The following is a 55,635-nucleotide window of genomic DNA, read 5'->3' as shown; positions in this document are numbered from 1 at the left end:
GGCGTCCGCCGCTCCCGCCGCGCCGGGCGCCGGGGCGGGCAGCGGCGGCTCGGGCAGGGCCAGCAGCACCGCGCACGCGGCCACCACGGCCAGCGCGCCCACCGCGTACGCGCCGGCGGGCCCGGCCACGGCCGTCCCGCCCGCACCCGCGAAGGGGCCGGCGAACAACCCGGCGCGGCCCACCCCGCCCAGCGTGGACAGGGCCCGCGCCCGCAGCCGCGGCGGCGCCGCGGCCGTCAGGTACGACTGGCGGGCCAGTCCCCACACCGCGCCGGCCGCGCCCAGCAGCAGGACGGCGACCACGAGCGCGGGGACGGTCGGCGCCAGCGCGGTGGCGGCCAGCGCGGCCGCGGTGGCCGCGCCCGCGGTGAGCATGGCCCGGCGCTCGCCCACCCGCGCCACGAGCGCCCCGGCGGGCAGCGCCCCGGCGACCTGGCCGACGCCCAGCAGCGCGACGACGACGGCGGCCAGGCCCACGGAGGCGCCCAGCCCGCGCGCGGTGAACGGCAGCACAGGCAGCAGGGCGCCCTGGCTGACGCTGTACAGGCCCGCGGGGGCGTACACCGCCGCGAGCGCCCGCCACGGCGGCCGCTGGTCGGGGGCCACCGGCCGATCGTCGCAGCCGGGTCAGCCGGCGGTGCCGCGCGGGGTGCCGGGACCGCGGGTGGGGCCGCCGTCCAGGAGGCAGTCGGTGCCGGTGGCGGCGATGACGTGCCGCAGGAACGGGCGGACGGTGCGCAGGTGCAGGTGGCCGCCGCTGCGGGCGGCGCGCCGCTGCGCCTCCAGCAGGGCGTTCAGGCCCGTGACGTCGCAGAACGACAGGTCGCGGGCGTCGACCACGACGCGGGCGGGGACGCCCGGGCCGGACGCCGGCCGGCGCAGGACGCCGTCGACCACGCCGAGCAGCACCTCGGCGGTCGTCAGCTCCAGCTCGCCGTCGAGCCGGACGGTCGTCGTCGTGCCGTCGGCGTGGACGTCCACGCCCAGGTGGCAGGTGGTGGGGGTGCAGGCGCGGGGGCCGGGGTGCGTCGTCACGGGCTCTCGCCCTCCGTCGGGGGCGGTCACCTCGGTGCACCGCCGCACGGGCAGGCAGAGTGCTCGACCTGCCACTCACCGTAGCGCGGTGCAGCGCGTCCTGACCAGGCGCGCGGGGCCCCGGCGGCGCGGGACCTCAGCGGTGCAGGCTGCCGGTGCGGGCGAGCTCCTCGGCGACGGCGTGCAGCTTCCGGTTGCGGTCCTGGCTGACCTTCACCAGCAGCGCGAACGCCTGGTCCGGGGTGACCTTGAACCGCTCCATGAGGATGCCCTTGGCCTGCCCGATGACGTCGCGGTGCACGAGGGCGGTGTGCAGGTGCTCCAGCTTCTGCGCGTCCGCCAGGGCGATGGCCGCGTGCGCGGCGAACAGGCCGCCGACCTCGCGCACGCCCTCCCCCAGCGCCGCCGGCCGCGAGGCCATGAGGTTCAGCGCGCCGAGCGTCCCGCCGTCGACGAACAGCTGGAAGCACGCCAGGCTGCGCACCCCGAGGTCGTCGGCGCGCGCGGCCAGGTCCGGCCAGCGCTCCTCGGCGCGCAGGTCGTCGACGAGGACGGTCTCCTCCTCGTACATGGCGTCCACGCACGGCCCCTGGGACAGCTCCTGCTGCGCGCGGTCGAAGCGGCGCGCCACGTCGGAGGTGGCGGCCGCGGACTGCACGTCGCGCCGGTCGCGCACCAGGCTGATCGAGCCGTGCTCGGCGCCCGGGACGGTCTGCACCGCCTGCTCCACGATGCGCTGCATCACCTGCTGCGGGTCCTCCTCCCGCTGCAGCTCGCGGGCGAGCTCCGCCAGGCGCCGGGCGACCGCCCCGGTCGTGGTGCCGTCAGCGGCCCGCGCGGTGTCCATCCGGCGATGCTCCTCCCCGCGGCCGCCGCGGGCCAGCTCCGGTGCGGTCGGCGGGGACCGGCGCCTCCAGGACTCCGGTGTCCAGCACCTGCACCGCCACGTCGCGCATCTTGCGGTTACCGTCCTGGCTGGCCCGGCGCATCCGGGCCAGGGCCTCGTCGCGGGTGATGCGCTCCAGCGCCATGAGCACCCCGGCGGCGGCCCCGATGTCCCGGTTGGAGGCCAGCGCCTCCTCCAGGTTGCGCGCGCGCACCCGGTGCGCGACGGCGGCCAGCGCCAGGGCCGCGTGGTCGGCGAGCAGCTCGGCGCGGACGACGGCGCCGGCGTCCAGCGCGCGCGGCGCGCCGGCGTAGAGGGTGAGGCAGCCGACCGCGGGGCCGTGCTCGGCCTCCACGGCCAGCGGGACGGCGACGACGCCGACCAGCGGCAGACCCCGGGCGGCCAGCGCGGGCCAGCGCTCGTCGGAGGTCAGGTGGAGCGCGACGACGGGGCCGGCGCCGTCCAGGACGGCCGGGACCGGTCCCTGCCCGGCCGCGAGCTGGACGTCGTCGAGGGCGGCGGCGCGCTCGTCGGTGGCGGCGGCGGTCCACGTGCGCCGCCCCTGCCGCAGGACGACGCTGGCGCGGTCCACGCCGTGCAGGCCCGCCACCGCCTCGCGGACCACCGACCGCAGCAGGTGCCGCTGGTCGACGGCGTCACCGGCGTCCTCGCGCAACCGCCGGACGGCTGCGGCGAGCCGGTCGAGGGTGGGGGGGAGCGGGTCCACGGTCAGTGCCTCCTGCACGGACGCCGGGGCTCGAGCTTGAACCGTGGCGGTGACCGAACCTACTCGACGCGTCCCCGCCCCGCGCGCGCCGGGCGATCACCCCTCGTCTCGAACACGCGTTCGACCTCGTGCCATCCTGGCCCGGTGGCGGGCGGGGGGTGGAGCGCGGCGTACCAGCGCCGCTACGAGGAGGCCCGCCGGCGCGGGGAGCCCTCGCCCTTCGCCGACCCGCCGGCCCCTCCCCCGGCGGTCCCCCCGGCGGCCGTGCCGGTCCTCGAGCGCCCCGGGGGGCGGCACTGCTGGGTGCAGGGCCCGCCGGAGGACCCGGGCCCCTTCCCCGGGCTGCTGCTGGCCTGGCGGCGCGACGGGACGGGCTGGCTGGGCCGCGTCGCCTACGTGCTGCTCGACGAGGACCAGCGGCCCGTGCTGGTGGACACGTGGGTGGGGGCGGAGCACCTGCGCCCCACCGGCGGGCCGCGCCGCTGACGCTCAGCGCCGGCCCACCGGCACCCGGGTGCCGGTGTCCGGCAGGACGACCCGGCGGGCGGCGGGCGGGACGAGGACCACGGGCGCGCGCAGCGTGCGCAGCGGCACCCCGGCCAGCCCGCCGGCCCCGCACACGACGAGGTCGCCGACACCCGTGGCCGCCGGCAGCCCCTCGCGCACCGACCCGCGCAGCACCGTGCGCGAGCGCACGCCCCCGGCGAGCGCGCGCCGGGCGGCCCAGCCCGCGCCGGCGTCATCGCCGGCCGCGTCCGCGGCGGGGACGACGACGAGCCGGCGCGCGGGCGCGAGCACGGCGCCGGGCCCCACGAGCACCACCGGGACGGGCGCGTGCGGCAGGACCTCGCGCAGCACGTGCCCGTCCCCGGGCCCGTGCGGGCCGACGCGGCGCCCGCACCCGAGCACCAGCAGGTCGGCGCAGGCGGCGGCGACGAGCAGGTTGGTGGCCGCGGTGCCGGTGACGACGGCCGTGGTCACCTCCGGCGCCCGGCCGGGCAGGTGCTCGCGCTCGTCGGCCAGGCACTCGGCCAGCTGCTGCGAAGGCAGCGGCGGGCGGGCGGGACCGGAGACGGGGGGCGGGCCGTGCGGGGGGTCCACGGCGACGACGTGCACGAGGGCGCCCGTCGCCGCGGCGTCCAGCAGGGCCCAGCGCAGGGCCCGCCGCGAGGCGCCGGACCCGGAGAAGCCGACGACCGTGCGGGAGGGCCCGCGCAGGTGCTCGTCCTCCCCGCGCGCGTCCTGCCGAGCGTCCACCCGTCCGTCCACGGCCACCGCCTCCTCGCGGTCCGGCGGGTCGTCCCGCCCCGGCCTCGATGGTGCGCCTCCGGCGGTCGCGCCACAAGCGGCGCACGGCGACGGCGAGCCACGCTCGTGCACGGACGGTGACCAGACGTGGGCCTCCCCGGTGGCCGGAGGCCCTCCGTCGTGCGGATGCCGTCACGCGGAGCCACCATGGCTCGGTGAACGTGTGGACGTCCTTCATGGACCTCGTCCACGTCATCGGCGCCACCGGGTGCGCGCTGCTGACGGTGGGTTTCGCCCTCGACGCCGAGACCGCCCGCGCCGCCTTCTACGCGGTCGTGACCCTCGCCTTCGCCGTCGCGTTCGTGCGCCGCCGCGCGGCCCGCCGCTCCGTGCGCCCCGTCCCGGCCGTCGTCGACCTGCGCGACGGCGTGCGCGCCCCGCAGGAGGGCGCGGCCCGCGGACGCGAGGCCGCGTGACGACCACCGGCGCCCCGACCCGCACCACGACCGCCGAGCTGCGCGAGCGGCACGTCGGGGGCATGGACAACGTCAGCTACCTGGTGACGTGCCGCGCCACGGGCGCGCAGCTGCTCGTGGACGCCGCGGCCGAGACCCCCGCCCTGCTGGAGCTGGTGCGCGCCGGGAACCCCGCCGGGCGCCTGGACGCGGTCGTCACCACGCACCGCCACCACGACCACGTCGGCGCGCTGGCCGACGTGCTGCGCGCCACCGGCGCGCGGTCCCTGGCCGGCGCCGCCGACGCCGCCCACCTGCCGGCGCGGGTGGACCGGCGCCTGGCGCACGGCGACGTCGTCGCGGTCGGCGCCCTGCGCCTGCACGTGGTGCACCTGCGCGGGCACACCCCCGGCTCGGTGGCGCTGGTGCTGCGCACGGCCGGCGAGGCCCCGCACGTGTGGACGGGCGACTCGCTGTTCCCCGGCGGCGTCGGGAACACCGGCGGGGACCCGGCCCGGTTCACCTCGCTGCTGGACGACGTGGAGGAGCGGCTGTTCGGGCAGCTGCCCGACGAGGCGGTCGTGCACCCGGGGCACGGGGCGCCGACGACGCTGGGCGAGCAGCGGCCGCAGCTGGCGGCCTGGCGCGAGCGCGGCTGGTGACGTCCCGCCCCCGACGGGTCCGGGCCCTCCTCAGCGGGCGGGGACGGGTTCCTCGTCGAGGGCGGCGCCGCGCATCTCCGGCAGGGCGAGCGACGCGGCGGCCGCGAGCACGAACGCGACGCCGAAGACGACGAACACCAGAGCGCTGCCCCCGGTGCTCAGCAGGAGCGGGACGCTCAGCGGCGCGAGGATGGAGGCGATCCGCCCGAACCCGGCGGCCGAACCGGCACCGCGCCCGCGCACGGCGGTCGGGTACACCTCGGGCGTCACCGCGTACAGCGCGCCCCACGCCCCGAGGTTGAAGAACGACAGCAGCATCCCCGCGGCGAGGATCTGCCCGCCGGTCCCCGCGTTGGCGTAGGCCAGCGCGGCCACCGCGGACCCGACGAGGAACGTCGCCAGGGTGCTGCGCCGGCCCCACGCCTCGATGAGCCAGGCGGCCAGCGCGTACCCCGGCAGCTGCGCCAGCGTGATGATCAGCGTGAACTCCAGCGACCTGATGACGGAGAACCCGTCGGCCACCAGCAGGCTGGGGATCCACGTGAACGCGCCGTAGTAGCTGAAGTTCACGAAGAACCAGACCGCCCACAGCGCCGCGGTGCGCCGGCGCAGGCCGGGCGCCCAGATGCGCGCGCGCTCGGCGGGCGGCGCCTCCTCGACGAGCACCTCGCCCGTGCGCTCCCGGCCGGCCGACGCCTCGAACTCGCGGACGACGCGCTCGGCCTCCTCGGTGCGGCCCTTGGACAGCAGGAACCGCACCGACTCCGGCAGCCCGCGGCGCACCACCACCGCGTACACCGCGGGGGCGGCGCCGACGGCCAGCGCCCAGCGCCAGCCGTCGTCGGAGGCGGGCACGAGCAGGTAGCCGATGAGCGCGGCCAGCGTCCAGCCCACGGCCCAGAACGCCTCCAGGACCACGACGACGCGGCCGCGGATGCGCCGCGGGGCGAACTCGCTGACGAGGGTGGAGGCCACCGGCAGTTCCGCGCCCAGGCCCAGGCCGATGACGAACCGGAACACCAGCAGCGCCGCCACCGACCACGACAGCGCCGCGGCCCCCGTCGCCAGCCCGTAGACCAGCAGGGTGAGGGCGAACACCTGCCGGCGGCCGATGCGGTCGGCGAGCAGACCGCCGAGGCTCGCGCCGATCGCCATGCCCGCGAACCCGACCGCGGGGATCAGCGACAGCTGCCCGGGCGTCAGGCCCCACTGCACGGTGAGGGCGACCATGATGTAGGCGACGAGCCCGACGTCCATGGCGTCCAGCGCCCAGCCCACCCCGGAGCCGAGGAGGAGCTTGCGGTGCTTGCCGGTGAACGGCAGGTCGTCGAGGCGCTGGGAGGCCGTCAGGCCCGGACTGGTCGGCACCGCAGCACGGTACCCACGACCCGCTACACCGTCGCGACGGAGCCGGAGTCGACGCGGTAGTCGCTGCCGTTGACGAAGCTGGCCCGCTCCGAGGCCAGGAACGCGACGACGGCCGCGACCTCGTCGGCGCGCCCGCGCCGGCCCGCGGTGATGAACGGGCGCTCCTCGCGCAGGAACCCGGCGACGGCCCCGTCGAAGTCCGTGCCCTCCTCGTCGGCGCGCTTGGTCATCATCGCGTCGGTCATGGGCGTCTCGATGAACGCGGGCGAGACGGTGTTCACCAGCACGCCCTCGGCGCCGTACGTCTTCGACAGCCCCTTGGCGAACGTGCGCACGGCGGCCTTGGCGGCGCAGTACGGCAGCTCGTCGGGGTAGGGCTGCACGGCGTCCTCGGAGGCCAGCAGGACGACGCGGCCCCACCCGCGCGAGCGCATCGCGGGCAGGAACGCCCGCACGACGCGGACGGCGGCGAAGAAGTCGGTCTCGAAGGTGCTGCGCCAGCCCTCCTCGTCGACCTCGTGGAACAGGCCCTGCGCGCCGGTGATCCCGGCGGCGTGCACGAGGACGTCGGGGTCGCCGGCGGCGGCGGTCACCTCGCGGTGCAGGCGCTGCACGTCCTCCGCGACCGTGAGGTCGGCGGCCACGGCGACCACCTCGCCGGGCAGGTCGGCGGCCGCGGCGCGCAGCCGGTCGGCGTCCACGTCGGTGACGGCGACGCGCGCGCCCTCCTCCAGCAGCAGCTTCGCCGTGCACCAGCCGATGCCGGAGTCGGCGCCGGTGACGAGCGCGGTGCGTCCTGCGATCCCCAGGTCCATGAGCGGCACGCTAGGCAGCGTCCGCCGGCGGCGCGCGCCGAACCGCGGACGGGCGGCGCCCGGGCTAGCCTCCGGTGCGTCCGGTGCGTCCGGTGGCGGGAGGGGGCGCGCGGTGGAGCCGCGCGAGGTCCACGGGTTCAACTACGCCGGGTCGTGGGGGTCCTCGGGCCTGGACCTGTGGGAGCACCACGACCACGGCCGGACGGCCGTGGAGGTGGCCCGCGGCAAGGCCGCGTTCCCCAGCGGGACACCGCCCGCTGGTGGCTCTCGCACGAGGCGTTCCAGCGCGACCCGGTCCGCTTCCTGGCGAACCTGGACGCCGGGCTGGGCCTGTTCGCCGCCCACGGGATCGCCGTGGTCCCGGTGCTGTTCAACCGCTGGCGCGACCCGGTCTGCGACTTCGGCGGCGTGCCGCTGGACCACCTGCTGCCGCACGCGAGCGCGTGGACCCGGGCCGACGACCTGTTCGCCGACCCGCTCGCCGACGGCGACGCGGTCGCGCCCGTGCAGCGGATCTTCCGCCGGTACCTGACCGAGGTGGTCGGCGCCCACGCCGACGACGAGCGCGTGTGGGCGTGGGACCTGCGCTACGAGCACCTCGGCGTGGGACCTCCGCGACGAGCCGCTCATGGGCGAGTACGTCCACGACCCGGGCAGCCCGCTGCGCGCCGCCGAGCTGCGCTGGCTGACCTGGTGCCGCGGGGTGGTGCTGGCGGCCGGGGCGCGCCAGCCGCTGACGATCGGCAACTGGGCCGACCTCGCGCCGCTGCGGGCCACCGAACCCCTCAGCGACGTCCTCGGCTTCCACCCGTACTGGATGTGGCAGGGCGTCGGGCCGGAGACGCACGTGCACACGCGGGAGGGTTTCGAGGCCTACCTCGACGAGTGCGTCGCGTTCGCGGACTCGGTCGGCAAACCCCTGTACGCCAGCGAGACCGTGTGGGGCGCGCGCGACGACGCCCGGCACGTGGAGGTCATGCGGTACACCCTCGGCCAGCTGCGCGCCCGCGGCATCGGGTACACCGTGCACGCCCTGCACCACAGCCTGGTCGCCGACCTGCACCGCGACGAGCACGGGCCCGTCGGGCACCCCGAGCACCTGCACTTCCTCGAGGCCGACGGCAGCGTCCGGCCCGGCCACGAGGCGTTCGAGGAGTTCGCCCCGCCGTCGGCGGCCGGCTGACCCGCGGGGCTCAGCGCGGCGCGCGCCGCCACAGCGGCCGCGGCGTGGCGCGCATGGCCGTCGCCAGCGCCTGCAGCGCCGGCGGCACCCAGGCGCTGCCGCGGCCGGCGCGCAGGGCGGCGACGACGGCGTCGGCGACCTGCCCGGGGGTGCTCGACAGCGGGGCGGGGTCCATGCCGGTGGTCATGCGGCCCACGACGAACCCGGGGCGCACCAGCAGCAGGTGCACGCCGCTGCCGGCCAGGGCGTCGGCCAGGCCGCTGGCGAAGCCGTCGAGGCCGGCCTTGGCGGAGCCGTAGACGTAGTTCGCGCGGCGCACCCGCCAGCCGGCGATCGAGGAGAACACGACGATCCGCCCGGCGCGCAGCGGGCGCAGGAGGTTCGCCAGGTGGGACAGGACGCTGACCTGCGCGACATAGTCGGTGTGGACGACGGCCAGCGCGTGCGCGGGGTCGCGCTCGGCGCGCGCCTGGTCGCCCAGGACGCCGAAGGCGACGACGGCGTCCACGGCCCCGTGCCGGGCGACGACGTCGGCCAGCAGCGGCCCGTGCGCGGCGACGTCGTCGGCGTCGAACTCCAGCGCCTCGACCTCGCGAGCACCGGCGTCGAGCAGGCGGCGGCGCTCGGCGTCGAGGTCGTGGCTGCGCCGGGCGGCGAGCACCACCGCCGCCGCGCCGTCGCGGACCAGCCGCTCGGCGACCTCCAGCCCGATCTCGCTGCGCCCGCCCAGCAGCAGCACCGTCCCGCTCGTCGCGCTCACGCGGCCCACCCAACCACGCCCCGGGACGCCCGGGACGCCTCAGGGCGCCGGCAGCTCCTCCACCCGGGACACCAGGTGGACGCGGGCCGGGCGCTCCCCGCGCGGGCGCCCGCGCACCACGGTGCTCCAGCCGTCCGCGTCGCGGGCCACGACGTGCTCGACGTCCGCCGGCAGCAGCAGCGGCGCGGCGAACTCCACGTCGGCGCGCACCCGCTCGGGCAGCGGGTCCAGCGCGGCCAGGCTGCGCGAGGCCGTCCACATCCCGTGCGCGATCGCGCGGCGGAACCCGAACAGCCGCGCGGCGGGGGCGGCGAGGTGGATCGGGTTCACGTCCCCGCTCAGCGCCGCCCAGCGCCGGCCGGTACCGGCGTCCACGCGCCACCGCGCGACGGCGCCGCGCTCGGGCCGCGGCAGCGGGTCGTCCTCGCGCGCGGGCGCACCGGGCACCCGCACGCCCCGCGCCAGGTAACGGCTGCGGCCCTCCCAGGAGGCCGGGCCGAGGAGGTCGTCACCGGGCGCGCGGACCTCGGTGACGACGTCCACGAGGGCGCCGCGCCGGTGCGGGCGCATCCCGGTGGCGCGCACGGCGACGTCGAACCCGGCCGCGTCCGCCAGGCCGTCCTCCAGGCGCAGCGCGCGGCGCTGCACGAACCGCTGGTGCACGTGCACCAGGCCCAGCAGGCGGAACGGGAACGGCTCGGAGACCAGCAGGTCCACCTGCAGGCCGAACCCCAGCAGGTGCCCGTACGGCAGCGGCAGCCGGTCGCGCAGCGGGGAGCCGGTCTCGCGGCAGAACGCCGCGAGGCGGTCGACGTCGGCGCGCACGCCGTGCTGCACGTAGCGGGTGCGGGGCAGGTCGACGGCCCGCTCGCTCCCGCGCCGCAGCAGGGAGCGGGCGTAGCTGCGCGCCAGGGCCGGCGCGACGGTGGTGCGGGTGGTGGTGCTCACCTCAGGCCCCCACGAGGTTCTGCCCGCACACCCGCAGGACCTGGCCGTTGACGCCGCCGGCGTCCGGCTGGGCCAGGAACGCGACGGCCTCGGCGACGTCCACCGGCAGCCCGCCCTGCTGCAGGCTGCTGGCGCGCCGGGCGACCTCGCGGGCCACGAACGGCATGGCGGCCGTCATCGCGGTCTCCACGAAACCCGGCGCGACGGCGTTGACGGCGAACCCGCGCGCGGCCAGCGGACCGGCCTGCGCGCGCACGAACCCCACGAGCCCCGCCTTGCTGGCCGCGTAGTTCGTCTGCCCCCGCGCGCCCGCCAGCCCGTTGACCGACGACAGGCACACGAACCGGGCGCCGGGCGCGAGCGCGCCGTCGGCCGCCAGCAGCCCGTCGGTCAGGCGCAGCGGCGCGCGCAGGTTCACGTCGAGGACCTGCCGCCAGGCCCGGTCGTCGAGGTTCACGAACGAGCGGTCGCGGGTGACGCCGGCGTTGTGGACGACGACGTCGGCGCCGCCGAAGCGGCGGGCCAGGTGCTCGGCCAGCACGCGCGGGGCGTCGTCGGCGGTGACGTCCAGGTGCAGGGTGGACCCGCCGACGCGGTTGGCGACGGCGGCCAGCGCCTCGCCCGAGGCGGCCAGGTCGGCGCACACGACGTGCGCGCCGCCGCGGGCCAGCACCTCGGCGGTGGCGGCCCCGATGCCCTGCGCCGCACCGGTGACGACCGCGGTGCGCACGGGCCGGTCGGCGACCGGCCCGGGGGCGGGCGCGACGTCGAGGACCTGCCCGGACACGTACGCGGCGCGCGCGGAGGCCAGGAAGAGCAGCGGGGCGCGCAGCGCGTCACCGGTGCCCTCGGCCACCCGCAGCAGGTTCACGGTGGCGCCGCCGCGGGTCTCCTTGCCCAGCGAGCGGGAGAACCCCTCCAGGCCCTGCTGCACGGCGGCGGCCTCGACCCCGGGCGCCTGCGCCGGCGGGGTCCCCAGCAGCAGCACCCGCCCGCCGCGGGCCAGGCGCCGGAACGCCGGGGCCAGCGGGGCGCGCAGCGCCGCCAGGTCGTCGACGGTGCGCGCGGCGCTCGCGTCCACGACGACGGTGCCCAGCCGCTCCCCCTCCCCGGGCAGCTCCTCGAGCACGGCGGCCCCGGCCGCGCGCAGCCAGCCGCGCACGGCCGGCAGCAGCGGCGCCGCGCCCGTCCCGAGCAGCAGCGCGGGCCCGGTGAGCAGTTCCTGCCCGGGTTCCCAGCGCCGCAGTGCGGGCGGCTGCGGCACGCCGGCGCGCGCCGCGATCGGGTTCTGCAGCAGCACCGAGGCGTCCACCGCGCTCCTCCTCGTCGTCGTCCTGGTCCTCACGGGGCCCCTCACCGCTCCACGACCGCGGCCACGCCCTGCCCGCCGGCCGCGCAGACCGAGATCAGCGCCAGGCCGCCGCCGCGCTCGGCGAGCAGCTTGGCCGTCGTGGCGAGGATCCGGGCGCCGGTCGCCGCGAACGGGTGCCCCGTCGCCAGCGAGGAACCCGTGACGTTCAGCCGCGCGCGGTCGACGGTGCCCAGCGGGCCGTCCAGGCCCAGCCGGTCGCGGCAGAACTCCGCGTCCTCCCAGGCGGCCAGGGTCGCCAGCACGGTGGAGGCGAACGCCTCGTGGACCTCCACGACGTCGAAGTCCTCCAGCCGCAACCCGTTGCGCCGCAGCAGGCGCGGGACGGCGTGCACGGGTGCCGTCAGCAGGCCCTCGCCGCCGCGCGCGTGGTCGACGGCGGCGGTCTCGGCGTCCACCAGGTGCGCCAGGACGTCCAGGCGGCGCTCGGCGGCCCACTCGTCGGAGGCCAGCAGGACGGCGGCCGCACCGTCCGAGAGCGGGGTGGAGTTCCCGGCCGTCATGGTGGCCGCGCCCTCCCCCGCCTCCTCCAGGCGCCGGCCGAAGACGGGACGCAGCTGCGCCAGCTTCTCGGCGGTGGTGTCCGGGCGCAGGACGTCGTCGCGGCGCACCCCGAGGTAGGGGGTGAGCAGGTCGTCGAAGAACCCGCGCTCGTAGGCCGCGGCGAGGTGGCGGTGGCTGGCCAGGGCCAGGGCGTCCTGCTCCTCGCGCCCGACGCGGTGCTCCAGCGCGGTGCGCGCGGCGTGCTCGCCCATCGACAGGCCCGTGCGCGGCTCGGCGTTGCGCGGCGGCGCGGGGCGCAGCTGCCCGGGGCGCAGGCCCGCCAGCGCCTTGAGCTTCGCGGCGGGCGTGCGGGCGCGCGACAGCTCCAGCAGGACGCGCCGCAGCCCCTCGTCGACGGCGATCGGGGCGTCGCTGGCGCTGTCGGCGCCGGCCGCGATCCCCGCCTCGACCTGCCCGAGGGCGATCTTGTTCGCGACGGTGACGGCCGCCTGCAGGCTCGTCGCGCACGCCTGGGAGACGTCGTGGGCGGGCGTGGCCGGGTCGAGCGCCGTGGACAGCAGCGCCTCGCGGGTGATGTTCAGGTCGCGGCTGTGGCGCAGGACCGCGCCGCCGACGACCTCGCCCAGGCGCTCGCCGGCCAGCCCGTACCGGGCGACGAGGCCGTCGAGGGCGGCGGTCATGAGGTCCTGCGCGGAGGCCCGCGCGTAGGCGCGGCCGGCGCGGACGAAGGGCGTGCGGTTGCCCCCGACGATCGCGGCGCGGCGCACCGGTCGGGGGGCGGGGCGGTCGGGCACGGGGCCTCCTCGTCGAGCGCGGCGTGAACCCGACCAAGCTAACAGGTACTTCGGGTACCGGATACCCGGTGGAGCGGGTACCGTCGAGACGTGGACGCCGCTCCCGACACCGCCGTCGCCCCGCCGCCCGCGCCCGCAGCGCCCGCGAGGGCGGACGGGCGCCGCACCCGCTGGGCCGAGCACCGCCGCGCCCGCCGCGAGGAGCTGGTCACCGCCGCGCTGCGCGCCATCACCCGGCGCGGCGCGGGCATCGGCATGGACGACCTGGCCGCCGAGGCCGGCACGAGCAAGACGGTGCTGTACCGGCACTTCTCCGACAAGGAGGACCTCTACCTCGCGGTGGCCAGCCGGGTGAACCGGCGCATCGTGCGCGAGCTGCGCGCGGCCGTGGCCGCGGCCGGCTCTCCCCGCGAGGGCCTGGCCGCCATCGTCACCACGTACCTGCGGCTGGTGGAGAAGGACCCGGAGGTCTACCGGTTCGTCGTCTCGCACCCGTTCCTGGACCGCCCCGCCCAGCGCGACCCCGTCCAGCACCTGACCGGGGTCGTCGCCGACGAGACCGCCACCACGATCACCGCCCACCTGCGCGCCGCCGGGTCCACCTCGGTGGCCACCGACGTCCTGGCCCACGGCGTCGTCGCGATGATCCGCGCCGCCGCCGACCGCTGGATCTCCACCCCCGACCGCCCCGACGCCGACGCCGTCGCCCGCGAGCTGACCGACCTCGCCTGGGGCGGGCTGGCGACGTTCCTGGACAGCACCCGCGCCGCACCGCAGGAGGACCGATGACGACCACCGACGTGCCCGTGACCACCCCCGCCCCGGCAGCGCCCGACGCGCCCGCCGCCGCGGTCCTCGCGCCGGAACCCGCCCCGCCGCTGCCCGTCGACCCCGGGGAACTGCGCCGGTTCCTCGACGGCCGGTTCGCCGACGTCCGCGAGGAGTTCCGCCGCACCGTCCCGCTGGACTTCTTCGCCCCGGTCGACCACCTGAGCACCGCGCAGGTGCGCGACCTCACCCGCGAACGGCTGCGCCGCATCGCCGGGATCGGCGGGCACGAGCAGGGTTTCTCCTCCCGGTACGGCGGCGCCGACGCGCCCGGCGCCCAGGTGGCGCAGTTCGAGATGCTCGGGTTCGCCGACGCCTCCCTGATGATCAAGTCCGGGGTGCAGTGGGGCCTGTTCGGCGGCGCCGTGCAGGCCCTGGGCACCGAGCGCCACCACGCCGAGCTGCTGCCCCGCCTGCTGCGCCTGGAGCTGCGCGGCTGCTTCGCGATGACCGAGACCGGGCACGGCTCCGACGTCGCCTCCCTGCGCACCACCGCCACCTACGACCCGGCGACGCGGGAGTTCGTCGTCCACACCCCGGACCCCTCGGCGCGCAAGGACTACGTCGGCGGCGCCGCCGAGGACGCCGAGGTCGCCGTCGTGTTCGCGCAGCTGATCACCGGCGGCGAGCGCCGCGGCGTCCACGCGTTCCTCGTGCCGCTGGTCGTCGACGGCGCTCCCGCGCCCGGCGTCCACCGCGAGGACGACGGGCCCAAGATGGGCCTGAACGGCGTCGACAACGGCCGGCTGTCCTTCGACGCCGTGCGGGTGCCGCGCGAGAACCTCCTGGACCGCTACGCGCAGGTCGCCCCCGACGGCACCTACTCCAGCCCGGTCGCCAGCGCGGCCTCGCGGTTCTTCACCATGCTCGGCGCGCTCGTGAAGGGTCGCGTCAGCGTCTCCGGCGGCGCGATCAGCCAGACGAAGGTCGCGCTGACGATCGCGCTGCGCTACGCCGGGGAGCGCCGGCAGTTCGCCCGCCCCAGCGCCGCCGACGGCGGCAGCGGCGAGGAGGTGCTGCTGCTGGACTACCTGGCCCACCAGCGCCGGCTGCTGGTGCCGCTGGCCGCCACGTACGCGCTGAGCTTCGCCCAGGACGAGCTGATGGGCGAGATGGACGAGCTGCTGCGCGTGCAGCTGGCCGGCCGGGAGGTCGAACCCGCCCGCCAGCGCGCGTTCGAGGGCCTGGCCGCGGCGATGAAGGTGGCCTCCACCTGGCACGCGACCCGCACGATCCAGACGTGCCGGGAGGCGTGCGGCGGCCACGGGTACCTGTCCAGCAGCCGCCTGCCGCAGCTGAAGGCCGACACCGACGTGTTCACCACGTTCGAGGGCGACAACACCGTCCTGTCGCAGCTGGTCGCCAAGGGGCTGCTGACGTCCTACGCGCAGCAGTTCAACGACCTGGACACCCTGGGGATGGCGCGCTTCGCCACGCGCGACCTCGTGACGACGATCGCGGGGCGCAGCCCGGCGCGCTCGCTGGTCGCCGACATCGTCTCCAGCGGCCGCGCCGGCGACGAGCTGCACGACCGCGAGTGGCAGCTGCGGATGCTCGCCGAGCGCGAGCAGCACGTCGTGGAGTCGCTGGCCAAGCGGGTGCGCCGCGCGCGCCAGCGCCCGGCCGAGGAGGCGTTCACCGCGCTGGACGACCTCAACGACCACCTGCTGCTGGCGGCCCGCGCGCACACCGACCGGGTCGTCGCCGACGCGTTCGCCGCGGCCGTGGTGCGCGCGGAGGACCCGGCGGTGGCCGCGCTGCTGGGGCGGGTCCTGGACCTGCACGTGCTGGCGCTGCTGGAGCAGGAGAAGGGCTGGTACCTGCAGCACCGGCGGATGACGTCCGCCCACGCCAAGGCCCTCACCCACGCCGTGAACGCCGCCTGCCGCGGCCTGCGCCCGCACGTGGACACCCTGCTGGCGGGTTTCGGGATCCCCGACGCGTGGCTGGCCTCCTCGCTGGTGCCCACCGGGCGGGGCGCGGACGCCCCGGCGTAGCGCGGGCCCCGTCCGGGCGCTCGACGCCGCGCCCGGGCGGGGGCATCCTCGACGGGTGGAACCCGCCGGCGTCGAGGACGAGCCGCGGCCGCCCGCGCGCCTGCCCGTGCGCGCCGGCGTGGTCGTCGACCGCGACCGCCCCGGCCGCGCCCTGCGGGTGACCGCCCACCCGGACGACGACCGGGTCGTGCTGTCCACCTGGCAGGACGAGCGGTGCGTGAGCACCGTGCGGCTGGACCGCGCCGACGTCGTCCAGCTCCTCGCCGCCCTCGGGATCGCCCTGCTGCCCGGACCCGCGGAGGCCCGCGACGACGGGCGGGCCGCCGGGCCGGACCTCGCCGGTTAGCCCCCCGCCCGGCCCGCGCACCGGCGCCTCAGGAGGAGGACACCCCGGCCAGGTCCTCCATCACCCCCCAGTACCGGGCGGCCAGGTCGGGGTCCCGCGCCGCCTCCGGCACCACCGCGAACCCGGGCAGGCCCCTCAGCCCGCCCAGCTCCTTCGGGCCGTAGTAGGCGCCCCCGGCGGCCAGCGGGGAGGTCGCGGCGTACAGGGCGGGCAGGGCGCCGACGGCCGGGTCCTGCCACAGCGGGCGGACGAACCGGAACCGCAGGCCCTCGGGGGAGTCCGGTCCCGGGCCGTCCAGCACGATGTTCGTCCGGCTCACCCCGGGGTGGACCGCGGTGCTCGTGATCCCCCAGCCCCCGGCCGTGCTGCGCCGCTGGAGCTCGAAGGCCGTGAGCAGGGCGCCGAGCTTGGTGGCCTCGTAGGCCGCGCCGTGGTCGTAGGACCGCTCCAGCTGCAGGTCGTCGACGTCGACCGGCCCCACCCGCGAGCTCGACGTCCACACGACGCGCGGCGCCTCCGCGGCCCGCAGCAGCGGCCGCAGCCGAGCGGTGAGCGCGAAGGGACCGCGCGCGTTGGTCGCGAAGACCCGCTCGGTGCCGTCGGCCACCTCCTCCCGCTCCAGGCGTCCCTGGACGCCGGCGTTGTTGACCAGCAGGTCGAGGCGGTCCCCGGTGTCCTCGAGCCGGGTGACGAACGCGGCGACCGAGCCGAGGTCCGTCAGGTCGAGCGTCTCGAAGCGGACGGCCGCGCCCGGGGCCGCCGCCCGGATCCTGCGCACGGCCTCCGCCCCGCGCCGCCCGTCGCGCGAGGCGATGACGACGTCGGCGCCGGCCACCGCGAGGGCGAGCGCCTCGTGGTAGCCGAGCCCGCTGCGGCCGTCGCGCGGGTAGCCGTTCCCCCCGGTCACGACCGCGCGCCGCCCCGCCTGCGACGGGACGTCGGCCGCGGTCCAGTCCGGCAGCTCCGCGCCCGGGGCGGTGACCCGCCCGGCGCCGAACCCGGCGGCGCCCACGACCCCCAGCGCGGCCAGCCGCAGCAGCGAGCGGCGGGTGGGACCCGCGCGCGACGACCGGGGGTCGGGTCCGTCCTCGTCGACCTGGCGGGTTCGCTGGGTGTCCGTCACGCGGTCAGCCTGCGCGGGACGAGGTGCCCCCAGCCAGGGCCGCCCTGTCCGCTGATCCGCGGACCCCCCCGGCCGGCCGCGGGTCCTCCGCCCGGGACGCGGGCCGCGACCGCCGGCGCGCGACGGCACGACGCACCACCAGACCCGCGAGGACCGCGCCCGCGGCGTTGAGGACGGCGTCCGCCGGCGACACCACGCGCCCGAGCGGGAGCACCCGCTGGAGCAGCTCGATCGACGACGCCGCACCCAGCGCGAGCGGCACGAGCAGCCGCGCCGTCCCCAGCCGCGGCGCGAGGAGCACGGCGCCCGCGGCCGCCGGTGCCAGCAGGAGGACGTTGCCGACCAGCTGCCGGAGCGTCGCCGGGGACCCGAGACCGCCGAGGTACCAGGCGACCTCCGCCACCGGCGCGCCCCACGACCAGCCGTCGCCGACCGGTCGCAGGGTGACCGCTGCGGCGCCGACGAGCGCGAGCACGAGCAGGCCGGCGGGTCCCGCCGAGCGCACCGGCGCGGACCGGCGCGGCGGGTCGGTGCGGTCGGTCACGGTGGCTCAGCCCCCTCGTGCGGCGCAACGGGAGGCACCAGGCTCGGCCGGCCGGACGCGCGGAACCAGGACCTGCCGGGCCGGGTCTGCCGCGGGCTCCCGCGCCCGCGCCGCGGCGAGGTCCGACGCGACCTCCGGGTCCAGGTCGCGGAGGGGATCGAGCACCGCGGTGGACCGGCCGCGGACGACGACCGCGAGACCCCGCTGCGCGGAGGGGGCGGTCACCTACCCGGCGCGCGTCCCGACGACGACGAGCGTCGTGGCGTCGGCCCCGCGCGGCTCGAGCGCCGCCGCGGCGGCCTCCTCCACGACCTCCCGCGCGGTGGCCGCGGGCAGGCCGTCCAGCAGCGCGCCGGCGGCCGTGCCGGCGGCGGCGTCGCGCACGGTGGCCGGGGTGACCACCAGGCGGGCCGGGTGCCGCCGCACGACCGGGTCCTGGACGCCCACCGCGGCCGCCCACGCGGCCAGCGCCTCCTCGGTGCCCAGCGCGTGCGCCAGCGGCTGCGGTCGGGGTGATTCCTCGCCCCGGGCGCGCGCCGCCGCGGCGGCCAGCGGCTGCACGAGCTCCGTGAGCGCCCCCTCGGCCCACACGCCCACGCACAGGCGCCCGCCGGGGCGGGCCCGGGTGAGCAGGTGCCGGCCCGCGGCGTCGAGGTCGGGCAGGAAGAAGATCCCGAGGACGCAGACGACGAGGTCGTAGGCGCCCTCGTCGCCGAAGGCGAGGACGTCGGCGTGGTGGGCGCGCAGGGCGGGCAGGTCGCGCGCCCGCCCGGCGGTCAGCGCGACGAGCGGCGCGGACAGGTCGACGGCGTCCACGCGGCCGCCGGGGCCGACGGCCCGCGCCAGGAGGACGGAGGCGGCCCCGGCACCGGCGCAGGCGTCGAGGACCACCTCCCCCGCGCGGGGTGCCGCGTCGGCCACGGCCGCCGCCGACACCGGGTCCCACAGCGCGGCGGACAGGCGGTCGAAGGCCGCGGCGTCCTGGAACCAGCGCGCTGCTCCGGCGTCCACCCTCCCGAGCCTAGCTGCGAACGCTTCTCAGCGGTGGCTCCTCGTCCAGGCCAGCAGGCGCTCGACCGGCCAGGTGTTGACGACCCGCTCGGCCGGCACCCCGCACTCCTGCGCCCGCGCGCAGCCGTACGCCTGCCAGTCCAGCTGACCGGGCGCGTGCGCGTCCGTGCTCACCGCGAACAGGCACCCGGCCGCCACCGCCCGCCGCAGCAGCGCCCGCGGCGGGTCCAGCCGCTCCGGCCGGCAGTTCACCTCCACGGCCACCCCGCGCTCGGCGCAGGCGGCGAACACGGCGTCGGCGTCGAACGCGCTGGGCGGGCGCCCGCCCGGTCCGGCGCCGCCGTGCCCACCCGTGAGCAGCCGGCCGGTGCAGTGGCCCAGCACGTCCACCCCGCCGCCGCGCACGGCCGCCAGCAGCCGGCGGGTCATCGCCTCCGCCGGGGAGCGCAGCCCCGAGTGCACGGAGGCGACCACGACGTCCAGGCGGGCCAGCACGTCGTCCTCGCAGTCCAGCGAGCCGTCCGCCAGCACGTCGACCTCGATGCCCGCCAGGAGCCGGAACGGCGCCAGCGGCGCGGCCAGGGCGGCGACCTCCTCCAGCTGGCGCTCGCGGCGCTCGCGGGACAGCCCGCGCGCCACGCGCAGCCGGGCGGAGTGGTCGGTGACGGCCAGGTACTCGTGGCCCAGCTCCCGGGCGGTCGTCGCCGTCTCGGCCAGCGGGCTGCCGCCGTCGCTGGCGTCGGTGTGGGCGTGCAGGTCCCCGCGCAGCGCGGCGCGCAGCTCCTCGCCGCCGCTCGCCAGCGGCCCGGCCCCCTCCTCCAGCCGCCGCAGCCGCTCGGGCACGCGGCCCGCGGCGGCCTCGCCGGCCACGGCCGCCGACGCGGGGCCGACACCGGCCAGCGCGGTGAGGGTGCCGTCGGCCAGCCGGCGCTCCAGCTCCCCCGGCTCCAGCGCCGCCAGGACGTCCGCGGCGCGGCGGAACGCGCGCACCCGGTGGGTGTCGGCGCGCGAGCGCTCCAGCAGGAACGCGGTGCGCCGCAGCGCCCGCACGGGCTCCAGCGGGAGCTCCACCGCCCGCTCCCTCCCACCGGTCGCGCACTGCCGGTCCCGAGGTGCGCCGGACGGGCCGACTCTGCACCATCGCAGGGTGCCCCGCCTGCGCCGCGTGTCCAGCTCGTCGCCCGGCTTCACCCGCCGGCGGCGCGGGCGCGGCTGGTCGTACCACGACACCCGCGGCGAGCTCATCGCCGACCCGGACGTCATCGCGCGCATCGACGCCATCGCGATCCCGCCCGCCTACCGGGACGTGTGGATCTGCCCGTTCCCCAACGGCCACCTGCAGGCCGTCGGCACCGACGACCGCGGCCGGCGCCAGTACCGCTACCACGAGGAGTGGCGCCGGCGGCAGGACCGCGCCAAGCACGAGCGCGTCCTCGAGGTCGCCGACCACCTGCCCGCCGCCCGCGAGGTCGTCGAGCGGCACCTCGCCCTGCCGGGGATGCCGCGCGAGCGGGTGCTGGCCGCGGCGTTCCGCCTGCTGGACCTGGGGTTCTTCCGGGTGGGCGGGGAGAGCTACGCGGACGAGAACGGCTCCTACGGGCTGGCGACGCTGCGCAAGGAGCACGTGCACCAGCGCGGCGACGACCTCGTCTTCTCCTACGTCGCCAAGTCCGGCAAGGACCGCCACCTCGTGGTCTCCGACCCGGCGGTGCGCGAGGTCGTGCGCAGCCTCAAGCGCCGCCGCGGCGGCGGGGACGACCTGCTGGCGTGGAAGGAGGGCGGCCGCTGGCACGACGTCACCAGCGCCGACGTCAACGCCTACCTGCACGAGGTCGTCGGCCCGGACGTGTCCGCCAAGGACTTCCGCACCTGGCACGCCACCGTGCTCGCGGCCGTCGCCCTCGCGGTCTCGGTGCCCGCCGCGACCAGCGCGACGGCGAAGAAGCGGGCGGTGACGCGCGCCTGCGCGGAGGTCTCGGAGTACCTGGGCAACACGCCGTCGGTGGCCCGCAGCAGCTACATCGACCCGCGGGTGATCGACCTGTTCGACGACGGCGTGACGATCGAGCCGGCGCTGCGGCTGCTCGGCGAGGGCGCCTCCTTCGGCCACCCGGCCACCCACGGCGGTGTCGAGCGGGCCGTGCAGGCGCTGCTGCGCGAGGAGCCCGTCAGCGGCACGCCCCTGCTGAGCGAGGCGACCGCCGAGGAGGCCGCGGCCGCGGCGACGGGCGGGCCCGGGACGACGACCGCCGCCTGACCCCCCGCGGGACCGCCCGCCGGACCCGCCGCCCGAGCACCGCGGTGCGCCAGCCCCTATGCTGGGCGGGCCTTCCCGGCGGTCCGCCGCGGGGCAGGTGCGCGTCCCGCCCTCATCGTCTAGCGGCCTAGGACGCCGCCCTTTCAAGGCGGTAGCACGGGTTCGAATCCCGTTGGGGGTACGCGAGCGGGTCGTCCGGCACCCGGACGGGCGAGGGGTGTCACGAGCACTCCCCGCGACCGGGTAAGGTTGTCCCCGCAAGCCAGCAGGACCAGCAAGTCCGGTCTCTCTGAGGCCCCGTAGCGCAGTTGGTTAGCGCGCCGCCCTGTCACGGCGGAGGTCGCGGGTTCGAGTCCCGTCGGGGTCGCTCGTCGTGCCGGTTCCACCGGCCCGGCACGGCCAGGTAGCTCAGTTGGTAGAGCGTCCGACTGAAAATCGGAAGGTCAGCGGTTCGACCCCGCTCCTGGCCACCGCCGCACCACCCCGAGGCCCCTCCGCAGGAGGGGCCTTCGTCGTTCCCGGCACTCGTCCTGGGCGCCGGCGCGGGTAGCGTCGCCGCGTGCCCACCTCCCCCGCCGACCTGCCCACCGCCGTCGTCGTGCCCTCGGCCGTCCTCGCCGGCTACGTCGTCGGCCGCCGCACCGGCGCCCGCCCGCTGGCGGGGGTGGCGCTGGCCGCCGGCCTCGTGCAGGCCGTACCGCGCTGGTCGCGCCGCTCCCCCGCCCTCGCGGCGGCCCTCGCCCTCGGCACGGTGGCGCTCGTGGGCGCCTCGCACCCGCTGGCCCGGCGCACCGGGCCCTGGCCGGCGGTCCTGACGACGACCGCGACCGCCGCGGGGCTGGCCGCGGTCGGCGACCGGCTCAGCGCCTGAGCCGGTTCAGGCGCGCGTCGCGGTGAGGTCGCGCACCTGCGCGTAGCGCTCGCGCACCGCCGGCAGCGGGTCGGCCTCGTACGTGCTGGACGCCGTCAGCTCCCACGCCGGCGGGGCGTCCCCGCCGGCCAGGACCCACGCGGCCTGCCGCGCGGCGCCGTCGGCGACGTACTCGCCGGGCTCCGGCACCACCACGGGCCGGCCCAGGACGGCCGGGGCCAGGCGGCGCACGGCCTCCGAGCGCGCCCCGCCGCCCACCAGCACCACGCGCTCGACGGCCACGCCCTGCGCGACGAGGGCGTCCAGCCCGTCCGCCAGCCCGCACAGCAGGCCCTCCACGGTGGCGCGGGCCAGGTGGGCGGGCGTGCTGGTGGCCAGGGTCAGCCCGTGCAGGGCGCCGGTGCTGTCCGGCCGCACGGGGGTGCGCTCGCCCTCCAGGTAGGGCACGAGGACCAGCCCGCCGGAGCCGGCGGGCGCGGACAGCGCCAGCCGGGACAGCTCGGCGTGGTCGACGCCGAGCAGCGCGGCCGCGGCGTCCAAGACGCGCGCCGCGTTCAGCGTGCACACCAGCGGCAGGTACCGGCCGGTCGCGTCGGCGAAGCCGGCGACCAGGCCGCTGGCGTCGCGGGTGGGGGTGTCGCTGACGGCGCTGACGACCCCCGAGGTCCCGATGGACACCACGACGTCGCCGGTGCGGGCGCCGACCCCGAGGGCGGCGGCCATGTTGTCGCCCGTCCCGGGCCCCAGGACGGCCCCGCGGGTCAGCGGCGAGGACGTCTCACCGGCCCGCTCGGCCGGCCCGAGGACGTCGGGCAGCCGCGGGCGGGAGCCGAAGGCCCGCTCCAGCAGGTCGTGCCGGTAGGTGCCCGCGGCCGGGTCCCAGTAGCCGGTGCCGCTGGCGTCGCCGCGGTCGGTGACCAGCCGGTCCCCGCCGCCGGCGAGGCGGTGGGTCAGCCAGTCGTGGGGCAGGCAGACGGCGGCGGTGCGGCGCGCGGCGTCCGGCTCGTGCTCGGCGACCCAGCGCAGCTTGGTGATCGTGAAGGAGGCCACGAGGACGCTGCCGACCTGCTCGGCCCACGCCCCGGGCCCGCCCAGCTCGGTGGTCAGGTCCTCGGCGGCACCGGCGGAGCGCCCGTCGTTCCACAGCAGCGTCGGGCGCACCACCGCGCCGGCCTCGTCCAGCAGGACCGAGCCGTGCTGCTGGGCGCCGACCGCGAGCGCGTCGACGTCCTCCAGGCCCCCGGCGTCGGCGACGGCGCGCTCGAGAGCGCTCTCCCACTCGGCGGGGTCCACCTCCGTCCCCGCGGGGTGCTTGGCGGTCCCGCTGCGCAGCAGCGCGCCGCTCGTCGCGTCGCGCACGACGACCTTGCAGGACTGCGTCGAGGAGTCGATCCCGGCCACCGTCGGCATGGCGCACAGCCAACCAGACGGCCGCGGGCGCACCGACCGCGGACGCGCGAGTGACGCACGCCACACGGGGGCGGTGCTCCGTCCGGGCCGGTGCGCCGCGACCGGGATGCCGGAAGCTCTCGCGGGCATGTACCGTTGAGGGCACGGAGAGATGACAGTGACTCCGGGGCGCGCTCAGCCTGCCCCGGCCGACGCGCGAGGGGGTCGACGCCATGGGGCGCGGCCGTCAGAAGGCCAAGCAGACGAAGGTCGCTCGGCAGCTGAAGTACTTCAGCCCGCAGACCGACTACAACGCGCTGCAACGCGAGCTGCACGGGCCTGACCCGTACCGCCAGGGGCCCCCGGCTCCTCCGGTGCCGGAGACGGACGACGAGCAGTCCGACGAGGACTGGTCGCAGTACTCCGCCGAGGACGACTACGAGGACTGGGCGACCAAGCGTCGCGCCTGACCCCTCCGGTCTCCGGCAGGACGATCCACCGCTCGGGAGTCGTCGGGCGCGCGACCTCGCGCTGAGGTGTCACCACCCCTGGTGGGAACCCCGCAGCAGGGTCACGCCCCCGGCGACTCCCTTGCCGTTGCTGTCCCCGTCCTCGGGACGGCGCTCGCGGACCTCACCGCACACCCACGACGGGATCCCGTCCCCCTCCAGCGCGGCCACCACGCGGTCCACCGCGTCCGGCGCCACGACGGCGACCATGCCCACCCCGAGGTTCAGGGTGCGCTCCAGGTCGTCGGCGGGGACGCGGCCCAGGTCGCGGACGGCGGCGAACACCGCGCCCGGCGTCCACGTCGCGCGGTCCACCTCGGCGGTCACGCCCTCCGGCAGGCACCGGGCCAGGTTGGCGGCCAGCCCGCCGCCCGTGACGTGGCTCATCGCCCGCACCCCGCCGCCGGCGACGGCGGCCAGCGCGGGGCGCGCGTACAGGCGCGTCGGCTCCAGCAGCTCCTCGCCCAGCGTGCGGCCGAAGTCGTCCACGTGCCGGTCGTAGGACCAGCCGGCGTCGGCGAAGACGCGCCGCACCAGCGAGTAGCCGTTGGAGTGCAGGCCCGAGGAGGCCATCGCCACCAGCACGTCGCCAGCGCGCACCCGCTCGGCGCCCAGCAGCTCGTCGGCCTCGACCGCGCCGGTCACCGCGCCGGCCAGGTCGTACTCGTCGGCGCCCAGCAGGCCGGGGTGCTCGGCGGTCTCCCCGCCCACGAGCGCCACACCGGCCTCCTCGCAGGCGCGGGCGATGCCCGCCACCAGCGCCGCCGTGCGCTCGGGCACGACCTTGCCGCAGGCGATGTAGTCGGTCATGAACAGCGGCGTCGCGCCGCACACGACGATGTCGTCGACGACCATGCCGACGAGGTCCTGCCCGACGGTGTCGTGCTTGTCGACGGCCTGCGCGACGGCGACCTTGGTGCCCACGCCGTCGGTGCTGGTGGCCAGCAGCGGGCGGCGGTAGGCCTTGAGGGCGCTGACGTCGTACAGGCCGGCGAACCCGCCGAACCCGCCGACGACGCCCGGCCCGTGGGTGCGGGCCACGGAGGCCTTCATCAGCTCCACGGCGCGGTCGCCGGCCACGACGTCGACGCCGGCGGCGGCGTAGGTGGTGCCGGGGGCGCTCACTGCTGCGCCCCCCGGGTGGCGCGCGAGGAGACCACGGGCGTGATCGGGATGCGCGGCGCCTCCAGCGCGTGCTTGCCCAGGCGGTCCACGTCGGGCAGCGGCACCGGGTAGCTGCCGCTGAAGCACGCCGTGCACAGCGTCGGGGCGGGCTGGTCGGTCGCGGCGATCATCCCCTCGGTGGAGATGTAGCCCAGGGAGTCCGCGCCGATGCTCTGGCGCACGTCGTCCACGCCCAGGCCCGTGGCGATGAGCTCGGCCCGGGTGGCGAAGTCGATGCCGTAGAAGCACGGCCACGTCACCGGCGGGGAGCTGATCCGCACGTGGACCTCGGCGGCGCCGGCCTCGCGCAGCATCCGGATGAGGGCGCGCTGGGTGTTGCCGCGCACGATCGAGTCGTCGACGACGACGAGCCGCTTGCCCTGCACGACGTGCTTGAGCGGGTTCAGCTTGAGCCGGATGCCGAGCTGGCGGATGGTCTGGCTGGGCTGGATGAACGTGCGGCCCACGTAGGAGTTCTTGACCAGGCCCTGCCCGTAGGGGATGCCGGACTCCTCCGCGTAGCCGATCGCGGCGGGCGTGCCGGACTCCGGCGTCGGGATGACCAGGTCGGCCTCGACGGGGTGCTCGCGGGCCAGGGTGCGGCCCATCTCCACGCGCGCCTCCTGCACCACCTTGCCGTTGATGCTGGTGTCGGGGCGGGCCAGGTAGACGTACTCGAAGACGCAGCCCTTGGGCTGGGCCGGCGCGAAGCGGCTGGAGCGCAGGCCGTCGGCGTCGACCGCGATGAGCTCACCGGGCTCGACCTCGCGCACGAAGCTGGCGCCGACGATGTCCAGCGCCGCCGTCTCGGAGGCCACCACCCAGCCGCGGTCGAGGCGGCCCAGGACCAGCGGGCGGATGCCGTGCGGGTCGCGAGCGGCGTACAGGGTGTCCTCGTCCATGAACACGAGGCTGAAGGCGCCCTGCGCGTGCGGCAGGACCTCCAGCGCGGTCGCCTCGAGGGTGTGGTCGGGGTCGCCGGCGAACAGCGCGGTGAGGATGGCGGTGTCGGTGGTGTTGCCGCGCGCCAGCTCGGTGCGCGAGGCGCGCCACGTCGTGGCGCGCGGGCGGCCGGCCTGGCGGTCGGCCAGCAGCTCGCGCAGCTCGAAGGAGTTGGTGAGGTTGCCGTTGTGGGCGAGGGCCACGGTGCCGCCGGCGGTGTCGCCGAGCGTCGGCTGGGCGTTCTCCCACGTGCTGCCGCCGGTGGTGGAGTAGCGCGCGTGGCCGACGGCGATGTGGCCCTGCAGCGACTCCAGCGCCGCCTCGTCGAACACCTGGGAGACCAGGCCGACGTCCTTGAAGACGAGGATCTGCTCGCCGTTGCTCACGGCGATGCCGGCGGCCTCCTGGCCGCGGTGCTGCAGGGCGTACAGCCCGTAGAAGGCGAGCTTGGACACGTCCTCGCCGGGTGCCCACACGCCGAAGACGCCGCAGGCGTCCTGGGGCCCCTTCTCGCCGGGGAGCAGGTCGTGGTTCAGACGTCCGTCACCGCGGGCCACCACTCGAGTGTGGCACACGCGCCCGGGCCGGCCGGTCGCCCGGCCCCCCGGCGGCCCCCTCGCGGTTCAGCTCCGGCGCGAGCGGCGGGAGGCCCCGCGCGGGGTGCGGCGGCGCTCGAGCAGGACCGCCGCCAGGCCGCCGAGCAGCGCCAGCAGGATGCCCAGGGAGACGAACAGGTACCCGAACAGGGACTGCTGGGAGTACCCGGCCTGCGCGGGCGTGACGACGGCGACGACGGCCGACACGAGGAAGGCGAGGACCACGCCCGTCAGGACGAACGAGCGGTAGCGGGGCGCGCGGCGGCGGGTGACCTCGACGAACCGGGTGGTCTCGGGGTCGTCGGGGGCCGCGTCCGGGGCCTCCTCCGCGGCGGGGCCGGCGGAGGTCGCGTCCGCGGGCGTCGTGCTCGCGGCCGTCGCGCCGGTGACCGCCGCCCCGGTGGCGGGCTCACCGGCGGGGACGACCTCGACGGCGTCGTCCCCGGTGGCGGTGCCGCCGGTGGCCGGGTCGCGGGGCTCGCGCTGGGACTCGCTCACGGCGACGACGGTACGTCGTCGCCGGCCGGTGCCGCCGGGCCGGGTACCAGCGGCAGCAGGCCGCTGAGGTCGGCGCGCACGCCGCTGGCCCGCACCCGCCCGGCGGCGCGGGCCGCCTCGAACCCCTCGCGGCCGGCGGCCAGGCGCAGCCAGGTGGCGGGGTCGACCTCCACGACGGCCGGCGGGGTGCCGCGGGTGTGCCGGGGGCCCTCGAGGACCTGGACGGCGGCGAACGGCGGCACGCGCACCTCCACGCTGCGGCCGGGGTGGCGCTCGGCCAGCTCCTCCAGCGACCAGCGCACGGCGGTGGCGAGGACCGGCCGGGGCGCGACCCGGCCGGCGTCGAGGGCGGCGAGCGCCGCGTCCAGGGCCTCGCGGCCGGCGGCGGGGTCGGTGCGGCGGCGGGGTGGCACGCGCCGATGCTCGCACCGGCCCGGGCGCGCCGCTCCCGCACCGGCGCGACCGTCAACAAGTGTTGACAGATGCCGGGCCGTCAACACATGATGACGCATGGCCGACCCGGACCCCCTCGTCACCGCCGGCACCGACCCGGACCCCGCCGTGGGCCTGCGCGCCGTCGCCGCGCTGCGGCGCCTGACCGAGCAGCTCGAGCGCCTGCAGGTGCGGCGCGCCCGCGACCTCGGCTGGTCCTGGGCGGACATCGCCGCGGGCCTGGGGGTGTCCAAGCAGGCCGTGCACCGCAAGCACTCCGGCGACGACCGGCCCGATCACCGCTAGACCCACCAGCCCCACGAGGAGGACACCGTGTTCGAGCGCTTCACCCGGCGGGCCCGCGCCGCCGTCGTCGACGCCCAGGAGGTCGCCCGCGAGCTCGGCCACCGGGAGGTCGGCGACGACCACCTGCTGCTGGCCCTGCTGCACGTCGGCGGTGTCGGCGCCGACGTCCTGCGCGCCGCGGGCGCCGACCCCGGCCGCCTGCGCGAGCGGTTGGCGCAGCGCGGGGGGCCGCAGGAGGACGCCGAGGCGCTGCGCGCCCTGGGCGTGGACCTGGACGCCGTGCGCCGGCGGGCGGAGGAGGTGTTCGGCCCCGGCGCGCTCGAGCGGCCCGCCGGCCGCCGCCGCGGCCTGCTCGGCCGGCTGACCGGGCACCTCCCGTTCACCCGCCCCGCGAAGAAGGCTCTGGAGGAGTCGCTGCGGGCCGCGCTGGACCTGCGGCACAACTACATCGGCACGGAACACCTGCTGCTCGGCCTGCTGCGCGCGCCGGGCGGCCGGGCGCGGGACGCCCTGGCGGCCACGGGCGTGCCCCTGGACGCCGACAGCGCCCGCTCCGCCGTCGTCGAGGCCCTGCGCCGCTCCGCCTGAGCCCGCCCGGCCTCAGGAACGGCGGTAGAAGGGCAGCTCGACGACCTCGACGGGCTCGGGGCGACCCCGCACGTCCACCGCCAGCGCCGTCCCGACGTCGCTGCGGGCGGTGTCGACGTACGCCATGGCGACGGGGTGACCCAGCGTCGGGGACAGCGCGCCGCTGGTGACGACGCCGACCACCTCGTCGCCGGCCAGGACGTCGTAGCCCTGGCGCGGCGCGCGCCGGCCCTCACCGCGCAGGCCCACCAGCAGGCGCTGCGGCGTAGTGCCCGCGAGGCGCTCCAGCGCCTCGCGGCCGGGGAAGCCGTCGGGCTTGTCCAGCTTCACCACGCGGCCCAGGCGCGCCGCGTAGGGGTCGACCCCGCGGGTCAGCTCGTGCCCGTACAGGGGCATGCCGGCCTCCAGGCGCAGGGTGTCCCGGCACGCCAGCCCGCAGGGGACGGCGTCGTGGGCGCGGCCGGCGGCCAGCAGCGCCGACCAGGCCTCGACGGCGCGCTCGGCGGGCGCGAAGACCTCGAACCCGTCCTCGCCGGTGTAGCCGGTGCGCGCCAGCAGGACGTCCAGCGCGCCGTCGGCGGTGCGCAGCCGGGCGGGCGCGCAGCGGTAGTAGCGCAGGTCCGCCAGGTCGCCGCCGTCGGCCAGCTCGACGACCTCGCCGACGGCGAGCGCGGACGTCGGCCCCTGCACGGCCACCAGCGCGGTCGCGGCGGTCTCGTCGGTGACGCGGGCGTCGTGGCCGGCGGCGCGCTCGCGCAGCGCGGCGGCGACGGCGTCGACGTTGGAGGCGTTGGCGACGACGAGGAAGTCCTCCTCGCCGGTGCGGTAGGTGACGAGGTCGTCGACCACGCCGCCGTCCTCGGCGGTGAGCATCCCGTAGGCGGCGCGGCCCACGGCCATGCCGGAGGGGCGCCCGACGAGGGTGGCGTCCAGGGCCGCGCCGGCGCCGGGGCCGCTGACGCGCAGCTCGCCCATGTGGGACAGGTCGAAGACGCCGGCGGTGGCGCGCACCGCGCGGTGCTCGGCGAGGTCGGAGGCGTAGCGCACGGGCATCGACCAGCCGGCGAAGTCGGTGAAGGCCGCTCCGAGCTCGGTGTGGACGTCGTGCAGCGGTGAGCGTCGGCTCACGGCGGGCTCCCCTCGTCGGCCGTGCGGGGCGCCACCGTCCCACAGGCGCGGCCGGGGGCCAGCGGTGGGCTCAGGGGTGGCCTCAGCGGCGGGCTCAGCGGTGGGAGAGGCGGGCGTCGCCGGTGCCGGTGCTGACGAGGACGCGGCGGTCGGCGGAGGGGTCGACGGGCACGTCGACGCGCTCGCCGCCGGTCCCGGCGCTGACCTCGGCCGCGTAGGCGGTGCCGTCGTCGGGGACCAGCACGTCGGCGTCGCCGGTGCTGGTGCGCACGTCGACGCTGCCCGGCGCGGCGTCCAGCTCCAGGCGCACGTCGCCCGTGCCGGCGTCCACGCGCACGTCGTCCAGCGCGCCGGTGACGGTGACGGAGCCCGTGCCGGCCTCGGCGTCGAGGCGGCCGCCGTCGGCGCCGCGCCAGCGCAGGCTGCCCGTGCCGGCCTCGGAGACGACGGCGGCGAACGCGCCCGTCAGCCGCTGCTCGCCCGTGCCGGTGTCCAGGCGCACCTCGACCCCGGCGGGCACGACGACGTCGAAGTCCGTGGAGCAGCGGCCGGGCCAGCCGCCGCGCGAGCAGGCGCCGCGCAGGTCCAGCACGCCGTCGCGCAGCTCGGCGCGCGCGTCGGCCTGCGACCAGCCGCTGACGGTGGTCGTCGTGACGCGGGCGACCCCGACGCCGGCCACGCCGGCGTCGGCGCTCACCTGCACGTCGCCCGTGCCGGTGCTGACGACGACGGCGGTGACGGGCCCGGTGAAGGTGTCGGTGCGCTGCTCGCGCACGGCCGTCATCGACCCCAGGACGCTGAGCGCGCCACCGGCGACGAGGACGGCCGCGACGGCGGCGGTGACCGCGCGCACAGCTCCCCCGCGCCGCGGCGGCGACGGCGGTCGCGGCGGCACGTCGAGGGTCAGGGGCTGCGTGGGGGCGCTCACGGGGTCCTCCGGGACGGCGGGGCGGGGTGGGCGGCGGCCTCGAGGTGGCGCAGCACGGCGAGGACGCGCCGGTGGTCCTCGCCGGCGGGGGCGAGGCCGAGCTTGGCGAAGATGCTGGACACGTGCTTCTCGACGGCCTTGTCGCTGACGACGAGGCGGGCGGCGACGGCGGTGTTGGAGCGTCCCTCGGCCATGAGCGCCAGGACCTCCAGCTCGCGGGGGGTCAGGCCCTCCAGGGGGTCGTCGCGGCGGGCGCGCGAGAGGAGCTGGGCGACGACCTCGGGGTCGACGGCGGTGCCGCCGGCGGCCACGCGGTGCAGGGCGTCGAGGAACTCCTCCACGTCGCCGACGCGGTCCTTGAGCAGGTAGCCGACGCCGCGGGCGCGGCCGCCGAGCAGGTCGGCGGCGTAGCGCTCCTCGACGTACTGCGAGAGCACGAGCACGGCCGTGCCGGGGTGCTGCTCGCGCACGACGAGCGCGGCGCGCAGGCCCTCGTCGGTGAAGGTGGGCGGCATCCGCACGTCGAACAGGGCCAGGTCGGGCTCGTGGCGGGCGACGGCGCGCAGCGCCTCCTCGGCGTCGCCGACGGCGGCGACCACGTCGACGCCCTCGGCGCGCAGCAGCTGCACCAGGCCCTCGCGCAGCAGGACGGAGTCCTCGGCGAGCACGACGCGCAGGGCGCTCGCGGCGTCCACGGGGCTCACGGCGTTCACCGGGCACCTCCGCCGAGCCAGGGCAGGTCGACGTCCAGGACGGTGGGCCCGCCCGGCGGGGAGGAGACCGCGAGGCGGCCGTCGACGGCGGCGACCCGGTCGAGCAGGCCGCGCAGGCCGCTGCCGCCCTCGGCACCCGGCCCGGCACCCGGCCCGTCGCCCGGGCGGGCGCCACCGCGGCCGTCGTCCTGCACCCGCACCCGCAGCCGCGGGCCGGACGTTCCGGCCTCCTGCCACAGCTGCACGAGGGCGCGGGAGGCGCCGGCGTGCTTGGCGACGTTGGTCAGCGCCTCGGAGACGCAGAAGTACGCGATGGCCTCCGTGGTCGCCGACGGCCGGCCGGCGGGCCCGTGGGCGGACACGTCCGGGGAGACCTCGACGTCGACGGGCACGGGGGTGGTCGCGGCCAGCGCCGAGACAGCCGCGTCGAGACCGCGGTCGGTGAGCACGGGCGGGGCGACGCCGCGGGCGACGCGGCGCATGTCGGCGATGGCCGCGGTGGCCGAGGAGCTGGCGGACTCCAGCAGGGCGCGGGCCGCGTCGGGCCCCTCGCGGTCCAGGGCGCGGCGGGCCATCCCCAGCTGCAGGGACAGGGACACCAGCCGCTGCTGGGGCCCGTCGTGCAGGTCGCGCTCGATGCGCCGGCGCTCCTCCTCCACCGAGTCCACGGCGCGCTCGCGGGTGGAGGTCAGGGTGTCGACGCGCTCGCGCAGGGCCGCCTCGCGCTGCTGCGGCGAGGGGCCGAGCAGCGCCGCGCCGGTGGCGGTCTCGGGGACGGCCAGGACGCGGGCCAGCAGGGGGACGAGCAGCAGCAGCGCGACACCGGTCAGGCCGACGACGGCGTCGGGCGCGCCGATCGGCCCACCGCTCCCCCACGGCCAGCTGAGCCCGCCGGGGGCGGCGGAGGTCCAGCGGGCCAGGCTGGGGGCGACGACGGCGGCGAGGCCGGTGGCGGCCAGGACGAGGACGACGGTGCCGCCGACGAGCCCGGCGGTGGCGACGACGGCCAGGTGCCCGGCCGAGCGCCAGGGCCGCGGGTCCAGCAGCCAGCGCCGCCACCAGGGCCCGGGCCTGCTCCACGGGCCGGGGTCCTCGACGGGGACGCCGAGGGCGCGCAGCCGGGACCGCTCCAGGGCGGCGGAGGCGTCGAGCAGGACCCGGGCCAGCAGCAGCAGCGGGATCCCCGCCCCGGCCAGCGGCACGAGGGCGGCGCCCAGCAGGAGCAGCAGCAGCGGGACCCAGTGCCAGAGGCCGACGAGGAGGTCGGTCACCAGGTGGGCGGCCACCCACCAGCCGCCCGCCCAGCGCCGCAGCGGCGAGGTCGTGTTCACGGCCCCGACGCTAGGGCGACGGGCGGGGCGGGCGGGAGGGTGCGCTCCCCCGGAGCGGGGGTGGGGACAGCCCCACCCCGGGGCGCCGGGGACCCGCCCGGCCGGGTGGCGTCACCAGCGGTCGACGAGCTCCTGGATCTTCTCGCGCATGAGGCGGCTGGACTCCTCGCGCTTCTCCTCCCAGGCGAAGACGCTGGCGCACAGGGCGCCGTCGAAGCCGACCTCGCCGAGGGCGGTGAAGATGCCGTCGAAGTCCACCTCGCCCTCGCCGATGTTCAGGTGCTGGTGGACGCGGGCTGTGGAGCCGGGCGGGTTGATGATGTACCGCAGGCCCGAGGAGGCGCGGAAGTCGAAGCTGTCGGCGACGTGGACGTGCCGCACGAGGTCGCCGGCGTAGCGCACGATCCCCGGCCCGTCACCGCCCTGGTGGTACGTGTGCGGGGTGCAGTAGACGAAGCCCACCCACGGGCGGTCCAGGCCGCGGACGAGGTCCACGGCGCGGAAGCCGTCCTCGACGAAGTCGTCGGGGTGCGGTTCCAGGCGCAGCTCGATCCCGTTCGCCTCGAAGACGGGGGCCAGCTCCTCGAAGGAGTCGAAGAAGCGGGCCTCGCTGGCCTCGGGCAGCTCGGGGCGGCCGTTGAACTCCGACTGCACGACGGGCACGCCGAGCTCGGTGGTCACCTCGACGATGCGCTTGATGTTGCGCACGGCCTGCTCGCGCTCGTCCTCGCCGGGGCCGGACCAGCGCTGCACGAACTGGGTGGAGCAGACGCCGACGCCCGCGGCGTCCAGCGCCTTCCGGAACCTGCGCACGGTGGCCAGGTCGACGCGCGGGTGGCGGAAGAACGGGATGAAGTCCTCGCGCGGCGACAGCTCGATCCACTCGTACCCCAGCTCGGCCACCACGCCGGGCAGCTCGAGCAGCGGGACGTCGCGGAACATGTAGGTGTCCAGGGCGATCTGCACGGTCGTCCTCCCCCTCAGCCGCGGTCGCCGAGGTCGACCTCGACGCGCCGGCCGGTGCGGAAGCTCTCGACGCCCGCGGCGCAGACGGCGGCGGCGGCGTAGCCGTCCCACACGCCCGGGCCGTCGACGCCGGCACCGGAGCGCACGGCGTCGACCCAGCGCTGGAACTCGGTGTCGTAGGCGGCGCCGAAGCGCTCCTTGAAGTCCTTGGTGATGCTGCCGCCGTAGCCGGCGGGGGTGTGCTTGACCAGGCCGATCCCGTGGCCGATGGAGGCGCTGCCGCGCTCGGCGACGAGCTCGGCGCGCACCTCGTAGCCGAAGGTGGTGTTGACGAAGATCTCCACGTCGACGAGGACGCCGCTCTCGGTCTCCATGAGGACGAACTGCGGGTCCTGCAGGCCCTCGGGGGCGTTCGCGGTCACGCGCGGGCGCAGGACGGTCACCGCGGTGATCTCCTCGCCGAGCAGGTAGCGGGTGGAGTCGACCTCGTGGACCACCGAGTCGAGCATCAGCATCTCGGAGGAGAAGTTCGGCGGGGTGCTGGCGTTGCGGTGGGCGCAGTGCAGGAACAGCGGGGCGCCCAGCTCACCGGAGGCGATCAGCGCGCGCAGCTGCTCGTGCTCGGCGTCGAAGCGGCGCATGAAACCGACCTGGACGAGCTGCCGCCCCAGGGCGCGCTCGGCCTCCACCACGCGCCGGGAGGTCTGCGGGGAGGTGGTCAGCGGCTTCTCGCACAGCGTCGGCTTGCCGGCCTCCAGGGCCTTCAGCACGAGGTCCTCGTGGGTGAAGCCGGGGGTGGCGATGACGACCGCGTCGACCTCGGGGTCGGCGATGGCCGCGGCCGGGTCGTGCACGGCGCGGACGCCGAACTCGGCCGCGACCGCGTCGGTGCGGGCGGCGTCGACGTCGCTGACGACGACGAGGCGCGCGCCCTTGGTGACGGTGGCCAGGCGCCGGGCGTGGTCCTGGCCCATCATCCCGACGCCGAGCACGGCGACGCGCAGCTCGGCGGCGGGATCGCCGTCGTAGCCCTGCCGGGCGGTGTGCTGCTCGGTGGCCTGCGTCGCCGTGCTCATGCCGGTGTCCTTCTCCCTGCTCAGTTCTTGCTCTCGTGGGCCGCCGCCAGCGAGGCGGCGGGTTCCGGGGTGTCCCCGGGCTTGCTGAGCTCGTGGCTGAGCGCCTCGAGCTCGGCGCCGCCGGCCATCTCGTTCGTCAGCCGGTCGAGCGTGATCTCCTGCCGGGACATGTCCAGGGAGACCTGGCCCAGCTTGAGGACGACGAAGTGGTTGCCGACGAGGTAGGCGTGGTGCGGGTTGTGGGTGATGAAGATGACGCCGAGGCCCGCGTCGCGCGCCTTGGCGACGTACTTGAGGACGACGCCGGACTGCCGGACGCCGAGGGCGGCCGTCGGCTCGTCGAGGATGAGCACCTTGGCGCCGAAGTAGATGGCGCGGGCGATGGCGATGCACTGGCGCTGACCGCCGGACAGCGCCCCGACGGGACGCTCCAGGTCGGGCACGTCGATGCCCATCTTCGTCAGCTCCTCCGCGGTGATCTCCATCATCCGCTTGACGTCGAGCCGCTTGAACGGGCCGACGCCGGTGCGCAGCTCGGAGCCGAGGAAGAAGTTGCGCCAGATGGACATCAGCGGGACGAGGGCCAGGTCCTGGTAGACCGTCGCGATCCCCCGCTCCAGCGACTCGCGCGGGGAGGAGAAGCGCACCTCCTCGCCGTTGACGACGACCCGGCCGGCGGTGTGCGCGTGCAGGCCGGCGATGATCTTGATGAGGGTCGACTTGCCGGCGCCGTTGTCGCCGAGCACGCAGGTGATCTCGCCCTGGCGCACCGACAGCGTCACCCCGCGCAGGGCGTTGACGTTGCCGTAGCTCTTGCCGACGTCGTCGAGCCGGAGGATCTCGGTGTTCGGGTCGTGCCCGCTGCGCGAGCCCGGGGTCTCGGTCGTGGTCATCGCGCTCACCTCTTCGCAGCGTGGTTCTTGACCACGAGGTTGACGATCGTCGCCAGCAGCAGCATCACGCCGAGGAAGAGCCGGAACCAGTTGGCGTCCCAGCCGGCGTAGACGATGCCCAGGCTCGTGGCGCCGAAGATGAGGGCGCCGATGGCGGACCCGACGGCCGACCCGTACCCGCCGGTGAGCAGGCACCCGCCGACGACCGCGGCGATGATGTAGATGAACTCCTGGCCGACGCCGCCGCCGGACTGCACGGTGTTGAAGCTGAACAGCTGGTGCATGCCGACGAACCAGGCGCAGAAGCCGACCGTCATGAAGAGGCCGATCTTGGTGGCCCTCACCGGGACGCCGACCGCGCGGGCCGCGGCCTTGTCGCCGCCGACCGCGAAGATCCAGTTGCCGACCCGGGTGCGCAGCAGCACCCAGGTGGCGAGGGCGACGAACAGGACCCACCACAGGACCGTGACGCGGACGCCGACGCCGCCGACGGTGATGGTGGAGGCGAACACGGCGCGGGCGGAGGAGAACCCGTCCATGTCCGAGACGCTGCTGGAGGAGACGCCGCCGGTGAGCAGCTTGGTCACGCCCAGGTTGATGCCCTGCAGCATGAAGAACGTGCCCAGGGTGATGAGGAAGCTGGGCAGCCCCGTGCGCATCAGCAACCAGCCGTTGAAGGCGCCGATCGCCAGCGACAGCACCAGCGCGAGGAAGACGCCGACCCACAGGTTCAGCCGGAACTGGAACGCGAAGGACGACGCGGCCAGCGCCGACGTGGTGACTGCGACACCGGCCGACAGGTCGAACTCCCCGCCGATCATGAGGAGCGCGACCGCGACGGCCATGATGCCGATGGTGGAGCCGGCGTAGGCGACGGTGGCCAGCGACGCGGCCTGTCGGAAGGTGGGCGCCACGGCCGCGAAGAGCACGAACACGGCCACCAGGCCGATGAGGGAGCCGATCTCCGGCCGGGACAGGATCCGCGAGGCGAGCGGCCGGGTCTTCACCCGGTCGTCGCGCGCGGCGGCGGTCTGCGCCGCCGCGCCCACGACGGTGCTCACCGGGTGCCGCCCGCGGCGAACTCGGCGACGCGCTCGACGTTCGAGGAGTCGATGAACGACGGGCCGGTCAGCGTGGCCTGGCCGCCGCCGATGGTGTTGCCGTTGGTCTTGTACAGCCACAGCGAGTCGACGGCCAGGTAGCCCTGCAGGTAGGGCTGCTGGTCGATGGCCCACTCGACGTCGCCGTTCTGGATGGCGCTGATGAGCTCGGGGTTGGTGTCGAAGGTGGCGACGGTCGCGGAGCTGCCGGCCTCGCCGACCGACTGCACGGCGGTGAGGGCGAACGGCGCGCCGAGGGTGACGACGCGGTCGATCGTCGGGTCCTGCTGCAGCTTGGAGGTGATCGACTGCTGGACCGAGGGCATGTCGGTGCCGGTCACGTAGAGGATCTCGCTGGTGCCGCTGAACGTGTTGTCGACGCCGCGGCAGCGGGCCTCCAGGCCGACGTGGCCCTGCTCCTGGATGACGCACAGGCTGTGCTGGGCGCCCTCCTCGTTGAGCCGCTCCCCCGCGGCCTCGCCGGCGATCTCCTCGTCCTGGCCGAAGTAGCCGAGGGCGCCGGTCTCCTGCCACTCGCCGAAGCCGCCGTTGAAGGCGACGACGGGGATGCCCGCCTCGGTGGCGGCCTGCACGGCCGGGGCCAGGGCGTCGGCCTTGGCCAGGGTGACGGCGATGCCGTCGACGCCGGAGTCGATGGCGCTCTGCACGAGGTTGACCTGGTCGGCGGCCTCGGGGGCGCCCTGGTAGTTCAGGTCGACGTTGTCCTTCGCGGCGGCGTCCTCGGCGCCGGAGCGGACGATGTCCCAGAAGGTGTCACCGGGTGCGGCGTGCGTGACCATCGCGATGGTCATGCGCTCGGTGTCGGCCACACCGGCCGCGGCACCGCCGCCGTCCCCGGTGTCCTGGCGGCCACCGCTGCTGCTGCAGCTGGCGAGGGTCACCGCGGTGGCTGCGGCGAGGGCGACGAACGTGAGCTTGCGCGTGCGAATCATCGTCGATCCGGTCCTCTCTGTCGGGCCGGCGGCCCGGTCCCCGGGCTGCTGCCCGATCCAGTGGGGGTGGTGCGGTGGTGCCCGGCGCCACCTGCTGCGGTGCGACCGGTGGTGCTGGGTGGGACTGCCCCGGGCGGTCTCAGGCGCCCGGGGCCGGATCCTGCGTCAGCGGCAGCCGCGCAGGTAGCTGCAGGTGCGCCGCGCGATCGGCAGCGGCTGGTCGAACGAGGCCACGGGGTACATGTCCTGCTCGACGATGGCGAACACGTCGCGGCCCAGGCCCTCGAGGGCCTCGAGCACGGAGGGCATGTCCGGCACGCCGTGCGGCGGCTCGACCATGGCGCCGAGCTTCACGGCCTCGCCGAAGCCGAGGTCCTGCGCCTTGACCTTCGCCACGACCTCCGGGTCCACCTGCTTGAGGTGCACGTACCCGATGCGGTCGGGGTAGCGGCGGATGAGGTCGACGTTGTCGCCGCCGGAGTAGCTGACGTGTCCGGTGTCCAGGCAGAGCTTGACCGCGTCCGGGTCGGTCATCTCCAGGAACCGCTCGACCTGGGGCTGGGTGTCGACGTGGGTGTCGGCGTGGGAGTGGAACGCCATCTGCAGGCCGTAGCCCTCGCGGATGTCGCGCCCGAGGCGGTCCATCCCGGTGGCCAGGCGCTGCCAGCCCTCCTCGGTCAGCTCCCGCGGCTCCAGCGCCTCGCCGGTGGTGTCGCTGCGCCACTGGCCGGGGATGACGACCAGGTGGGTGCCGCCGACGGCCTTCGTCAGGGCCGCGACCTGCTCGACCTGCGCCCAGGCCTCGTCGTAGTGGTCGGGGCGGTGCAGGGCGGCGAAGATGGTGCCGGCGGAGACCTTCAGGCCGCGCGAGCCGATCTCGTCGGCCAGGCGCTGCGGGTCCGTCGGCAGGTAGCCGTAGGGGCCGAGCTCGATCCACTCGTAGCCGGCCTCGACGACCTCGTCGAGGAAGCGGGTCCACGGGGTCTGCTGCGGGTCGTCGGCGAACCAGACGCCCCAGGAGTCGGGGGCGGTGCCGATGGTGATGGCGCGGCTCATGCGGTCTGGACCCTCCACGTCGTCGTGCGCCCGCACCGCCGTGCGGACACGTGAACCATCGCGCGGCGGACCCGCGCTGTCAAGCAATTGTCAGGACATATGTACCTGCTGAGGTGCCCGTCGGCAGGATGACGCTTTCCCGCCCACCCCCGGCAGCGGGCCCGCGCGGTGGTCGCCGCGGGGCCCGCCCCAGAGCTTCACACGAGCGGGCGCTGGCGCGACTTGTGGGCCTCGTACTCGGCGCGCGCGGTGCGCGTGGAGTCCAGGTGCGAGACCTCCGAGACGGGCACGTCCCACCAGCCGCCGCCGTCGGGGGCCTCGGAGTACAGGTCCGTCTCCACGTGCACCAGCGTCGACGTCGTGGCGGCCTTGGCCTCCTGCAGCGCCTCCACGAGCTCCTTGCGCGTGCCGGCGCGCAGCACCCGCACGCCGAGGCTCTCGGCGTTGGCGGCCAGGTCCACGGGCAGCCGCTCGCCCTCCAGCCGGCCGGAGCTCTCGTCGCGGTAACGGTACTTCGTGCCGTACCGCTGCGAGCCGCGCGACTCGCTCAGCGCGCCGATGGAGGCGTAGCCGTGGTTCTGCAGCAGGACCACGACGACCTTCACGCCCTCCTGCACGGCCGTCACCAGCTCGGTCGGCATCATGAGGTAGGAGCCGTCCCCCACGGTGATGAACACGTCCCGGTCGGGGGCGGCCATCTTCACCCCGATGCCGCCGGGGATCTCGTAGCCCATGCACGAGTACCCGTACTCCACGTGGTAGCCCTTGCGGTCGCGGGTGCGCCACATGCAGTGCAGGTCCCCGGGCAGCGAGCCGGCCGCGCACACGACGACGTCGCGCGGGTCCGCGACCTCGTCGACGGCGCCCAGCACCTCCGCCTGGGCGAGCAGGCCGGTCTCCTCCCCGATGCCCGAGCGGTAGTAGCGCTCGACCACGGCGTCCCACTCGCGGTTCAGGCGCGCGGCGCGCTCGCGGTACTCGTCGGGCGTGGAGAAGCCCTCCAGCGCGGCGCCGAGCGCCTCGAGCGCCTCGCGGGCGTCCGCCACCAGCGGCAGGCCCGCGTGCTTGACCCCGTCCAGGCCCGCGACGTTGACGTTGACGAACTCCACGTCGGGGTTCTGGAACGCCGTGCGCGAGGCGGTGGTGAAGTCGGAGTACCGGGTGCCGATGCCGATGACGAGGTCGGCCTCGCGGGCCACCTCGTTGGCGGCGGTGGTGCCCGTGGAGCCGATGGCGCCCAGGCACAGGGGGTGGTCGTAGGGCAGCGTGCCCTTGCCGGCCTGCGACTGGCCCACGGGGATGCCGGTGGCCTCCACGAAGGCGCGCAGCGCGTCGTCGGCGCCGGAGTAGGTGACGCCGCCGCCGGCGACGATCATCGGGGCCTTCGCCGCGCGCACCATCGCCGCCGCCCGCTCGACGAGCTCCCTCTCCGGCACCGGCCGGGCGACGCGCCAGGTGCGCTCGCGGAACAGCTCGACGGGGAAGTCGAACGCCTCGGCCTGCACGTCCTGCGGCAGGCACACCGTGGCCGCGCCGGTCTGGGCGGGGTCGGTGAGGACGCGCATCGCGCCCAGCAGCGCGGCGCTCAGCTGCTCGGGCCGCCAGACCCGGTCGAAGAACTTCGACAGGGGCCGGAACGCGTCGTTGACCGACACGTCGTAGCCGTAGTCGTGCTCGAGCTCCTGGAGCACGGGCGAGGCCACGCGGGTCGCGAACACGTCGCTGGGCAGCAGCAGGACGGGGATGCGGTTGATGGTCGCCAGCGCGGCGCCGGTGAGCATGTTCGAGGAGCCGGGACCGATGGACGCGGTGACGGCCAGCGTCTGCAGGCGGTCCTTCTGCCGGGCGTACCCGACGGCCGCGTGCACCATCGCCTGCTCGTTGCGGCCCGTCATGTAGGGCACCTGCGCCGGCGGCGTCCAGCCGTCGCCGACCCCGGCGCCCAGCTCGGCCTCCAGCAGGGCCTGACCGACGCCGGCCACGTTGCCGTGGCCGAAGATGCCGAACACGCCGCCGAAGAACTGCTGGCGGACGCCGTCGCGCTCGGAGAACTGCGCCTGCAGGAAGCGGACGACCGCCTGCGCGACGGTCAGCCGCACGGTCTGCTGCGAGGGGTTGGGGACAGCGCTCATCTCGATCTGCTCCGGTCGGGGTCTGGCGGTGGTCTGGCGGTGGTCTGGCGGTGGTCTGGCGGTGGTCTGGCGGGGATCGGGCGGTGTTCTCAGGCGGGCGCGTCCGCCGCGGCGGGCGCGCCGTACAGGGGCAGGCGCGGGTCGACCGGCACGCCCTCCCAGGTGCTGCGCACCCAGCCGTGGGCCGGGTCGTCGCAGATCCTCCAGGCGCGCTCGTCCGCGGGCCCGGCCATGACGTTGAGGTAGTACATGTCGTACGCCGGCGAGGCCATCGAGGGCCCGTGCCAGCCGTGCGGGATGAGGACGACGTCGCCGGAGCGGACCTCCTCCAGCACGTCCACCGGCCGCTCGGCCTCGCCGTAGACCCGCTGGTACCCCACCCCGTCGTCCAGGCGCGGCGTCCCCGCCGGGCCGAGGCCGCGGAACTCGAAGTAGTAGACCTCCTCCAGCTCGCTCTCCACGTCGCTGGTGCGGTCGTGGCGGTGCGGCGGGTAGGAGGACCAGTTGCCGGCGGGGGTGAGGACCTCGCAGGCGATGAGCTTGTCGGTCTCGAACGCCTGCGGGGTGGCGAAGTTGTTCACCTGCCGGCTGCACTGCCCGGCGCCGCGCAGCTCCACCGGGACGCCGGAGGCCGGGCCGTAGCGGAACGGCAGCCGCCGGCGCGCCCGCGCGCCCGGGAACGACAGGACCGCTCCGGCGGCGCTGCTGACGGTCAGGTCGCTGTCGCGGCCGACGTAGGCGAAGTCGGTGACGCCCTCGAAGACGGAGGCGCGCCCGGCCAGCTCCAGCACCTCCCCGTCGACCTCGACGCGCGCGGACCCCGACAGCGGCAGGACGAGGACCTCGTCCCGGCCGGTCGAGAACGTGCGCTCACCGCCGGGCGGCAGCGTCAGCGTCCGCAGGCTGGAGAACCCCCAGCCCGCGGACTCGGGCGTGACGACGAGGTCGAAACCGTCCCGGGCCGCCGAGCCGGCGGGGAGGTGGAGCTGCTGCGCCACGGTGCGCGTCTCCTCTCTGAGGTGCTGGTGCTCCGGGACCCCGGGGGCCCCGGGGGCCGGGCTGGTCAGTGGACGAGCGAGACGGCCGTGCGCACGGCCGCGGCCACGTCGTCGTCGGGCGGGTACAGCAGGGTGCGCCCGACGGTCAGCCCGCGCACCGACGGCAGCGACAGGGCCTTCTGCCACGTCGCGAACGTCTCCTCCGGGGAGGTGCTCGGGTCGCCGCCCAGCAGCACCGTGGGCAGCGTCGTGGACTCCATGACGCGCTCCATGTCGTCCACCACGGGCAGCTTCAGCCAGGTGTAGGCGGTCGTGCGGCCCAGGGCCTGCGCGACGTTGACCGACTTGACCACGCCGTCGGCGGACAGGTCGTGCACCACCCTGCCGCCCTCCCAGCGCGACCAGAAGGGCTCGATCATCGCGATCAGCCGCTGCTCGGCCAGCTCGCTGATCGCGTCCGCCGAGGCCGTCAGCGTCGGCAGCGTGCCGGGGTCGTCCAGGGCGATGCGGGTGAGGAACTTGCCGCCGTCGAGGTTGGCGTCGGCGATGGCCCGCGCGTCGTACCCGGTGAAGCGGTCGTCGAGCTCGAACGAGGCGCCCTGCAGGCCGCCGCGGTTCATCGACCCGAAGACGACCTTGCCCTCCAGGGCACCGAGCAGCGTGAGGTCCTCGATGATGTCGGCGCTGCCGAGCAGGCCGTCCACGCCCGGGTCGGCCAGGGCCACCTGCAGGCGGTCCAGCAGCTCGGTGCGGCTGGCCATCGCCATGGGCCGCGAGCCGACGCCGTTGGCGCCGCGCGCGGGGTGGTCCGCGGCGATGATCATCAGGCGGCCGTCGTCGGGCAGCAGGCGCTCGCGCCGGCGGCGGGCGCGGGCGGCCCGCGCGATCCGCTCGGGCTCGAACGCGCGCAGGTGCGACACCTCGGCGTAGTCCCGGGCGGCGGGGGTGTTCTCAGGCACGGGCCGCGACCTCCTCGAGCAGGGCCTCGACCTCGGCGGTCGTCGGCATGGCGGTGGAGCACTCCCGGCGGGTGGCGACGATCGCCCCGGCCGCGTTGGCGAAGCGCAGGACGCGCTCGAGGTCCCAGCCGGCGAGCAGCCCGTGGCACAGGGCGCCGCCGAAGCCGTCACCCGCCCCCAGGCCGTTGACGACCTCGACCGGGGTGGGCGGGACCTCCACGACGGTGTCGCGGGTCATGCCGAGCACGCCGCGCGGGCCCTGCTTGACGATCGCGACCTCGACGCCGGCGTCCAGCAGCGCCTGCGCGGCGCGGCGCGGCTCGGTCTCGCCGACGGCGACCTCGCACTCCTCCCTGTTGCCGACCGCCACGGTGACGTGCGGCAGCGCGCGGCGCACCTGCTCGCTCGCCGTGGCCGCGTCCGGCCAGAACATCGGCCGGTAGTCCAGGTCGAGGATCGTCAGCGGACGGCGGGCCCGGGCCTGCCAGGCGGCGTGGTGCGCGCCGCGGCTGGGCTCCTCGGACAGGCCGGTGACCGTCGCCCAGAAGACGCCGGCGCGGGCGATGGCGTCGAGGTCCAGCTCCTCGGCGCGGATCTGCAGGTCCGGCGCGGTCGGCTGGCGGTAGAACAGCAGCGGGAAGTGGTCCGGCGGGTACATCTCGCAGAAGGCCAGCGGCGTGTTGAGGCCGTCGACCCCGCTGACGAACTCGTCGGACACGCCGAAGCCGGCGAGCGCCTTGTGCACGAAGGTGCCGAAGGCGTCGTTGCCGGTGCGGGTGACGACGGCCGAGGACCGCCCGTGCCGGGCGGCGGCGACGGCGACGTTGGTCGCGCTGCCGCCCAGGTACTTGCCGAAGGTCTCGACGTCCTCCAGGCCGACGCCGTCCTGCAGGGGGTAGATGTCCACACCCACCCTGCCCATGGTCACCACGTCGTACGCGGGTGTCGTGCTCACGCGTCTCCTCCTGTCGCGTCGTCAGCGGTTCCGGTGCCACCGGACGCTCCAGCGCGTCCTGCCGGGGTGGTGCGCGAGCGCACCGGGGCCCCTCCCGGTGGGCGACCCGGGGGCCGCGGCGGTGCGGTGCGGCACGAGCCTCCTCCGCGGCCGTCCTGGTGTCAAGAGTATGTCAGGACAAATAGACTTGCTGACGTGAAAACCTGTCTTCGCTACGATGCGGCGTGGGCCGGTGACCGGCCCGCGCGACGACGCGTGAGCACAGGAGCCCTGGTGAGCGACCTCTTCGTGGACCTCGACCGGTCCAGCCCCGTCCCCCTCTACTTCCAGGTCGCCCGGCAGATCGAGCGGGCCATCGAGGCCGGCGAGCTGCCCCCCGGCTCCCGGCTCGACAACGAGATCACCCTGGCCGACCGCCTCGGCCTGTCCCGGCCCACGATGCGCCGCGCCATCCAGCAGCTCGTCGACAAGGGCCTGCTCGTGCGCAAGCGCGGCGTGGGCACCCAGGTGGTCCACGGGCAGGTCACCCGCCCGGTGGAGCTGACGAGCCTGCACGACGACCTGGCCGCGCACGGGCAGGCGCCCACCACGCGGGTGCTCGTCCACGAGGTCGTCGAGGCCGGCGACGAGGTGGCCGCGGGCCTGGCCGTGCCCGTCGGGCAGCCGGTCCTGCACCTGCGCCGGCTGCGCTGCTCCAGCGGTGAACCGCTGGCCGTGCTGGAGAACTGGCTGCCCGAGCCGTTCACCGACCTCAGCGCCGAGACCCTCGCCGAGCGCGGGCTCTACCAGCTGCTGCGCTCGCGGGGGGTGGGCATGCGGGTCGCCCGCCAGCGCATCGGCGCCCGCCGCGCCAGCGCTGAGGAGTGCCAGCTGCTCGACGAGCGCCGCGGCAGCCCGCTGCTGACGATGGAGCGCACCAGCTACGACGACTCGGGCCGCGCCGTCGAGTGGGGCCGGCACGTGTACCGGGCCAGCCGCTACGCGTTCGAGGTCACCCTCGTCGACCGCTGACCCGACCACCCCCCCACCACCCCGGAGGTGCCCGTGCGGCTCGGACTGCTCGGCGCGGGGCGCATCGGCGCCGTCCACGCGGAGACGCTCACCGCCCTCGAGGCCGTCGACGAGCTCGTCGTGGCCGACGCCGCGCCCGGTGCCGCGCGCGCCCTGGCCGAGCGCCTGGGCGGGCCGGGCGCGGGCGTGAGCGCCGTGGACGGCGCCGCGCGGGTGCTGGCCGCCGGGGTGGACGGCGTCGTGGTCGCCGCGGCCACCGACGCGCACCCGGAGCTGGTGCTGGCGGCCGTGGCGGCGGGCCTGCCGGTGTTCTGCGAGAAACCCCTGGCCCGCGACCCGCGCGACGCCGCGGCCGTCGCGGAGCGGGTGCGCGCCAGCGGGGTGCCCGTGCAGGTCGGCTACAACCGCCGCTTCGACGCGGGCGTGGCCGCCGTCCGCGACGCCGTCGCCTCCGGGGCCCTGGGGCGGGTGCACACGGTGCGCTCGACCACGCTGGACCCCGCCCCGCCGCCGCCCGCGTACCTGGCCGCCTCGGGCGGCATCTTCCGCGACTGCGCCGTGCACGACCTCGACGCCGTCCGGTTCGTCACCGGCCGCGAGGTCGTCGAGGTGTACGCCACCGGCGACGACGGCGGCGACCCGGTGTTCGCGCGGCACGGCGACGTCAGCACGTCGGCGGCCGTGCTGACCCTCGACGACGGCGCGCTGGCGCTGGTCTCGAACACCCGGTGCAACCCGCGCGGGTACGACGTGCGGCTGGAGGTCCACGGCACGGCCGACTCCGTCGCCGCGGGCCTGGACGACCGGCTGCCGCTGCGCTCGCTGGAACCCGGCGCGACGTTCCCCGCCGGCCCGCCGCACGAGTTCTTCGTGGACCGCTTCCGGGACGCCTACCGCGCCGAGCTGGCCGCGTTCACCGGGGTCGTCGCGGGCACGCGCCCCTCCCCCTGCACCGTGGACGACGCCCTGGAGGCCGGCTGGCTCGCCGAGGCGTGCGACCTGTCCCTGCGCGAGCACCGGCCCGTGCGGGTGGCCGAGGTGCGGCCCGCCGGCGCCCGCGCGTGAGCCGCGTCGTCGTCCTCGGCTCGCTGAACGCCGACCTGCACCTGGGCGTCGAGCGGCACCCCGCGCCCGGGGAGACGGTCCTGGCCGGGACCGTCGCGCACCGGTCCGGCGGCAAGGGCGCCAACCAGGCCCTGGCGGCGGCGCGCGCGGGGGCGCGGGTGCTCCTCGTGGGGGCGGTGGGAGACGACGAGCCGGGGCGCGCGCACCTGCGGCACCTGCGCGCGGCCGGCGTCGGCACCTCCGCCGTGCGCGTCCTCGCCGGCGTCCCGACCGGCACCGCCGTCGTCTGCACCGACGCGGCCGGGGAGGGCACGATCGTCGTCGCGCCGGGCGCCAACCACCGCGTGGGACCGGGCGACCTGGCCGCGCTGGACGGGCTCGGGCCCGGTGACGTGCTGCTCGCGCAGCTGGAGCTGCCGCTGGACGTCGTCGCCGACGGCGTGCGCCGGGCCTCGCGGCGCGGGGCCCGCGTGGTGCTGAACCTCGCCCCGTACGCGCCGCTGCCGGACGACGTCCTGGCCGCGGCCGACCCCGTCGTCGTCAACGAGCACGAGGGCGCCCTGCTGGAGCGGGACGGCGTCGCAGCGCCGTCCCTGCTCACGACCCTCGGCGCGCGCGGCGCGCGCTGGGGGGACCTGGAGGTGCCCGCCGAGCGCGTGCGCGTCGTGGACACCACGGGCGCCGGGGACGCGTTCTGCGGCGCGCTGGCCGCGCACCTGGCCGCCGGCGCCGACCGGGCGGCCGCGCTCGCGGCGGCCACCGCGGCCGCGGCCGCCTGCGTGCAGCACGAGGGCGCTCAGCCGCCCGCGAGCTCCGGGTAGCGCGCCCCGACGCGGTCGGCGACCGCGTCGAGCGCCGCGAGCCCCGCCACGACGTCGTCGGCCGGGCGCAGCGGTGTCGTGGTGGCGCCCTCGCCGACGCGCGCGGCGACCTCGGTGGCCTGGTGGTGCAGCCCGCCCGCACCGCCTTGGCTCCACGGTCACGCACGTCACGGTCGTGCCGGTGTCCACTCCGTCAGTCGTGCTGGGGGCTGGGGCGGCTCGACTCCGCGAACTTCTTCGCCTTGACCGGGTCGCTCAGCGTCCGGTTCAGCGCGGCGTCCTCCCGGGTGGCCTGGTCACCGCCGACCACGTGGTCCTGGTCGGCGAACAGCGCGTCCAGCCCTTGCCGCGCCACCAGCGCCGGGTCGTTCTTCCAGTCGTTCGAGCCGAACTTGGTCGCACCCATGCCAGCGGTCTGGTGGAAGTCGGTCGCCGTCGCCCCCGGCAGCAGAGCGGTGACGACGACGCCGTGCTCCCTCATCTCCTCGCGCAGCCCTTCGGCGAAGCTCAGCATGAAGCTGCGGGTGGGTCCGTAGATCGACTCGTACGGGGTCGGGGTCAGGGCCGAGCACGACGTCGTGACCAGGAGGTGACCGGCCCGCCGGGGAGCCATGTGCCGCACGACGTGCTTGGCCAGCCGCACCTGGCCCGTGACGTTGAGCGCGAGCATCGCCAGTTCGTCGTCGAGGTCGGTGTCGAGGAAGGCGCCGCCGAGGCTGCGGCCCGCGTTGAGGCACGCGACGTCCAGCGGGCGGCCGGTGGCCTCGACCGCGGCCCACACGCGGTCGACGCCCTGCGCGGTGGCCAGGTCGGCCTGCACCGGGACGACCACGACGCCCGGCAGGCGGGAGCCGAGGTCGGCGACGCGTTCGCTCGCGCCGACGCCCACGAGGTCGTACCCGCGGTCGGCGAGCTGACGGGCGAGCTGGAGACCGATGCCGGCGGAGGCGCCGGTGACGAGGGCCAGAGGCATGTGACTGCTCCTTCAGGTGGAGGTGTCGGGTCCGGTGGAGCCCGGTGGGCGACGTGAGGGGTCGGCGGGGGCGGATGTCCGGTCGACCCCCGCTCTGGAGGGACTCGCTGGGGGCCGGCGGTGAGGTGGCGGGCTCACCCTCACCGACGCGACCGTGCCGTCCGGTCTGCGCCGGCGGAAGGGTTCACCGTGGTCACGACGTCGGGGGACTGCTGGTCGTGCGCCGCACGACCAGCGACGCCGGGACCTGGTGGACCCGTGGGGCACGAGCCTGGCCGTCGATGCGTTCAGCTAGGAACCGGGCCGCCTGGACGCCGATGGCCAAGCTCCCGTTCTCGACGCTGGTCAGCGACAGGTGCCGGATCATCGCCAGGTAGGTGTTGTCGTACCCCACGATCGACACCTCCTCGGGAACGCTCAAGGTGAGGTCGTGCGCTGCGGACAGGGCACCGATGGCGGCGAGGTCGTTGTAGGCGACGATCGCGGTCGGTCGGCGACGTCCAGCCAGGACACGGCGCGCGGCGGCGTAACCGCTCTCCTCGCTCATCCCGCCGGGAACCACCACAGGCTCCAACCCGGCGGTGGACATCGCCTCCCGGTACCCCTGGACGCGGAGGTCCCCCACCCGTCCAGGGCCTCGCAGGTGCGTGACGGCGGTGTGGCCGAGGTCGACGCAGTGCTTCGTCGCGGCGGCCGCCCCCTCGACGTCGTCGTTGACGACGACGTCGACGGCGGCGGCGCCCGGGCCGAGGTCGGCGGGTTCGTACGTCCCGGCCAGCACGATCGGCACCACGGTCGCAGCCCGGCGCAGCTCCTCCCCGTCCTCGGTGGTCCCCACCACCACGATGCCGTCGACCTGTTGCCTGAGCAGCTGGTCGACCGGTAACCCACCGACCCGGCGAGAGGTCGCCGAGTCCACCAGCACCGGCGCCAGGCCGACCGTGTCCAGGGTGGCTGTCACGCCGGCCAGCAGATCCACGAACCACGGGTTGCGCAGGTCGTTCAACAGCACCCCGACCGTGCCGGAGCGCCGCGCCCCCAGCACCTGAGCCACCCGGCTGGGCTGGTAGCCCAACTCCTCGATGGCACGGGTGACCGCGTCGCGTCGAGCCGGGCTGACACCCGGATCGCCCCGCAGTACCAAGGACACCAGGGACTTCGACACACCGGCCCTGGCGGCCACATCGCGGATCGTGGTCGTTCGTCCCGTCGACACAGCAACCATCCTAACCTACACTGGACCGGTCCATTGTTGTCCATGTCTTCCGGTCAGAGCCCGACCAGGACTTCGACGTGGCACCGACGCACCGATGCAAAGGAGCCCCGTGGCACCGAAGATCTCGATGAACGTGACGACCACGTTCTTCGGCAACGTCGTCCAGGACATCCGTCTGGCCAAGGCGGCCGGGTACACCGGCATCGAACTGCAGAGCCCGAAGCTCTACCGCTACCTCGACGCCGGCTTCGACGTCCGCTCCTTGCCCGAACTGCTCGCCGGCCTGGAGGTCACCGGCCTGGGGGCCGTCCTCGACATCGAGCGCCAGGGCCCAGCTCGCGAGGAGTACCTGGCCGAGGTGGACCGCATGTGCAAGGTGGCGGTCGTGGTCGGCGCCCCCATCGTGCAGTTGTGCACCGGCCCGGTGGACTGGAACGTGGTCAAGGACTTCACCGCTGGGCGGCTGGCCGGTGACGACAGCCGCTACCGCGCGACTCTCGGCCTGGAGGAGGCGGAAGCCATCCGGGTCACCGCCGCCAACGTGCGCGCGGCCGCCGACATCGCCGGCTGGTACGGCTTGGACCTCTACCTCGAACCGTTGGCCTGGGCCCGGCTGAACCGCTGCCGCCACGCCCTGGCCCTCGTCGAGGAAGCCGGCCGCACCAACGTCGGCATCGCCCTGGACACGTGGCACTTCTGGACCACCGGCGACACCTTGGAGGAGGTCCGCGCCCTGCCGAAGGAGCTCATCAAGGCCGTCCACCTGTCGGACGGCCTGGACCTCGACCGCGCGCACGACGTCCCCGACCAGTCCCGCCACCGCAACGTCGTCATCGGCGGTGGCTCGATCCCGCTGCAGGAGTGGGTCGATGCCGTCAAGGCGACCGGCTACGACGGCTGGTGGGTCACCGAGATGTTCTCCGACCGCGCCAACGAGCACGATCCCGCCGTCGTGGCTCGGACCATGCGGGACCTCACCGCCATCCTCGTCAGCTGAAGGGACCAGACGTGCAACGCTTCGCCCTCATCGGCGCCGGCTTCATCGGCGCGGTCCACGCAGCCTCGCTGGCAGCACACCCGGACGTGGACTTCGTCGGCGTCCACGACGTCGACGTCTCCCGCGCAGGGGCGCTGGCCGCCCGGTACGGAACACGCGCCCTGGACGAGTCGCAGGTCTTCGACGCCTCGCGCCTGGACGCCGTCTTCGTCGCGTCCTCCACCGACACCCACGCTCAGCACCTGCGGTCCGCGGCCGACGCCGGGCTCGCCGTCCTGTGCGAGAAACCGGTCGCCGCCGACCTTGCCGAGGCCGTCGTCGTGGCGGACCACGTCCGAGCCAGCGGGGTGCTGGCGATGGTCGACTTCAACCGACGTCACGACCGCGACCACGCCGAACTGCGTCGCGTCGTCGCCTCCGGTGGCGTCGGTGACGTGGAGCTGATCCAGCTCACCTCCCGCGGGCCGAGCCTGCCGCCGCTGGAGTACCTGCGCTCTTCGGGCGGTCAGCTGCGGGACCAGACGGTGCACTTCTTCGACCTGGCCCGGTGGATCAGCGGTCAGGACCCCGTCGCGGTCTCGGTCACGGGGTCGGCGCTGGTGGACCCGGCCATCGCCGAGTTCGGTGACGTCGACACCTCGGTGGCGACGTTGGCCCTGCCCAGCGGCGCCCTCGTGCAGATCGACAGCGTCCGCCGCACCGGCTACGGCTACGACGAACGCATCGAGGTCATGGGCTCGACCGGCCTGGTGGAGTCACGACGCCAACGCCGCGGGAACGTCGCCCGCTACGGCGCCGGGCAGATCGTCCAGCACGGCCTGCACGATGGCTGGTTCGAACGCGTTCGACCGACCTACGCGGCCGCCCTCGCCGCGTTCGTCACCGCCCTCGAGAGCGGAGGCGAACCGCCCACCACCTTGGACGACGGCGTTCGCGCTCAAGCCATCGCCGAGGCAGCGAGCCGTGCGCTCGTGTCGCGCCGCGAGGAGGTCATCACCTACCCGTGATCTCCCCCGCGCGAGCGATCGTCCGGCCCGGACGAGTCCCCGCGCCGCGCTCGGTGAGCGGGGCTGCCACACCGCCGCGAGACCTGCCGAGCTCACGAGCGAGGTCAGCCTCCGGCGATGCGCACGCTTCCCCGTGCCCGGTCGCGAACGTCCTGCGGACCACCGCCGGTCGACCGGGGTAGCGGCGCGGACGGTGCAGGACCGTCGCCCACCTGCGCAGCTCCGGCCTGGCCGCGGCGCACTGCACCGTGGACCGGGCTCAGGCGGACCGAGGGCGTGAGCGGGGTCCGGCGGGGCAGGAACAGCGTCCACACCGCCTCGGCGCAGAACACCCCGCGCGCGGCGGCGGCGTCGGCGAACCGGCGTGCGGACGCCTCGTCACGCGAGCCGACGGCGTGCACGACCTGGCGCGTGGAGCGCTGCAGGGCGGCGGTGAACCGCTGCGCGATCCAGCCGGTGCCGAGCACGCCCCAGCGCAGGGCCGGGACGCTCGCCGGGTCGCGGGGACGCGGGGCGGGCAGGGCGGTGGGGACGCCGGTCACGCGCCCACCTCCCGCCAGGCGCCGCCGGCGCGCATCGAGGCGATCGCCGCGGCGGCGACCCGCTGGGCGGCGACGCCGTCGGCGGCGGTGGCCAGCGCCGGGTCGACCGGGCCGCCGCGGGCCGCGTCCACCCACGCCTGCAGCTCGAGGCGGTAGGCGTCGGCGAACCGGGGGCGCCAGTCCGCGTCGTACGCGCGGGCGCGGCGCAGGTCGGCGTCCACCTGCAGGCGCGCCGGCACGGGCAGCACGGCCGCGCCCGCGGACCCCACCACCTCGCAGCGCACGTCGTAGCCGTAGCGGGCGGCCAAGAACACCTCCACCGTGGTCAGCGCCCCGTCGGCGGTGCGCAGCAGCAGCTGCTGCGGGTCCACCAGCACCGGGTCCCCGGCCAGCGCCGCGGCGGGCGCGTGCCAGGACACCTCGACGACCGCGCTGCCCAGCAGCCAGGGCACGACGTCCAGGTCGTGCACCGCCGAACCGGTCACCGACGACTCCGACGTGGCGCCCGGGCCCGGAGCCACCCCGCGGCTGACGTGGTGGACCAGGCGCGGCTCGCCCAGCCGGCCCTCGCGCACCGCCTCGCGCAGGACGGCGTAGCCGGGGTCGAAGCGGCGCATGAACCCCACCGCGAACAGCGGCGCGCCGGGCGCCGCAGCGGCCGCGGCGACCTCCAGCGCGCCCTCCAGGGTGGGTGCGAGGGGTTTCTCGCACAGCACCGCCTTGCCCGCGGCCAGCGCCGCGGCCGCCAGCGCGGGGTGCGTGGCGTCCGGGGAGGCGATGACGACGGCGTCCACGTCGTCGGCCGCGCAGACCTCGGCGGGGTCGGCGCTGACGCGCGCTCCCCCGGCGTCCGCCGCCGCCGCGGCGGCGCGGGCGGTGTCCGGGTCGGCCACCGCGGCGACCACGGCGCCGCTGACGGACCGGTGCAGCGTGCGGGCGTGGTCGGCGCCCATGACCCCGGCGCCGACCACGCCCACGCGCAGGACGTCGTGCGTCACGCGCGCACCTCGCGCCGGCGCGCCGCCTGCGCGCGCAGCTGCTCGCGCGCACCGTCCACGTCGACGTCCTCGTCCAGGCAGCGGTGCACCAGCTCGGCCTGCGACTCGGGGTTGATCCGCCCGATCGGCTGGTCCAGGTCCAGGTCGGTGGGGAACGGGTACCCCTCGGCCGAGGCGGCGACGACGTTGCCCAGCTGCTGCGCGGAGGCGCCGGCGGCCCGGCGCTCGCGCAGCACCGGGTACAGGGCCTCGGAGACCGCCAGGCGGTCGACGGCCTCCAGGGAGCGCCCGAACGCGGAGGAGACCTGCAGCAGGTTCGCCATGCGCTTCACGTCGGCGGACACGTTGCTGCCCGCGCAGTGGAACAGGGCCGGGTTGAAGAACACCGCGTCGCCCTTGCGCAGCGGCAGCTGCACGTGGTGCTCGTCGAAGTACGCGCGGAACTCCGGCAGGCCGACGGCCAGGTAGCCGGGGCCGTACTTCTGCGAGTGCGGCAGGTACATCGTCGGCCCGGACTCCACGGGCATGTCGACGTGGGCGACGGCGCCCTGCAGGGTCATCACCGGCGAGAGGCGGTGCACGTGCGCGGGGAAGCGCACGGCGGTCTCCAGCGGCATGAACCCCAGGTGGTAGTCGCGGTGCGGGGTCTGCGCGGTGCCACCGGGGTTGACGACGTTGAGGTCGGAGATCACCTGGTACTGCGGACCGAGCCAGGCCACGGAGACGAGGTCGACGACGTCCGTGGCGAAGTAGTCGAAGAACACCTGCGGGTCGCGCAGCGCCAGCTTCTCCAGCGCCCCCCACACCCGGTCGTTGGCGCCGGGCTCGGCGAAGTGGTCGCCGCCGGCCACGCCCGCGGCGCGCTGCTCGTCGATCATCTCCTGGTAGACGGCGCTGGCGCGGTCCACGACGTCCGCCTCGAAGGCGCCGGCGAAGACGGCGATGCCGGCGCCGTCGGCCAGGACGTGCGCGATCTCGTCCTGCACCTGCGCGCGGTCTCCACCGGCGGCCAGGTGCGCGCGCAGCCGCTCGCCGTAGACGGGCACGCCGCGCTCGACGCGGTCGGCGGACGGGACGTCGGACGGGTCGGTGCCCACCTCCACGAGGCGGCGGAACTCGTCCAGGTCGCAGTCCTCGCGGGTCAGCCAGGAGGAGGGGCGGCGGGTGGTCGTCGCGGTCACGGTCACGTCCTCTCGTCGTCGGCCGCGGTGCGGCCGGGGGGTTCTGCGGTGAACCCGCCGTGCAGGACGCTACGGGCCCGCGGGGGCCCGGGGAGCTTGCCGGTCCGTCATTTTCCCACCATCCTCGGGCGGTGCCCCGCACGTTCCGCGTCCGCGACATCGCCCTGCAGGCCGGGGTGTCCGAGACCACCGTCGACCGGGTCCTCAACGGCCGGCCCGGCGTGCGGGCGACCACGGTGGACGAGGTGCACCGCGCGGTGGCCGACCTGGAGCGCCAGCGCACGCAGCTGCGGCTGACGGGCCGCACGTTCGTCGTGGACGTCGTCGTCGACGCGCCCGAGCGGTTCACGACGGCCGTGCGCGAGGCGCTGGAGCGCACGCTGCCGGTGCTGCGCCCGGCGGTGCTGCGCTGCCGGTTCGCCTTCTCCGACGCGGCCTCCCCCGCCGAGGTGGCCGGGCGGTTGCGCGAGGCCGCCCGGCGCGGTTCGCACGGCGTGGTGCTCAAGGCCCCCGACAGCCCGGAGGTCGTGGACGCCGTGGCCCGGCTGCGCGCGCGCGGCGTGCCGGTGGTGACGCTCGTGACCGACCTGCCCGGCAGCGCGCGCGTGGCCTACGCGGGCATCGACAACCGGGCGGCGGGGGCGACCGCCGCGTACCTCGTCGGGCGGTGGGGCGGCGGCGGGCGGCGCAGCGTGCTCCTGGCCCGCGGCCGCTCGACGTTCGAGGGCGAGGACGCCCGCTGCTCGGGGTTCCTCGGCACGCTGCGCGAGGGGTTCCCCGGCGTCCGCGTCCACCAGGTGCGCGAGGACGAGCGTCCCGGGGCCGCGCTGGGCGACCTCGTGCGCGCCGCGCTGCGGGCGGACCCCGAGCTGGACGCCGTCTACTCCGCGTACGCCTCCGGCGGGTCCGCGCAGGTGCCCCGGGCGTTCGCCGCCGAGGGCCGCCACTGCGGGTTCTTCCTCGTGCACGACCTGCACCCCGAGCACGAGCAGCTGCTGCGCACCGGCGGGGTGGACGTGGTGCTGCACCACGACCTGGCCGGCGACCTGCGCCGCGCCTGCCACGCCCTGCTGCAGGCGCGCGGGGAACTGCCGGGCGCGCCGCAGTCGTGGTCGTCCTCGGTGCAGGTCGTCACGCCCCACAACCCGCCGGTCCCGCTGCCGCTCGGCTGACGCCGCCCGCGCGGCGACCTATCGTCGGGTCGGGCACCGACGCCGAGCACCCTGGAGGACACCGTGACCGCCACCCCCGTCCCGCCGCGCTCCCGCACCGGCTGGTTCACGCCGGACGACTGCCGGCTGGAGGAGTTCCGCGCCGTCGTGGAGGTGGAGACCTCCCCGGCGGACTTCCCGCACGCCGACGCCGTCGAGCAGGGCGTCCTGGTCTACGGCGAGCGGTACCGGGAACCCGCGGGCACCCCGGAGGGCCGCCGGGAGGTGCAGGCCGAACTGGCCCGCGCGCTCGCCGACGGCCCGGGCGTCGTCCTGTTCCCCGGCGCCTTCGACCCCGCCGTCGTCGACCGCGCCACCGCCGAGTTCACGGCGATGGTCGAGGAGCAGCGCGCGGCCGGCGTGCAGGGGGGCGACCACTTCGCCAAGCCCGGCGCCAACGACCGCGTGTGGGGAGCGCTGGACAAGCTGGGCGTGCGCGCGCCGGAGGTGTTCGCGGACTACTACGCGAACGACGTCCTGGCCCTGGTCAGCGAGGCGTGGCTGGGCCGCGGCTACCAGGTCACCTCGCAGGTCAACGTCGTCAACCCGGGCGGCACGGCGCAGCGCGCGCACCGCGACTACCACCTGGGGTTCATGGACCGCGAGCAGGCGATGGCGTACCCGGCGCACGTGCACGCGCTGTCGCCCGCGCTGACGCTGCAGGGCGCGGTCGCGCACGTCGACATGCCGGTGGAGACCGGGCCGACGCTGTACCTGCCGCACTCGCACAAGCACCCCGCCGGGTACGTCGCGTTCCACGACCCCGCGTTCACCGCGTACTTCGAGGAGCACCGCGTGCAGCTGCCGCTGCGCAAGGGCGACGCCGCGTTCTTCAACCCGGCGCTGTTCCACGGCGCCGGGTCGAACGTGTCGGCGGACGTGCGGCGGATGGCGAACCTGCTGCAGGTCTCCTCCGCGTTCGGGCGGGCGATGGAGACGGTCGACACGACGGCCCTGTCGGCGGCCGTCTACCCGGTGCTGCGCGCGCGGCGGGCGGCCGGGGCCGGTGAGCGGGAGCTGCGCAACGTCGTCGCGGCCGCGGCCGAGGCGTACCCGTTCCCCACGAACCTCGACGCCGACCAGCCGATCGGCGGGCTGGCGCCGCAGAGCCAGGCCGAGCTGGTGCACCAGGCGCTGCGGGAAGACTGGGAACCGGACCTGCTGGGCACGGCCCTGGCGGCGCAGCAGGAGCGCCGCCGCTCGCGGCTGGGCTGACCACGGACGCGGCGGTCCCCGCACCCGGCCGGGTGCGGGGACCGCCGCGTCCGTG

General features: G+C 76.4%; 58 protein-coding genes and 3 tRNA genes (1 of these 61 only partly in view). 22 read left to right on the top strand and 39 right to left on the bottom strand.

What is annotated here, in order from left to right:
• The 4 genes from AB8M62_RS12075 to AB8M62_RS12060 form a co-directional block, all read right to left on the bottom strand.
• On the bottom strand, positions 1-606 hold the 5' portion of the coding sequence (locus tag AB8M62_RS12075; RefSeq protein WP_369069712.1) for an MFS transporter. 582 nt of this gene lie to the left of the window's left edge; the window shows 606 of its 1,188 coding nt (coding positions 1-606); its start codon is at positions 604-606; its stop codon lies beyond the left edge, outside the window.
• A gap of 21 nt (positions 607-627) precedes the next feature.
• Complete coding sequence (locus AB8M62_RS12070) at positions 628-1,035, bottom strand: STAS domain-containing protein (RefSeq protein WP_369069711.1); 408 nt, start codon at positions 1,033-1,035, stop codon at positions 628-630.
• Positions 1,036-1,171: 136 nt separating this feature from the next.
• Entirely contained in the window at positions 1,172-1,882 is a 711-nt protein-coding gene (locus AB8M62_RS12065; RefSeq protein ID WP_369069710.1) for a GAF and ANTAR domain-containing protein, read from the bottom strand.
• Positions 1,860-2,648 carry an ANTAR domain-containing protein gene (locus AB8M62_RS12060; RefSeq protein WP_369069709.1) on the bottom strand — a complete coding sequence of 263 codons (789 nt, stop codon included), beginning with the start codon at positions 2,646-2,648 and terminating at the stop codon, positions 1,860-1,862. The genes AB8M62_RS12065 and AB8M62_RS12060 overlap by 23 nt, the downstream gene beginning before the upstream one ends.
• A gap of 144 nt (positions 2,649-2,792) precedes the next feature.
• Between AB8M62_RS12060 and AB8M62_RS12055 the strand changes: the two genes are divergently transcribed.
• Positions 2,793-3,134 carry a hypothetical protein gene (locus tag AB8M62_RS12055; RefSeq protein ID WP_369069708.1) on the top strand — a complete coding sequence of 114 codons (342 nt, stop codon included), beginning with the start codon at positions 2,793-2,795 and terminating at the stop codon, positions 3,132-3,134.
• A 3-nt stretch (positions 3,135-3,137) separates the two neighbouring features.
• On the opposite strand, the gene AB8M62_RS12050 is transcribed toward AB8M62_RS12055, so the two are convergent.
• A complete protein-coding gene (locus AB8M62_RS12050; protein ID WP_369069706.1) occupies positions 3,138-3,905 on the bottom strand; it encodes a universal stress protein in 768 nt (255 codons plus the stop codon).
• A 206-nt stretch (positions 3,906-4,111) separates the two neighbouring features.
• Between AB8M62_RS12050 and AB8M62_RS12045 the strand changes: the two genes are divergently transcribed.
• Both AB8M62_RS12045 and AB8M62_RS12040 read left to right on the top strand, forming a co-directional pair.
• A complete protein-coding gene (locus AB8M62_RS12045) occupies positions 4,112-4,372 on the top strand; it encodes a hypothetical protein (RefSeq protein WP_369054454.1) in 261 nt (86 codons plus the stop codon).
• A complete protein-coding gene (locus tag AB8M62_RS12040) occupies positions 4,369-5,013 on the top strand; it encodes an MBL fold metallo-hydrolase (RefSeq protein WP_369069705.1) in 645 nt (214 codons plus the stop codon). The genes AB8M62_RS12045 and AB8M62_RS12040 overlap by 4 nt, the downstream gene beginning before the upstream one ends.
• A 30-nt stretch (positions 5,014-5,043) precedes the next feature.
• Here AB8M62_RS12040 and AB8M62_RS12035 read toward each other — a convergent pair whose 3' ends face one another.
• Positions 5,044-6,381: an MFS transporter gene (locus AB8M62_RS12035; RefSeq protein WP_369069704.1), complete on the bottom strand. Its 1,338-nt coding sequence runs from the start codon at positions 6,379-6,381 to the stop codon at positions 5,044-5,046.
• Between the two features lie 23 nt (positions 6,382-6,404).
• Positions 6,405-7,196 carry an SDR family NAD(P)-dependent oxidoreductase gene (locus tag AB8M62_RS12030; protein WP_369069703.1) on the bottom strand — a complete coding sequence of 264 codons (792 nt, stop codon included), beginning with the start codon at positions 7,194-7,196 and terminating at the stop codon, positions 6,405-6,407.
• A 628-nt stretch (positions 7,197-7,824) separates the two neighbouring features.
• Here AB8M62_RS12030 and AB8M62_RS12025 point away from each other — a divergent pair.
• The gene (locus tag AB8M62_RS12025) at positions 7,825-8,379 is read left to right on the top strand and encodes a hypothetical protein (protein ID WP_369069702.1); all 555 of its coding nucleotides are present in this window, start codon (positions 7,825-7,827) and stop codon (positions 8,377-8,379) included.
• 10 nt (positions 8,380-8,389) lie between these two features.
• Here the strand turns inward: AB8M62_RS12025 and dprE2 are convergent, their stop codons facing one another.
• The 4 genes from dprE2 to AB8M62_RS12005 are packed head-to-tail and all read right to left on the bottom strand — an operon-like array spanning position 8,390 to position 12,754.
• Complete coding sequence (dprE2, locus tag AB8M62_RS12020) at positions 8,390-9,139, bottom strand: decaprenylphospho-beta-D-erythro-pentofuranosid-2-ulose 2-reductase (RefSeq protein ID WP_369069701.1); 750 nt, start codon at positions 9,137-9,139, stop codon at positions 8,390-8,392.
• Between the two features lie 39 nt (positions 9,140-9,178).
• On the bottom strand, positions 9,179-10,087 hold the full coding sequence (locus tag AB8M62_RS12015) for a MaoC/PaaZ C-terminal domain-containing protein (protein WP_369069700.1): 909 nt from the start codon (positions 10,085-10,087) through the stop codon (positions 9,179-9,181).
• A 1-nt stretch (position 10,088) separates the two neighbouring features.
• A complete protein-coding gene (locus tag AB8M62_RS12010; protein WP_369069699.1) occupies positions 10,089-11,399 on the bottom strand; it encodes a 3-oxoacyl-ACP reductase in 1,311 nt (436 codons plus the stop codon).
• A gap of 41 nt (positions 11,400-11,440) precedes the next feature.
• Entirely contained in the window at positions 11,441-12,754 is a 1,314-nt protein-coding gene (locus AB8M62_RS12005) for an acetyl-CoA C-acetyltransferase (RefSeq protein WP_369069698.1), read from the bottom strand.
• Between the two features lie 90 nt (positions 12,755-12,844).
• Here AB8M62_RS12005 and AB8M62_RS12000 point away from each other — a divergent pair, with 90 nt between their 5' ends.
• Genes AB8M62_RS12000 through AB8M62_RS11990 form a run of 3 tightly spaced genes read left to right on the top strand, consistent with a single transcriptional unit; the run spans position 12,845 to position 15,925 of the window.
• Positions 12,845-13,543: a TetR/AcrR family transcriptional regulator gene (locus AB8M62_RS12000; protein ID WP_369054439.1), complete on the top strand. Its 699-nt coding sequence runs from the start codon at positions 12,845-12,847 to the stop codon at positions 13,541-13,543.
• A complete protein-coding gene (locus AB8M62_RS11995) occupies positions 13,540-15,579 on the top strand; it encodes an acyl-CoA dehydrogenase family protein (protein ID WP_369069696.1) in 2,040 nt (679 codons plus the stop codon). Before AB8M62_RS12000 ends, AB8M62_RS11995 begins: the two co-directional genes overlap by 4 nt.
• Positions 15,580-15,634: 55 nt before the next feature.
• Positions 15,635-15,925 carry a hypothetical protein gene (locus AB8M62_RS11990; RefSeq protein WP_369054436.1) on the top strand — a complete coding sequence of 97 codons (291 nt, stop codon included), beginning with the start codon at positions 15,635-15,637 and terminating at the stop codon, positions 15,923-15,925.
• Positions 15,926-15,953: 28 nt separating this feature from the next.
• On the opposite strand, the gene AB8M62_RS11985 is transcribed toward AB8M62_RS11990, so the two are convergent.
• The 4 genes from AB8M62_RS11985 to AB8M62_RS11970 all read right to left on the bottom strand — a co-directional run bounded on the left by AB8M62_RS11985 (position 15,954) and on the right by AB8M62_RS11970 (position 19,662).
• A complete protein-coding gene (locus tag AB8M62_RS11985) occupies positions 15,954-17,048 on the bottom strand; it encodes an SDR family NAD(P)-dependent oxidoreductase (protein WP_369069695.1) in 1,095 nt (364 codons plus the stop codon).
• A 4-nt stretch (positions 17,049-17,052) separates the two neighbouring features.
• Positions 17,053-17,592 carry a VanZ family protein gene (locus AB8M62_RS11980; protein ID WP_369054434.1) on the bottom strand — a complete coding sequence of 180 codons (540 nt, stop codon included), beginning with the start codon at positions 17,590-17,592 and terminating at the stop codon, positions 17,053-17,055.
• Positions 17,593-17,817: 225 nt separating this feature from the next.
• Positions 17,818-18,603: a class I SAM-dependent methyltransferase gene (locus AB8M62_RS11975; protein ID WP_369069694.1), complete on the bottom strand. Its 786-nt coding sequence runs from the start codon at positions 18,601-18,603 to the stop codon at positions 17,818-17,820.
• 27 nt (positions 18,604-18,630) lie between these two features.
• Positions 18,631-19,662: a PHP domain-containing protein gene (locus AB8M62_RS11970; RefSeq protein ID WP_369054500.1), complete on the bottom strand. Its 1,032-nt coding sequence runs from the start codon at positions 19,660-19,662 to the stop codon at positions 18,631-18,633.
• Between the two features lie 88 nt (positions 19,663-19,750).
• On the opposite strand from AB8M62_RS11970, the gene AB8M62_RS11965 reads away from it, so the two are divergent.
• The 5 genes from AB8M62_RS11965 (at position 19,751) to AB8M62_RS11945 (ending at position 21,731) form a co-directional block, all read left to right on the top strand.
• Positions 19,751-20,860 (top strand): DNA topoisomerase IB, encoded by a 1,110-nt coding sequence (locus tag AB8M62_RS11965; RefSeq protein ID WP_369054431.1) that lies wholly within the window; start codon positions 19,751-19,753, stop codon positions 20,858-20,860.
• 108 nt (positions 20,861-20,968) lie between these two features.
• Positions 20,969-21,041: transfer RNA gene (locus AB8M62_RS11960), tRNA-Glu, on the top strand.
• 112 nt (positions 21,042-21,153) lie between these two features.
• Positions 21,154-21,227 (top strand) — tRNA-Asp (locus AB8M62_RS11955).
• A 30-nt stretch (positions 21,228-21,257) separates the two neighbouring features.
• Positions 21,258-21,330, top strand: a tRNA-Phe gene (locus tag AB8M62_RS11950).
• An 89-nt stretch (positions 21,331-21,419) separates the two neighbouring features.
• The gene (locus tag AB8M62_RS11945; RefSeq protein WP_369069693.1) at positions 21,420-21,731 is read left to right on the top strand and encodes a hypothetical protein; all 312 of its coding nucleotides are present in this window, start codon (positions 21,420-21,422) and stop codon (positions 21,729-21,731) included.
• Positions 21,732-21,737: 6 nt separating this feature from the next.
• Here AB8M62_RS11945 and xylB read toward each other — a convergent pair whose 3' ends face one another.
• Positions 21,738-23,141 carry a xylulokinase gene (xylB, locus tag AB8M62_RS11940; RefSeq protein WP_369069691.1) on the bottom strand — a complete coding sequence of 468 codons (1,404 nt, stop codon included), beginning with the start codon at positions 23,139-23,141 and terminating at the stop codon, positions 21,738-21,740.
• A 212-nt stretch (positions 23,142-23,353) separates the two neighbouring features.
• On the opposite strand from xylB, the gene AB8M62_RS11935 reads away from it, so the two are divergent.
• The gene (locus tag AB8M62_RS11935) at positions 23,354-23,590 is read left to right on the top strand and encodes a DUF3073 domain-containing protein (protein WP_369069690.1); all 237 of its coding nucleotides are present in this window, start codon (positions 23,354-23,356) and stop codon (positions 23,588-23,590) included.
• 69 nt (positions 23,591-23,659) lie between these two features.
• Here the strand turns inward: AB8M62_RS11935 and purM are convergent, their stop codons facing one another.
• The 4 genes from purM to AB8M62_RS11915 form a co-directional block, all read right to left on the bottom strand.
• Positions 23,660-24,754: a phosphoribosylformylglycinamidine cyclo-ligase gene (gene purM, locus AB8M62_RS11930; RefSeq protein ID WP_369069689.1), complete on the bottom strand. Its 1,095-nt coding sequence runs from the start codon at positions 24,752-24,754 to the stop codon at positions 23,660-23,662.
• A complete protein-coding gene (gene purF / locus AB8M62_RS11925; protein WP_369054424.1) occupies positions 24,751-26,295 on the bottom strand; it encodes an amidophosphoribosyltransferase in 1,545 nt (514 codons plus the stop codon). Before purF ends, purM begins: the two co-directional genes overlap by 4 nt.
• Positions 26,296-26,358: 63 nt before the next feature.
• Positions 26,359-26,829 carry a hypothetical protein gene (locus AB8M62_RS11920; protein WP_369054422.1) on the bottom strand — a complete coding sequence of 157 codons (471 nt, stop codon included), beginning with the start codon at positions 26,827-26,829 and terminating at the stop codon, positions 26,359-26,361.
• Positions 26,826-27,242: a sterol carrier family protein gene (locus AB8M62_RS11915; RefSeq protein WP_369054421.1), complete on the bottom strand. Its 417-nt coding sequence runs from the start codon at positions 27,240-27,242 to the stop codon at positions 26,826-26,828. The genes AB8M62_RS11920 and AB8M62_RS11915 overlap by 4 nt, the downstream gene beginning before the upstream one ends.
• A 97-nt stretch (positions 27,243-27,339) precedes the next feature.
• Here AB8M62_RS11915 and AB8M62_RS11910 point away from each other — a divergent pair, with 97 nt between their 5' ends.
• Together AB8M62_RS11910 and AB8M62_RS11905 are read left to right on the top strand one after the other, a co-directional pair.
• Positions 27,340-27,567 (top strand): hypothetical protein, encoded by a 228-nt coding sequence (locus tag AB8M62_RS11910; protein WP_369054419.1) that lies wholly within the window; start codon positions 27,340-27,342, stop codon positions 27,565-27,567.
• 27 nt (positions 27,568-27,594) lie between these two features.
• Positions 27,595-28,155, top strand: a complete 561-nt coding sequence (locus AB8M62_RS11905) for a Clp protease N-terminal domain-containing protein (protein ID WP_369054418.1) — start codon at positions 27,595-27,597, stop codon at positions 28,153-28,155.
• 12 nt (positions 28,156-28,167) lie between these two features.
• Here AB8M62_RS11905 and gcvT read toward each other — a convergent pair whose 3' ends face one another.
• The 14 genes from gcvT to iolC all read right to left on the bottom strand — a co-directional run bounded on the left by gcvT (position 28,168) and on the right by iolC (position 43,310).
• Positions 28,168-29,283 carry a glycine cleavage system aminomethyltransferase GcvT gene (gene gcvT, locus AB8M62_RS11900; RefSeq protein ID WP_369069688.1) on the bottom strand — a complete coding sequence of 372 codons (1,116 nt, stop codon included), beginning with the start codon at positions 29,281-29,283 and terminating at the stop codon, positions 28,168-28,170.
• 94 nt (positions 29,284-29,377) lie between these two features.
• The gene (locus AB8M62_RS11895) at positions 29,378-30,211 is read right to left on the bottom strand and encodes a DUF4097 family beta strand repeat-containing protein (RefSeq protein WP_369069687.1); all 834 of its coding nucleotides are present in this window, start codon (positions 30,209-30,211) and stop codon (positions 29,378-29,380) included.
• Positions 30,208-30,888, bottom strand: coding sequence for a response regulator (locus AB8M62_RS11890; RefSeq protein WP_369054499.1), 681 nt, complete (start codon positions 30,886-30,888; stop codon positions 30,208-30,210). The genes AB8M62_RS11895 and AB8M62_RS11890 overlap by 4 nt, the downstream gene beginning before the upstream one ends.
• Positions 30,889-30,920: 32 nt before the next feature.
• Positions 30,921-32,255 (bottom strand): sensor histidine kinase, encoded by a 1,335-nt coding sequence (locus tag AB8M62_RS11885; protein ID WP_369069686.1) that lies wholly within the window; start codon positions 32,253-32,255, stop codon positions 30,921-30,923.
• 111 nt (positions 32,256-32,366) lie between these two features.
• Positions 32,367-33,221 carry a sugar phosphate isomerase/epimerase family protein gene (locus AB8M62_RS11880; RefSeq protein ID WP_369054412.1) on the bottom strand — a complete coding sequence of 285 codons (855 nt, stop codon included), beginning with the start codon at positions 33,219-33,221 and terminating at the stop codon, positions 32,367-32,369.
• Between the two features lie 14 nt (positions 33,222-33,235).
• Entirely contained in the window at positions 33,236-34,198 is a 963-nt protein-coding gene (locus tag AB8M62_RS11875; protein WP_373694926.1) for a Gfo/Idh/MocA family protein, read from the bottom strand.
• Positions 34,199-34,317: 119 nt separating this feature from the next.
• Positions 34,318-35,190, bottom strand: a complete 873-nt coding sequence (locus tag AB8M62_RS11870) for an ATP-binding cassette domain-containing protein (protein ID WP_369054410.1) — start codon at positions 35,188-35,190, stop codon at positions 34,318-34,320.
• A gap of 5 nt (positions 35,191-35,195) precedes the next feature.
• Positions 35,196-36,251, bottom strand: coding sequence for an ABC transporter permease (locus AB8M62_RS11865; RefSeq protein ID WP_369069684.1), 1,056 nt, complete (start codon positions 36,249-36,251; stop codon positions 35,196-35,198).
• The gene (locus AB8M62_RS11860; protein WP_369069683.1) at positions 36,248-37,243 is read right to left on the bottom strand and encodes a sugar ABC transporter substrate-binding protein; all 996 of its coding nucleotides are present in this window, start codon (positions 37,241-37,243) and stop codon (positions 36,248-36,250) included. The genes AB8M62_RS11865 and AB8M62_RS11860 overlap by 4 nt, the downstream gene beginning before the upstream one ends.
• A 165-nt stretch (positions 37,244-37,408) precedes the next feature.
• Positions 37,409-38,299 carry a TIM barrel protein gene (locus AB8M62_RS11855; protein WP_369069682.1) on the bottom strand — a complete coding sequence of 297 codons (891 nt, stop codon included), beginning with the start codon at positions 38,297-38,299 and terminating at the stop codon, positions 37,409-37,411.
• A gap of 197 nt (positions 38,300-38,496) precedes the next feature.
• Positions 38,497-40,431: a 3D-(3,5/4)-trihydroxycyclohexane-1,2-dione acylhydrolase (decyclizing) gene (gene iolD, locus AB8M62_RS11850; RefSeq protein WP_369069681.1), complete on the bottom strand. Its 1,935-nt coding sequence runs from the start codon at positions 40,429-40,431 to the stop codon at positions 38,497-38,499.
• Between the two features lie 89 nt (positions 40,432-40,520).
• On the bottom strand, positions 40,521-41,429 hold the full coding sequence (iolB, locus tag AB8M62_RS11845; protein ID WP_369069680.1) for a 5-deoxy-glucuronate isomerase: 909 nt from the start codon (positions 41,427-41,429) through the stop codon (positions 40,521-40,523).
• Between the two features lie 65 nt (positions 41,430-41,494).
• Positions 41,495-42,388, bottom strand: coding sequence for a Cgl0159 family (beta/alpha)8-fold protein (locus tag AB8M62_RS11840; RefSeq protein WP_369054402.1), 894 nt, complete (start codon positions 42,386-42,388; stop codon positions 41,495-41,497).
• Positions 42,381-43,310, bottom strand: coding sequence for a 5-dehydro-2-deoxygluconokinase (iolC, locus tag AB8M62_RS11835; protein ID WP_369069728.1), 930 nt, complete (start codon positions 43,308-43,310; stop codon positions 42,381-42,383). Before iolC ends, AB8M62_RS11840 begins: the two co-directional genes overlap by 8 nt.
• Positions 43,311-43,616: 306 nt before the next feature.
• On the opposite strand from iolC, the gene AB8M62_RS11830 reads away from it, so the two are divergent.
• The 3 genes from AB8M62_RS11830 to AB8M62_RS11820 are packed head-to-tail and all read left to right on the top strand — an operon-like array spanning position 43,617 to position 46,240.
• Positions 43,617-44,354, top strand: a complete 738-nt coding sequence (locus tag AB8M62_RS11830; RefSeq protein WP_369054400.1) for a GntR family transcriptional regulator — start codon at positions 43,617-43,619, stop codon at positions 44,352-44,354.
• 33 nt (positions 44,355-44,387) lie between these two features.
• Complete coding sequence (locus AB8M62_RS11825; protein WP_369069679.1) at positions 44,388-45,419, top strand: Gfo/Idh/MocA family protein; 1,032 nt, start codon at positions 44,388-44,390, stop codon at positions 45,417-45,419.
• Positions 45,416-46,240: a PfkB family carbohydrate kinase gene (locus tag AB8M62_RS11820; RefSeq protein ID WP_369054397.1), complete on the top strand. Its 825-nt coding sequence runs from the start codon at positions 45,416-45,418 to the stop codon at positions 46,238-46,240. Before AB8M62_RS11825 ends, AB8M62_RS11820 begins: the two co-directional genes overlap by 4 nt.
• 193 nt (positions 46,241-46,433) lie before the next feature.
• Here the strand turns inward: AB8M62_RS11820 and AB8M62_RS11815 are convergent, their stop codons facing one another.
• Both AB8M62_RS11815 and AB8M62_RS11810 read right to left on the bottom strand, forming a co-directional pair.
• Positions 46,434-47,213 carry an SDR family NAD(P)-dependent oxidoreductase gene (locus tag AB8M62_RS11815; protein ID WP_369054396.1) on the bottom strand — a complete coding sequence of 260 codons (780 nt, stop codon included), beginning with the start codon at positions 47,211-47,213 and terminating at the stop codon, positions 46,434-46,436.
• A gap of 193 nt (positions 47,214-47,406) precedes the next feature.
• Positions 47,407-48,438: a LacI family DNA-binding transcriptional regulator gene (locus AB8M62_RS11810; RefSeq protein ID WP_369054394.1), complete on the bottom strand. Its 1,032-nt coding sequence runs from the start codon at positions 48,436-48,438 to the stop codon at positions 47,407-47,409.
• A gap of 100 nt (positions 48,439-48,538) precedes the next feature.
• On the opposite strand from AB8M62_RS11810, the gene AB8M62_RS11805 reads away from it, so the two are divergent.
• Both AB8M62_RS11805 and AB8M62_RS11800 read left to right on the top strand, forming a co-directional pair.
• A complete protein-coding gene (locus AB8M62_RS11805) occupies positions 48,539-49,426 on the top strand; it encodes a sugar phosphate isomerase/epimerase family protein (protein ID WP_369054392.1) in 888 nt (295 codons plus the stop codon).
• Between the two features lie 11 nt (positions 49,427-49,437).
• Positions 49,438-50,433 carry a Gfo/Idh/MocA family oxidoreductase gene (locus AB8M62_RS11800; protein ID WP_369069678.1) on the top strand — a complete coding sequence of 332 codons (996 nt, stop codon included), beginning with the start codon at positions 49,438-49,440 and terminating at the stop codon, positions 50,431-50,433.
• Positions 50,434-50,537: 104 nt separating this feature from the next.
• Here AB8M62_RS11800 and AB8M62_RS11795 read toward each other — a convergent pair whose 3' ends face one another.
• The 3 genes from AB8M62_RS11795 to AB8M62_RS11785 all read right to left on the bottom strand — a co-directional run bounded on the left by AB8M62_RS11795 (position 50,538) and on the right by AB8M62_RS11785 (position 53,154).
• The gene (locus AB8M62_RS11795; RefSeq protein ID WP_369069676.1) at positions 50,538-50,900 is read right to left on the bottom strand and encodes a hypothetical protein; all 363 of its coding nucleotides are present in this window, start codon (positions 50,898-50,900) and stop codon (positions 50,538-50,540) included.
• A gap of 71 nt (positions 50,901-50,971) precedes the next feature.
• Positions 50,972-51,973 (bottom strand): Gfo/Idh/MocA family protein, encoded by a 1,002-nt coding sequence (locus AB8M62_RS11790; RefSeq protein WP_369069675.1) that lies wholly within the window; start codon positions 51,971-51,973, stop codon positions 50,972-50,974.
• Positions 51,970-53,154 carry a phytanoyl-CoA dioxygenase family protein gene (locus tag AB8M62_RS11785; RefSeq protein WP_369054386.1) on the bottom strand — a complete coding sequence of 395 codons (1,185 nt, stop codon included), beginning with the start codon at positions 53,152-53,154 and terminating at the stop codon, positions 51,970-51,972. Before AB8M62_RS11785 ends, AB8M62_RS11790 begins: the two co-directional genes overlap by 4 nt.
• A 131-nt stretch (positions 53,155-53,285) precedes the next feature.
• Between AB8M62_RS11785 and AB8M62_RS11780 the strand changes: the two genes are divergently transcribed.
• Both AB8M62_RS11780 and AB8M62_RS11775 read left to right on the top strand, forming a co-directional pair.
• Positions 53,286-54,326 carry a LacI family DNA-binding transcriptional regulator gene (locus AB8M62_RS11780; protein WP_369069674.1) on the top strand — a complete coding sequence of 347 codons (1,041 nt, stop codon included), beginning with the start codon at positions 53,286-53,288 and terminating at the stop codon, positions 54,324-54,326.
• Between the two features lie 63 nt (positions 54,327-54,389).
• A complete protein-coding gene (locus tag AB8M62_RS11775; RefSeq protein ID WP_369054384.1) occupies positions 54,390-55,580 on the top strand; it encodes a phytanoyl-CoA dioxygenase family protein in 1,191 nt (396 codons plus the stop codon).
• The last annotated feature ends 55 nt before the right edge of the window (positions 55,581-55,635 follow it).

The sequence above is a fragment of the Kineococcus terrestris genome, from assembly GCF_041020755.1.
GTDB lineage: Bacteria > Actinomycetota > Actinomycetes > Actinomycetales > Kineococcaceae > Kineococcus > Kineococcus terrestris.
This window is presented reverse-complemented; position numbering and strand designations above follow the sequence as displayed.

Bases quoted from the DNA above. Each gene is read 5' to 3' on its own strand.
- AB8M62_RS12065 (WP_369069710.1), bottom strand. From the start codon at position 1,882: ATGGACACCGCGCGGGCCGCTGACGGCACCACGACCGGGGCGGTCGCC.
- AB8M62_RS12030 (WP_369069703.1), bottom strand. From the start codon at position 7,196: ATGGACCTGGGGATCGCAGGACGCACCGCGCTCGTCACCGGCGCCGAC.
- AB8M62_RS12025 (WP_369069702.1), top strand. From the start codon at position 7,825: ATGGGCGAGTACGTCCACGACCCGGGCAGCCCGCTGCGCGCCGCCGAG.
- AB8M62_RS11995 (WP_369069696.1), top strand. From the start codon at position 13,540: ATGACGACCACCGACGTGCCCGTGACCACCCCCGCCCCGGCAGCGCCC.
- xylB (WP_369069691.1), bottom strand. From the start codon at position 23,141: ATGCCGACGGTGGCCGGGATCGACTCCTCGACGCAGTCCTGCAAGGTC.
- AB8M62_RS11935 (WP_369069690.1), top strand. From the start codon at position 23,354: ATGGGGCGCGGCCGTCAGAAGGCCAAGCAGACGAAGGTCGCTCGGCAG.
- AB8M62_RS11910 (WP_369054419.1), top strand. From the start codon at position 27,340: ATGGCCGACCCGGACCCCCTCGTCACCGCCGGCACCGACCCGGACCCC.
- AB8M62_RS11875 (WP_373694926.1), bottom strand. From the start codon at position 34,198: ATGATGGGCCAGGACCACGCCCGGCGCCTGGCCACCGTCACCAAGGGC.
- AB8M62_RS11870 (WP_369054410.1), bottom strand. From the start codon at position 35,190: ATGACCACGACCGAGACCCCGGGCTCGCGCAGCGGGCACGACCCGAAC.
- AB8M62_RS11860 (WP_369069683.1), bottom strand. From the start codon at position 37,243: ATGATTCGCACGCGCAAGCTCACGTTCGTCGCCCTCGCCGCAGCCACC.
- AB8M62_RS11855 (WP_369069682.1), bottom strand. From the start codon at position 38,299: ATGAGCCGCGCCATCACCATCGGCACCGCCCCCGACTCCTGGGGCGTC.
- iolD (WP_369069681.1), bottom strand. From the start codon at position 40,431: ATGAGCGCTGTCCCCAACCCCTCGCAGCAGACCGTGCGGCTGACCGTC.
- iolC (WP_369069728.1), bottom strand. From the start codon at position 43,310: ATGGGCAGGGTGGGTGTGGACATCTACCCCCTGCAGGACGGCGTCGGC.
- AB8M62_RS11815 (WP_369054396.1), bottom strand. From the start codon at position 47,213: ATGCCTCTGGCCCTCGTCACCGGCGCCTCCGCCGGCATCGGTCTCCAG.
- AB8M62_RS11810 (WP_369054394.1), bottom strand. From the start codon at position 48,438: ATGGTTGCTGTGTCGACGGGACGAACGACCACGATCCGCGATGTGGCC.